Raw genomic sequence first — 57,671 nt, 5'->3', positions numbered from 1 at the left:
GAGCAGGTAAATGAAATCATCACCCTGATGGGACAGAACATTGATGAGACGTTCGAGCTGAAGGGCCGGGATATTGATGTATTTGCCGAAAATACTAGAGGAGATCAGATAGAAGAGGGAGACGATGAATTGACCCTTATTATGCATCAATATTTGCATTTTCATGAAGAAGTAGAAGAAGTTTTCTTTGGTTCAGAGGAAGGCACCTTTTTGATTGATGCGGAAACAGAGGTCCCGGAAGAATTTGATCCGCGTGATCAATCCTGGTACATACATGCAATGGAGAATCCGGGAGAGCTGATTATCTCTGATCCGTATCAAACCACAGCAGTTAATGGAGGAATGGTCGTTACACTGTCCAAAGCATTAGAAGATGGCTCCGGTGTTGCGGGTATTGACTTAACGATCGACTTTGTCCAGGATATGGCATCCACTGTTAACATCGGCGAAAGCGGTTACCCGATTTTAATAGATAGAGAAGGAACGGTTATTTTCCATCCTGACAATGAAGTCGGGACGCAGCTGGAAGAAGCATTTACTTCGTCCTTATTGGAACAGGAATCGGGAGTTTTTGAATATGAACAGGATAATGAAGATAAGATTTTAGTATATGATACGAATGAACATACAGGCTGGACACTTGCGGGAAGCATTGATTACAGCGAGGTTCAAAACAGTGCAGCTTCCATTATAAAAACACTTATCATTGTGATGATTGTTGCCTTTCTCATCGGTGCCGGGATCAATGCAGTCACGATTCAATCCATCCTCCGTCCGATTAATGGTTTGAAAAGAAGGGCCCAGGTGATTAGCACGGGCGATTTGACGGAAGAGATCAAAGTGGCCAAAAACGATGAAATCGGGCAGCTTGGCAATGCGTTTAATGACATGCAGCACAGTTTAAGAGAATTAATCAGCGATGTGGAAATGAATGCCCAGCAGGTCGCAGCGTCAGCGCAGCAGCTGACTGCCAATGCTGATCAATTAACAAGCTCGTCCGAACAAGTATCGCTTGCTGTTCAGGAAGTATCATCAAGTGCAGAAAATCAGTTAGATGGAACAGAAGACAGTCTTCGTTCGTTAGAAGAAGTGTCAACAGGAGTAGGAAGAATCGTGGAAAGTACGACCAGCGTTTCCGGCTATGTAGATCAGATGAACGAGCAGGCGAATGTAGGCGGACAGGCTGTAAGCAACACATTGAATCAAATGACATCGATCCAATCATCGGTAGAAGATACAAATAAGGATATTCATTCTCTGTTAGAACGCTCGAAAGAAGTAAGTACGATTCTCAAAGCGATTACCGATATTTCCGAGCAGACCAATCTGCTTGCATTAAATGCAGCGATTGAAGCAGCGCGTGCGGGAGAGCATGGAAAAGGATTTGCTGTGGTCGCAGATGAAGTACGCAAGCTTGCCGAACAATCGAAAACATCTGCCAGTGAAATCAGTGTTATCGTTCAAGGCATCGAAAGGGATGTTCAAAATGCGGTCGAGAAAATGAAACAGGTCACGACCTCTGTAAATGATGGCCTTGATGTGTCCTATGACGCGATTGATAAATTTGGCGAAATCATACGGACAGGCGAAACGATTAAACCGCAGATGGAAGAAGTGACAGCAACGTCAGAAGAAATGTCTGCTCTTGTGGAACAAGTGACCTCAACAGCAGATGGTCTAGCATCCATTGCCAGAAATAATGCAGCATCCTCAGAGGAAGTAGCAGCTTCTACGGAGGAGCAGCTGGCATCGATGCAGGAAATTACAGCGGCTGCGAAGTCCTTATCTGCTATGGCCGAGGATTTGACGGAGAAGATAAAGGTTTATAAATATTAAGGACCGATATAAATATAAAGAACTGCAGTGAAACGAGATTTCAGAGAGAATGTCGTTATCATCTGCAGTTCTTTTTTGTTAGGTATTTACTCACAATTCAAATGGGGTGAAATAGAATGAAAGTTATAAAATAGCAAATTTATATTGAATTCATGAAAAATCAACCGATAAATAGTAGGTATGAAATCTTGGGAATAAGTACTGTATTTTGTAATGAAGGAGTGATGAATTAGGTAATAGATACTGTATGCTTGTTCCAAAGATTAGTTGGCCTGTTCGTGTAAACAGCTGGTTCGATAGATGAATGAACATACAAAGCATGATAGAACATCACCAGAATGAAATATTACAGCGAAGGAGAGTCAGTTGTGAAGAAATTAACCAAACCAAAAGGAATTCGATTTAAATTAGTAGTATCCTTCTTTTTCATGTTATTGATTCCAGGAGTAGCAATTGGAATAATGACCTATTTCAGCTCAATCGATTCATTAGAGCATCAGCAAACGGAGCAGGTGAAAGATACCGCTGAGCTGCTGAACCAGACCGTGGACAATGCCTTGGAATTAAGGATAAATGATTTGAATACATTTGCTGCACAATTTAACAGCAGGCAGATAGGTGATGATGAAGAGACCTTAGAGCAGGTATTAGGACAATATAAGGAAATGAATGAGGAAGTCTCTGAGGTATATATGGCTTCCAACGACGGCGATTTATTTTATAGACAGCCGGATACAGAACTGCCGGAGGGATTCGATGCAACCGAGCGCGATTGGTTTATCAATGCGGTAAACAACCCTGGCGAGGTACAGATTTCAGATCCATTTGAAAGTGCCAGCGAAACTGGAACAGTAGTCAGCATCACTAAAACATTGGACGACGGTTCCGGCGTAATGGGGGTAAGTCTCTATATCGATTCTATCCAGCAGCTGGCGTCTGAAATTTCGATTGGAGAAAATGGCTATGCGGTCATTATTGATCCGCAGCAAAAATACGTATACCATCCAACCTTTGAAACAGGAGAAGAAGTGGAAAATGGCGTCTTAGGAACGATGTTTGATGATGCGTCAGGAAGCTATGAATATAGCTATGATAATACATCAAAAATCATGGTATATCAGACAAATGATTTAACTGGATGGAAGCTGGCAGGGACCATTGATTACGATGAAATCAAAGGAGAGGCAGCATCTACCTTAACGACGATGATAACAATTATTGTCATTACCTTAGTGCTGGGAACAATCATTATTCTATTCTTGATCCGTTCCATCACCCGTCCGATTCAGAGACTGAAGGAAAATGCAAAAATCATCAGTACCGGTGACCTGACACATTCGATTGATATAAAAACAACGGATGAAATCGGCGAGCTGGGACAAGCTTTTAACGAAATGCAGGAGGGCTTGAAAACGCTGGTTCGTGATGTCGAATATAATGCCCAGCAGGTTGCCGCATCGGCAGAGGAGTTAAATGCGAATGCCGACCAGATGACAAGCTCGTCTGAACAGGTATCCCTAGCTATCCAGGAGGTCTCCTCCAGCTCGGAAACACAGCTGCACGGTACAGAAGAGAGTGCAAATTCGTTAGAAGAAGTATCTACCGGCGTTGGCAGAATTGTTGACAGCTCCTCAAAGGTTTCGGATATGGTGACACAAATGAGTACACAGGCAGAAGTCGGAGGAAAAGCGGTCAGCGATACCTTAAATCAAATGACATCGATCCAATCGTCTGTTGATGATACCAATCTGAATATCGCATCCTTACTGGAACGGTCGAAGGAAGTAAGTACGATTCTAAATGCCATCACCGATATTTCGGAGCAGACGAATTTACTGGCACTGAATGCAGCGATTGAAGCGGCACGCGCCGGCGAGCATGGGAAAGGGTTCGCTGTGGTAGCGGATGAAGTCCGTAAATTAGCAGAGGAATCCAAAACATCTGCAGGCGAAATCAGCTCCATCGTTCATGGTATCCAAGACGATGTCCAAAAGGCTGTGGAAAAAATGTCTCAGGTGACATCCAATGTGAATGATGGTTTAGACGTATCCTATGACGCCATTGATAAATTTGGAGAAATCCTGCGTTCCAGCGGAGATATTAAACCGCAAATGGAAGAGGTCATGGCCATTTCTGGGCAAATGTCAGCAGCAGTTCAACAGGTAACAGCCACTGCCAATGATTTGGCTTCCATTGCCAGAAACAATGCGTCGTCTTCAGAGGAAGTCGCTGCATCTACTGAGGAGCAGCTCGCATCGATGGAAGAAATCTCTGCATCCGCTAAATCACTGTCAACGATGGCAGAGGATTTAACAGGGAAAATCGCAGAATATAAATATTAAGAAAGCTGATAGAAAAAGAAGGATTTCCGATATAAGGGAACCCTTCTTTTTCTGTATGATGCTTGCACATCCATATTTTTAGCTGTCAAGCTGAATTCATATTCATTTTTGGCGTAGACAAACCCTGTCGTTTGTCCACACCAAAAAGATGGAGTACAGCCTTATTCTTTCTATACATACTATCCATTCATATGTTGTCTTAGTAGAACATGGCAATTTGTTTTGCTTTTACAAGAAATACAGCAGTGAACAATTATCAGCCAGTATCGCTATGAGCTATCAGCGTCTTCGTTGAATGGGTATATTTTTACTTATAGGAAAGTTAATTATTTTAGCGATTGTTTTGTGAGGGTTGAGTAACTGTAGTTCCCAGAAGTATTTTCTAGCCTGACTAAAATTTTTAAACAATCATATAAGTGCACCGATGTTGATAGGACGAGTAGTGCTTGTCCTAATGAAAGCAATCCTGCGTTAGTTGTTAAGTTGATTTGCTACTTTGTTTTAAAATCTGATCTAATTGGTTCAGTAATTTATCCAGCGATTGTGATATTTTTAATAAATTCGGGTCGTTTGGATTCTTCTCATAAACTGCATACATTTCTTTTCTTTTCGTTTCAATCTGCTTGTTCAATTCATCAATTTCCGACATACTCTCACGCCCTCTCCAATTACCAAATAGAAGTTAATTTGGATGTGGCATAAAAAGATATGATAAGGCTTTAAGCAAAATTCTAACAGGAAACGGGAGAAAAATAAAATAAATCAACTGTTCTAATTAATGGGAAGGTAGTTATAAATAGTAAGTTCATGTTAGAAATATCCTGTATTTTATAAAAAGGTAGAAGGTTTTTGCGGCAAAAGAAGCAGGGGAATGAATAAAAAAAAGAATTTAAAAAAATTATAAAAAAAGCTTAAACAATTTGTCCCCTTTGCCGATATAAGAAATAGGTCATCAAAGGATGATTCGTTAGGGCCTTAACATTTATTATTTATTTTGCTATTGACCTAAATGGTTAATATAAATGAGTTCACAAGGATGTGGCTCAAAAAATTACAATTACATGGAGGTAAGGAATTATGATTATTAATCACAATATTTCCGCAATTAACGCACACCGTCAATTGGGAGTAAACCAAAACGGTGTACAAGGATCATTGGAAAAGCTTTCTTCTGGTCTAGGTATTAACCGTGCAGGGGACGACGCAGCCGGTCTAGCAATTTCTGAAAAAATGCGTGGACAGATTAGAGGGCTAGAGCAAGCAACAAATAACGCTCAAGATGGAATTTCTTTGATTCAAACGGCTGAGGGTGCTTTGAACGAAACTCATGACATTTTACAACGCATGCGTGAATTAGCAGTACAGGCTTCCAACGATACAAATACGGATTCTGATCGTGCCGAATTACAGAAAGAAATGAATGAATTAATTGAAGAAATTGATCGTATTGCTGATAATACAGAATTCAATACGCAAAATCTACTAGGTGGTTCTGGCGCATCTTTCACTTTCCATATTGGCGCAAACTCAGGTCAAAATATAGAATTATCAATTGATAATATGGGCACTGGATCTGGAGCGTTAAATGTTGCGAGCCTTGCAGTTTCTGGAGTTGGAACTGATAGTGGGGCGACTGGTGGTATTTTAAGTCAAAGTGGAGCAGATGCTGCTATTACAACAATTCAGTCTGCAATCGATACTGTTTCAGCAGAACGATCTAAACTTGGTGCTACTCAGAACCGTTTAGAACATACTATCAATAACTTAGGAACATCTGCTGAAAACTTAACAGCAGCAGAATCCCGTATTCGAGATGTAGACATGGCGAAAGAAATGATGGAATTCACTAAGAATAATATTCTTTCTCAAGCTGCTCAATCTATGCTTGCACAAGCTAACCAAGTACCACAAGGTGTACTTCAGTTACTACAATAAGATTAGATTATTTAGAAAGGCTCTGGTTATTATGACTAGAGTCTTTTGTTATGTGCCAAACCTGAAACCGAAAAAGGCACTCCCCGAATAAATGAGAAGTGCTGTAAATATTGATATAACAGTGCCCTAGTGAAATTTCACTGTATTTGATTAAGAGTTTTTGCGTAATTGCCGATTAGTATTATTCACCCCCCCTATAATGATTAGTTTGTATTTTTTAAGGACATGAGAGAATAACCTTTTGGGGCATTAGAAGGAATAAGTTATTAAAAAAGGAAAAATAACAGAAGGGTGTTGGCGATAATTACACCTTTTGATATTCTCAAAATCTTTTTCTAAAACTTATTTCCTTAAGATGCTTCATTTATTTGGGGTGTCTATTTTGTATATAAGTATAAACAAAAAATCTTATTTATAGATTGCATAAAAAGAACTTACAATTAAGCCCCAAAAACTACACTTGCTAACCTCGAGTAATCGAGGAGGAGCTAAAATTAAAAGTTTATCTAGTATAAAAAACATAAAGGATGTTATTGCTAGAAAATCATCCAACATAAGCAACACCTCCTGAATACTTGCCGTCATACATTGCTCTCAACTTCCTACGGCACTTACGAGGTAGGGGAATTAATTAATACCATATTTGTCGCATATTTTTGAAGATCTTCTCTGAAACTATTTAATGTAATAAATCTCTTTTGTTTAGAGGATGTATTCCTAGATAATTTATTGAAAAAAAGAATTATTTTCTTCTCTGAAAATTCTCTTAGTAAGATTGATAATATCCATTTGTTAATTTTTCATTCTCTGTGGTTAAAACACAATATTTCTTTATACTTGGAAAATTATTTAGAAGTTGGATATGCTCACCCAATTGATTACTGATTTGTATGTCTGGATATTTTCTTAGGACAAATGATTTATTAGTAGATAAATTCTTTGCAAGTTTAATACTAGAACTTACGAAATAAGTATTCGAAAAACTAGCGTTGTTAAAATTTGAATTTTTTAAGTCACACTGAAAAAAGTAACAGTCAGTAAACGTAGCATTACTAAAATTAGTGTTCTTGAAATTAATTTTAATAATATCACAACCTATAAAATGGGTACCTCTTATTGTTATATCAGTTATATGTCCTGCCTTGAATCTACAATTTTTAAAAATCGAATTACGAAAATTTACGTTATGAAGATTAGGTTTTGAATAATATCGGTTGTATGCACCATGAAGTTTTTAAGAGTAATTAGAAAGTGTGAAATATACTGGCTTACCAGCTTTACGTCTCCTATCTCTCCTTAATCTACTTTTTAATTTTCGACGCTCTCGTTGTTTTGTTCTACCTCTTCCCATAAATATCACCTCGCCAAATTATATCAAATAATTGGAAAGATAATAGTTTTGTACAATAGAAAGTATATACAATCTATTTTCAATTTCACCGTGTGAGAGTTTGGTAAAATGTAGGCTAATTCTGTTAAGTAAATAATCATCTTCGCAACACTTAAAAAATCATAAAAAAAGCCGATATATAATTATAAGAATTACATTATTGGAGGATAATAATGAAGATAATTTGGGGAAAACAGGAAATAAATATAAATAATAATGAAAAAGCTGAAGACATTGTAAAAAAGATAGATGAACTGGTAATGGATGAGATTATCACACATGTTATTTTTGATGAAGAAGAAGTATATAGTGACATAGAAGAATACTTTGACAGCTATAGGCAGGATATTGAAGTTGTTAAAGTGATTACGAAGTCAAAAAAAGCGTTTATAAATGAGACTTTGTTAACTGCTGAAGAATATCTAAGCAACGCTATACCCATTATTGAAAAACTTTCTGAAAGCTTTTACCAAAATCCACAGACAGGAGACTGGAATCAATTTCAACGTCTTACTGAAGGATTGACGTGGATATCCAATATGCTGCTTCATATTGACTCGCTCAAAGAACGTCCAAGTAACTGGGAAGATTATGCGAATTTATATAAAGATTTTGAAGCGGGTGTCAATGAACTGGCTGAATCGGTAGAAGCAAATGATACTACGCTGATTGCGGATATTATTCAATACGAGATTCATCCTGTTTATAAGGGATTGAAGGAATTGATTACAAACACAATTGATACTGAAGGGTGTCGTTCTAATGTTAATTGATAATATAAATTATTTAAGAACCAGAAATCGTCACCTGTTACAGCTATTGAATAAAGCTGAAGGAGAAGAGAAACAGGCTGAAGTAGAATTAACAAAGTCTGGGCAGATGACATTAAAAATACATAATGAGGATTCATATAAATATGTACATAGTAAATATAATCCTTCCAGAGAGATAGATAAACTGGTGGATAATTTTGAGTTACCTGAGGATAAATCGCATATTTTACTATTTGGCTTTGGGATGGGAATTCATTACTCCCTCTTAAAGAAGAAATATCCAGCAGCGACCTTTTCAATTTATGAACCGGATCTTAGTGTCCTCAACGTAATATTGTCGCATGTTTCTTTAGCTGACGTGCTTCAGAAAGATCAAGTGCCATTGATTGTTGAAGAAACTGTACAGAACAGTGTCTCAAGCTTATTAAAACAACACCAAAATAAAGTAGAAGTATTTTCACTTCCATTTTACCAAAAAACTTATCAGGATAAGCTTGATAAGTTGTACCAGTTATTAGTTAATCAGTTGAAAGATAAGAGAAGTGATTTGGGGACTAATGCATCCTTTCAAAAACGATGGACGATTAATGCAATGAAGAATTTCCCGTCTGTTTTGCAAACCCCAAATATATTAAGAGATATTGACTTTGCCGCTTTTAAGGATAAGTCTGCGATAATTGTATCAGCAGGGCCAAGTTTAAATGAAGAATTTGAGAATTTAAAGTACATTAAAGAAAATGGAATGGCATATATTTTTTCTGTTGGATCAGCTATCAATGCGTTGATTGAAAACGATATTTTACCAGATGGGATTTGTACATATGATCCGCAAGCTCATAACTATAAAGTTATTCAGAAGGTTAAAGATAAAAACATATCTACTATTCCATTAATTTTTGGAAGTACGGCTGGATATGAAACGTTACATGATTATCAAGGCCCTCTAGTACATATGATTACAAATCAAGACACAGTGTCCTCTTATTTATTAAACGATGAAGAGAAAGTAGATATGGTCAGCGATGCACCTTCCATTGCGCTAATTACTTATCAAATGTTAGCTAAACTAGGTGTTAAAACGATTTATTTAGTAGGACAGAACTTATCTTTTAAAGATAGATATCGCTATGCGACAGGTGTGGACTATGGAAAAGAACAAGTAAAGGAAGATAATCTAATACCGGTGCAAAATGTGAATGGAGATACAGTTTGGACGAATGAAGGATATAATAGAATGAGAAAGTCATTGGAAGTATATATTCAGCAAACTCCAAATATAGACGTGTATAATACAACAATGGAAGGTGCTGTCATTGATGGAACCACCTTCTTAACACTATCAGAAGTAATTGCAAATCATTTTACAGAACACCATATAATTTCAGAACAATGGTATGCAAAAGAGAGTTATTACGATGTAGAGAAAGTGTTTAAGCGCTTGGATAGATTATCACATTCTCAGAAACAGCTGGAAAGAGAATTAATAGAAGTCATCCAAATTGTGGATAAAGTATATAATTCTCAAAGTCAATATATAGACAATAGCAATAAATTGGAGAAACTTTTTATCAAATTTGATAAAAAGTTTAAAAAAATCAATAGTAATAGATTTAATAGAATAATTTTATCGCCCATGCTCCGTGTTCAGATAGAAGCATTAACTGCTTTGTTGCCAAAAATTAAAGCAGAAACGGATGTTTTGAATAAAGCCGATTTATTTTATAAACATTTAGGAACTTATATTTATCAATTAAACCATTTAATGAAAGAAATAGAGGTATACTTTGTGGAACTAAGAGAAAATAAAGTAAGAGTAAAGGAAGAAGTGAGTAAATAATGCAATTTGAAAATAAAACTATTCTTATTACTGGTGGAACTGGATCATTTGGTAAAAAGTTTACAAAACGAATACTAGAAACGAATATTAAAAAGGTAATTATATTTAGTCGAGATGAATTAAAACAATATGAAATGAAACAAGAATTTAATGATGATCGATTGCGTTTTTTTATTGGTGATGTGCGAGATACGAATCGGTTATATCGTGCTTTTGAAGGAGTTGACTATGTTGTCCATGCAGCTGCTATGAAACATGTAGATGCGTGTGAGTATAATCCTTTTGAGGCAGTTAAAACCAATATTAACGGTGCTCAAAACATTATTGAAGCAGCAATTGATAAGAAAGTAGAAAGAGTAATTGCTTTAAGTACGGATAAAGCGGCAGCACCAATTAACTTATATGGCGCAACAAAACTTGCATCAGATAAATTATTTGTTGCAGGAAATTCATATGTTGGAGATAAGAAAACACGCTTTGCTGTTGTAAGATATGGCAATGTTGTTGGTAGCAGAGGCAGTGTTGTTCCATACTTTAAAAAAGCGAAAGGTACTGGCAGATTACCCATTACTGATGAGCGGATGACTCGTTTTTGGATTACTCTTGATCAAGGTGTTCAATTTGTTTTAGATGGGTTTAATCGAATGCAAGGTGGAGAAATATTTGTTCCTAAAATACCAAGCATGAAAGTCACTGATTTAGCAAAGGCTATAGGTCCAGAATGCGAATTGGATTTTATTGGAATTCGCCCTGGTGAGAAGCTTCATGAGGTAATGATTACTGAAGACGACACTAGACATACATTAGAATATGATGATTATTATGTTATTCAGCCGGAATTTGCTTGGTGGGGTAATGAAAATAGGGAAAAAGGACGAGCATTACAGAATGGCTTTAAATACAGTAGTGAGACAAATAAAGATTGGTTAACAGTAGAAGAATTGCAAGAACTAATATTTGATAAGGAGTAATGCTTATAATGAATAATCATTCTTTTATTCCGTATGGGAAACAATCATTAGATGAAGAAGACATACAGGCAGTTATTAATGTACTAAAGAGCGATTATCTAACTACTGGTCCAATAATTAATCAATTTGAAGAAGATGTAGCAGCATATGTAGGAACTAAGTACGCTGTTGCATTTTCTAGTGGAACTGCTGCGTTGCATGGAGCATGTTTTGTTGCGGGGATTACAGAAGGTGATGAAGTAATTACCAGCCCTATGACATTTGTAGCAAGCACCAATTGTATTTTATATCAAGGCGGTATACCAGTTTTTGCAGATATTGATGCTAATACATATAATATTGATCCAGCAGAAATAGCAGCTAAAATCACAAGTAAGACAAAGGCAATCATACCTGTAGATTTTACAGGACAGCCATGTGATTTGGATAGAATAAATGACATTGCAAAAAAGCATAATTTAGTAGTAATAGAGGATGCAGCTCATGCATTTGGTGCGACCTATAAAGATCGTAAAGTTGGAAGCATTAGTGATATGACGATGTTTAGCTTTCACCCTGTAAAGCATATAACTTCTGGTGAAGGTGGAATCATTACAACAAATAATAAAGCATATTATGAGCGCTTACTAGCGTTTCGGTCACATGGAATCACTCGGGATCGTTCGGTAATGACAGAAAATCATGGTCCTTGGTATTATGAAATGCAATTTTTGGGATATAATTATCGAATGACAGATATTCAAGCGGCATTAGGAAAAAGCCAGCTAAAAAAAATCAATCAGTTTGTTGAGCAAAGAAGAAAATATATTGAGATGTACAATCAAAGTTTTGCAGGTACGCCTCAAATTACCATTCCATATCAAAAAGATAATGTAAATTCAAGCTGGCATTTATATGTTATTCGTTTAAACGTAGACTTATTAACTTGTGAAAGAAAAGAAATTTATGAGGCTTTATTAGCTGAGAAAATAGGGGTTAATGTTCATTATATACCTGTATACCAACAACCATATTATAAAAATCTAGGTTATAAAGAAGGCATATGCCCTCATGCTGAGGAATTGTATCAAGAAATGATTACTATACCTTTATTTCCTGCTATGAGTGAAGAGGATGTTAATTGTGTAATTAGCAGTGTACAAAGGGTAATAAACAAATTTTCAAAGCAGGTGTGGACTTATGAAGATTTTAGCAATTATTCAAGCAAGAATGGGGTCAACTAGATTACCAGGAAAAGTATTAAAAAAGATTTTAGACAAGCCATTGTTAGAATATCAAATAGAGCGATTAAGAAAATGTCAGACATTAGATCAAATCGTAATTGCTACAACTACCAAAGTAGCTGATAAGCCCTTGGTTGATTTTTGCCAGTCTTTAGGAGTGTCTTATTATAGAGGGTCGGAAGAAGATGTGTTATCTCGATATTATGAGGCTGCAACATTGTATGACGGAGATGTTATCGTTCGACTAACTTCAGATTGTCCAATAATTGACCCTGAAGTCGTAGATAAAGTTGTTACATCATATTTGAATAACCCAGTATATGATTATGTATCAAACACTTTAGAAAGAAGTTATCCCAGAGGGTTGGACACCTCTCTGATAACATATTCGAGCTTGAAAGAAGCATATCATAAAGCGGACGATAACTTAGATAGAGAACATGTAACCAGATACATTTATAACAGACCGAATGAGTATGACCTCCTTAATATTTCAAATGATAAAAACGCAAGCCATCATCGCTGGACTGTTGATACAAATGAAGATTTTCGCCTTATAACTAAAATTATCGAATCCTTATATCCAGTTAATCCAGATTTTGTATTAGCAGACATGCTTCATTTATTAAATGAAAATCCAGATTGGGTAAAGATTAATAAACATATTGAACAGAAAAAATCTTAACAACGGGGAAAAGTTTAATTATGAATCTAAATAATTATACCTTATTAATACGAGCAGATGCTTCTAATAGTTTAGGGATAGGTCATATTATGCGTAATATACCTATCGGGCAAGTATGGAAAGAAAAGGGCGGAGAGGTTACTTTTATTTCGAGTCAAATGCCAAATAAATTGGAGCATAGATTAATTAATGAAAATTTTGATGTAATAAAGCTGAACTGTATACCAGGTACTCAAGACGATGCGATGCAAACGGTAAATATTGCACAACAAAAACATGCTAATTGTCTCATCGTGGATGGTTATTATTTTAAAGGTGACTATCAAAAAAAGATAAAGGAATATAATTTAAAGTTAATATTCATAGATGATTTTGGTCATTCTGAACACTATTATGCTGATATCATTTTAAACAGAAGCTTAATTTCTAATACGATAACTTACGCAAATAGAGAGTCGTATACAAATTTATTATTAGGGCATAAATATAATGCACTTCGTAAAGAGTTTGCTAAATACGATAATATTTCCCCTATTATCAGGCAGGACATGAAAGAAATACTAGTGACATTTGGTGGAGCAGACCCACAGAATATAACACTAAAAATAATCGAAAACTTAAATAGGGTACTGAATAAAAAGATGAAAGTTAATCTGATAATTGGGTCGGCATATAAGTACAATAAGGAATTAAATGAACTTAAAGGAAAGATTAACTATGATTTAAATATTCATAGAGACGTGAATGATATGGCTGATTTTATGTTTAGTGCAGATATAGCTATTACAGCTGGAGGAACTGCGTTGTTCGAGATGGCTTATATGGGTTTACCGAGCATTGTCATTTCCATTGCCTCTAATCAAAAGTCATCAAAAGTTTTTGCTGAAAAATATGGTACTTGTATATATCTTGGTGATGCTCAAAATATGAAAGAGAATTTCATTATAGATAGTATAGAGTATATTCAAGATAGTGAAGTAAGAAGCGTTATGAGTACAAATGGTCAGAAATTAATTGATGGCAAAGGAAGTACAAGACTATTAAACGAAATAATCAAAACTTTGTGAGGTGTGGATGATGAATAAAATATATATGATTCTAGGAGGAAGTGCTGGACAAGTGCCAGCAATTCAAACAGCGAGCCGATTGGGATTTAAAACATTAGTCATCGATAAAAACCCTGAAGCGGTTGGGTTCGAAATTGCTGATTATGCAGAGTGTATAGACACTACTGATTTCGAGTATGCATTACAAATCGCAAAAAAATATAATATATGTGGTTCCATCACTATTTCAAGTGATATCGCTGTGCCAACTTCATGTTATGTTAATGAAGAACTTGGGTTACCTAACCAAGGTGTAGGTATAGCGAAAAAAGTAACTGATAAGGCTATCATGAGAAGGGAGTTTAAATCTAGTAGAGTAGCATCTCCAAATTATTTTGTTTATGAAAAGGAACAAGATATCTTATCTTTCTTATCTAAAATGAAAGGATACATAAAGAGTAAACCTTTTATTGTTAAGCCATCAGATAGTTCTGGAAGTAGAGGGGTAACTCAAGTAAGTAATGAGACAGAAATGGAAACGGCTATAAAACAGGCACTAAATTTCTCTAGAAACGGGAAGGTAGTAGTAGAAGAATATATTGATGGAATAGAAGTTGGAGCGCAATGTTTTTCTATAGAAGGTGAAGTCGTATATTGTTTTATCCATAATGATACAGTTTCCCCAAATATGATACCAATCGGTCACTCCTTCCCTTCTTATGAACAACCTTTAGTTTTAAGAACAATAGAAGAAGAATGCACAAAAGCATTGGCTAGCTTAGGGATAATCAACGGACCGAGTAATATCGATATTATAATTGATGATAGTAATAACCCTTATATTATTGAGATTGGAGCAAGAATTGGGGCAACAAAATTACCGGAATTAGTGAAGCACTATTCTAATATTGATATTATAGAGGCTGCAATTAAGCTTAGTTCAGGAATGAATGTTGAAATCGAAAACCATGCTGAAGCACCGGTAGCAGTTGAGATGTTATACTTCGAGAAAGATGGAACAGTAGATACAATCGAAGAATATGATTTGTTGTTATCCAAATATTCTATCGTGGAGTATGAATTGAATATAGAAAAAGGTACACAAATCAAATCACTAGTCTCAGGAATTGATGTATATGGTTTTGTTATTTGTAAAGGAAGTACCGTAGAGGAAGCAGAAAAAAATTGTAATGATTTTATGAAAGAATTTAAGCTTAAAATACATATAAGCGAGGCTTAGTGATTTTGAAAAATAAGGTGATTTTATTTGGCACAGGAAGTAGTAGCGAAAGAATTCGATCACTCATTAATATGGAGAAAAATAAAATAATTGGATATGTAGATAATAATTTAGAAAAACAAGAGAAATGTTTATTTGGTAAGCCTATTTGGAATCCATCTGTTTTAACTGAGATGAAATTCGATTATGTTATCATTTGCAGTATTTATTTTACAGAAATATACAATCAATTAATGACTATGAGAATTGAAACGAGTAAGATTATTAATATATATCCATATATACGCTATAATGACGTGAAGTTAAGATTATCTGAAATAAATGAAGATCTAGATACGATTATTACTGGTATGTCTTATGCTAGATATGGATTTGACAATGATTTACTAAATGTTCAATCGATTAATCTAGCCTTTAATAGCCAAGATCTTTTTTATGACTATTGTCTAGCAAAGTATATTTTAGAACATCGAGTAATAAATATAAAATATGCGTTAATCAGTTTATCGTATTTTAGTTTCCATTTTGATTTATCTCAGTCAAAGGAAAAACATTTGGTAACAAGATATTCTATTATTAAAGATATACAGGAACAAGTGAATTATCAAAAATATAATAAGCTTATTAGACCAAATGAAGAACATATGCCTTATCAAAACTTTGAATTGTTAAATCATATATTTGTAGAGAGATTCCAGGAAAAATTTGATTCTTTAGAGCAGGACAGTAAAGATAACATAGAAATCCATAAAGAAAGGGAAAATTTAGCTAAGGTACACTCTAGAAAAGATTATCCAAAAACAGTTGATGAAAATAAGAACTATCTCCATGATTATTTACAGTTATTATTGGAAAAAGGTGTAAAGCCAATTTTTGTAATTCATCCACAAGCAAATGCATATCGTAAGTATTTTCATCCTCAGATGATAAATGCATTTAAGTCAATTATAAATGATTTTACATCAATATATGATATAGAAAAGGTAGATTTATTTTCTTCAAGTGAATTTACAAATGATGATTTTTTTGATGTCCATCATTTAAATTCTAAGGGAGCTAAGAAAGTATCTAAAATAATTAATAAATATATAGAATAGTAAAGGTTAGGTGTTCATTTTGAGACAAAATTTATTCCCTGATACCCCGTTTGTTATAGCGGAAATGTCGGGAAATCATAATCACTCTCTTGAACGAGCTTTGGAGATAGTAGAAGAAGCAGCAAAAGCAGGTGTGGATGCTTTAAAATTGCAAACTTATACAGCAGACAGTATGACATTAGATGTAGATAAGCCTGAATTTGTTATCCAAGATAAAGAGAATTTATGGAAAGGTAAACGGCTCTATGATCTTTACAAAGAAGCTTATACGCCTTGGGAATGGCATCAAACTATTTTTCAACGTTGCAAAGAATTAGGATTAATAGCATTTAGTTCTCCTTTTGATGAAAAAGCAGTTGACTTTTTAGAAGGTTTAGATGTGCCCTGTTATAAAATAGCTTCATTTGAAAATATCCATTTACCATTAATAAAGAAGGTCGCATCGACAGGAAAACCAATAATTATTTCGACAGGTATGGCAACAATATCAGAAATTGATGAAGCTGTTCGAGTTGCTAAAGAAAATGGCTGTAAAGAATTAGTCCTTTTAAAGTGTACAAGTACATATCCTGCTGCTCCTTCCGAATCAAATATTAGTACTATCCCGCACTTGAAACAGCTTTTTAACTGTAAAGTAGGAATTTCTGATCACACATTAGGAATAGGGGTAGCTATTGCAAGTGTAGCTCTTGGTGCTCAAGTGATTGAAAAGCATTTTACTTTATCCAGAGCAGATGGTGGTGTAGATGCTGCTTTTTCTTTGGAGCCTCAAGAAATGAAACAATTAGTACAAGAAGTCAATAGAGCTGCTGATTCTATAGGTGAAATAACATATGGACCAACAGACAAAGAGAAAAAATCGCGAACTCGTAGAAGATCTATTTATATATCAAAGGATTTGAATAAAGGAGAAGTATTAAGTGAAAAGAATATTAAGATTGTTAGGCCTGGACTAGGGCTTGCTCCCAAATATTTTGATACAGTATTGGGAAAGACAGTAAAGGGAACAGTTACAAAAGGAACGCCATTAACTTGGGATTTAATATTATGATGAAATACATATGAAAATTTATGTAAAGTAATGAACGGTAAATGTATGTATAAACTCATCAGTTGGAGGGGCTAATCAAAATACTAAGCTAAAGTGTTGACTTTCTTCTTATGACTTAAGTCATAAGAAGAAATATTTATGGTGAAAACTGCAAAATAGGTGACCACTTGTAAAAAGGCAATACTTTTATGATAACGGCATAATTAAAGCAACGAGAGATAAATATTAGTGTGTAGCTAGATTTTAAATTAATACAATTCTTAAATAATAAAAAAATCAGAATATTATTTTTAATGGAAAATGGAATTTATTAAGAGGAGATTCGCCATGAGCTTAGAACTGATTATTACTGCATTAGGATCAGGAGGGATAGTTGCACTTATTTCAGCTTATTTGACAAAAAAAAGTGCAGATAGAGCACTTAACGTGAAATATGTCACTCAAGAGAGAGAAAATTGGAGAAAAGACATCAGAAATGAATTAGAAAATCTATCAAAAGTAAGAAATACATATGAATTTCAAAAATTTTATGTATTTATGCAGGTTCGATTAAATCCAGATGATAAAAAAGATAAAGAAATATTATATAGTATTGACTGTTTAATTAATTGTCCAACATGTGATAAAGAATGGAGAGCATTGACTGAAAAAATAGCTAAACTGCTAAAACATGATTGGGAACGTGTGAAGAAAGAAGTTGGATTACCCAATATAACATTAAACTTTATTAAGGTATTGTTATTTAGTGGTTTGTTTTTTTTATTTATTAGTTTTATTCATTACCCTGGAAATGGAAATATTTCTCATCATAGTTTTTTTAGTCAATTAGTTTTTACAATAACTCTAAGTGATATCGGGCGGTTTTTCATTGCTAGCGCCATATTTCTATTGATAGTAAAATATTTATGTGGAGTTTTAGAATTTAAACTGAAAGAATATATAAAAGAAATATATGGTGAGGATAATAGATATTCCTTCATTATTAAATATTTAAGTGATTATTTTAATATCAGAAGATGATGTAGTATAGGTGTTTTCTAATTTTTGTTAAGTGAATTAAATATGAAACTATCATACAAGTGTTTTTGTATAAGTGAACTGTCAGAATTTTAAAAGTAGAGATTCATATAAATGTACTATCTTGGATCACATATAATAGGAGACATAAAAATGACAACAATCTACGAACAAATAAAAATAGTCTTATCGAATAAAACCAATGAAATCATTACCTCATCTGAAATAAAAGATCAGTTAAAAAATAAATTCGGTACAAATCCAGGCAGCGTGATTCTATCAGATTATTGTTATAACCGCTATAATAAAGGAATCAGCTTTAATAAACATCTTTTTCAATATATTAACAGAAGTTCATACAAGTATTTAGGTGAGCAATATCCATATACTGGATTGATTTTTCACAAGGCAAAAGGAAGTGAAAAAGAAACAGTTGTCGGAGAATGGAAAAATGGAGAAAAGATTATTTATGAACAAACCTCTAATAATAATCAATTAGAAAATATTAGTAAAGATCAAATCATCAAGCTTTATGAGAACTATAATGAGATATTGAGAAATGAAGTCAGTTTATTAAACTGTAAGCCAACAGAATTGAGGCATCTAATAGGAAGGATAGGAGAATTTCTCTGTGCTATCCATACTAATGGGAAACTTGTAAAAGAAGTGAATCAACATGGTTTTGATGTCGTCAGTAATGGCAGAAGAATTAGCGTCAAAACAACGGCACAGGGGCAAGGCAGCTTTATCACGCTGAATCAGAATACGTTTGATGATTTTGATGACCTGTTTGTTGTTCAATATGTGGACGATGATTTTAAAATCGTATATTACGGACCAAAAGAAGAAGTATTTAATCTAACTAGATGTTACAAAAATAAGTATGAGGTTGATATAAATAGATTATTAAGGATTGCGAAGAGGAATTAAGTCCAGCAGTTAGCTGGTAACCTTGATAATATTTTAACCTCATCCTAATTTCAAAAAGTAAGTACCCACTGGTTGCTCTGGTGGATACTCACTTTGAAATATACGATATAAGTTATTTTACAATTGCAATATTCCATCTAAATAATCAATCACCTTTTTTCATTTTTCTCTCTCAATAATTTAATAAGCAAATCCAAATAAGTAATCGGATTCAATTCCAGTATTTCAATAATAAGCTCTTTTGATTGGAAAGCAGGCAATTCTTCAACAGCATATCTACTAATTTGGTTATTCCGATAGACCTCTTTTCGCAGTGACAAGCTGTTTTTAATCGCAGTCTCTTGGTTACTTAATAAAAATTCTCTACTTTCCCTGTACCAAGCCTTTGTTTTCGCATAATCAGGTATTGGGAATGAAGTGCGTTGATCCGTAAACTTAGAAAAACGTTGATAATGTAAGACAATCCAATTTTCAAAACATCGATTCGATAGATAAATCTTTACTCTATCAAGATTGGAGATTTGTTCTATTTCTCGGCTGCGGGCTTGTATGCTAATGTCTTTGTTGTTGTAATCAATATCTCCGTCTAAAATTGCAACAAATGCATCATTTTTATACAACGGGCGATTCTTCTTTTTATCCGCTTCCTTCACCTTTTTCCGCAGTTCTTGAAAGCTCGGCACAAACTCTATTCTTATATTTTCTAACGTTCTGTTAAGCGCGCCGAAGTATTCCTTTTCTGTATTCATCTGATTTTGTTTTGCTTCTATATACATATGAATAATCGGAGTAGTTTTCCGCACTAATCCATCACCTTGGGAAAGGCCCCAAATCTTCCTTCATTATATAAATTTCTCCAATTATGATTTTTATAACTGATATCCTGAAATTCCGAAAAACGATATAACTCGGATGCAAGTGTTTGCGAGCTTTTATCTACAAACCAAATTTGCTCCTTTGCCAGTAAATTTGCTTCCAGAAAATCTGTATTGTGTGTGGTGAAAATAAATTGAGCACGAGATTTGTTGTTTTCATCATCAGCGTCTAAAAATGTTTTTAAAATATAACGCTGAATCATTGGATGATAATGGTTTTCGATTTCGTCGACAATGTACACTTTATTATTTTGGATACAGTCAAAAATTTGAATGAAGTCACGAATAAATTCGATTGTACCTCTGGATTCATTCATAAATTCCAAAGCATAACGGTTATGATTCGTTTTTCTGATGGTTTTAATATCATAAATGCGCTTTTGCTGTATTTGCTCATGAACCATGCTGTTACGTGTTTGTTCACTCAGCCCGCGCATATCATGAATCAATTCATGCATATAAGCATTCGTAATATCAATGATTTCAAAATCATCAATGGTGATATCGACATCATCTAAGGCATGAAGTATTGCTTGTTTTAAGTTTGAATCTTTATTGATTCGATCAGCTAAGTCGTTTTTGGATAAGTCGTCGTGATTTTTTAAAACAATATTTTCAGTAATAAAATGGTATATGGCATGCATCCATTGAAATGCATCTGAGCGAACAATATTTTTGAAGTAAGAATGATTAATCTTGTTTACAAATAAATGGAGCAAAGTATTGTTTCGAAAATTTGTAGGCAGGAATTCGTCAATAAGTGATTGAATTGCTGCATTATATTGCTTTATTTCTTGATAATTTCTCTCGTAAATAATATTCTCTTTTCCTAATGTGGTGTGTTTTACAGCTTGTCTGCTTAGTTTTTCATAGGTGATTTCATTTTCAGAAAAAGTCAGCTCATAGTGTAGAAGAAAGGGTTTATGATTCAATTCTTTTAAAATAGTTATTTTAAAAGAAGACGGTTTAAGATGATCCGTAAATTTAAACACAGGTTCGCCGTGTATTTGCTGCAAGGCTTCTTCATTTTCTACAATCTGTCTTAATGTATGAAAGGCGCTGATAAAATTCGTCTTTCCGCCGGCATTTGCCCCATAAAGCAGTGATCCGTTTAAAACATGTGATTTCTTGCTGGAATCTCTGTCTTTCGGTATTTTTGCAATTGTATTCTTATTGAAGATATTGGCCCGATTATAATCAGCCAGAAAAGTAAAAGCCTGCCGTTCTTTAAAGGATAAAAAGTTTTCTATCTCAAATGTGAGTAACATTTTCTACAAACCTCCTTTGTATCTATTATAGTTAATCCGAAACGAAAAGTGAAATATAAATTAGATTCCCTTATTTAGATTGTATTTTAATTATACCCAATTATTTATAAATTTATTAGAAACACGTGTGAATGAATTAAAATATAAGCGCAAAGTGATACATAATAGTCCTAAACAGTTTTGATCAGGACTAATACGTATCACTTTGCGCTTTATTTTCAAGCTTCCTCAGAATTCAAAACCCCACCCTCATGAAACACACAAATAGTCTCTATCGCCTTATGAATCACAGGCGGCAGATACCTCGAACGATTTTTTACAAGGTACACATTTCTTTTTAACATCGATCCTTCCAGCTTTTTAATATGCACGTTTGGATGGTTAGATGCATTGACATAGTTTTCCGGCACAATGGTAATTCCAAGGCCGCTTTCTACAAGGTGATAAGCTGTTTCAAATCGTTCAATTTCGAATTGGATGTTTGGGTGGATACTTGCATCTTGAAAAGCCTTTATGATATCAATCCGTGTTTGATAGCCCTCTTTGCATAGTATGAAGGGCAGGTGCTGTAAATTTTCTATCGTAAGTGAAGCTTGGGATTGAAGAGGGTGATTCTTTGGAAGTAATACGACAAGATTTTCTTCATATAAAAAGATGGATTCGAGCTCTTGTGTATCAATAAAATGATTGGTTAGTGCAAAGTGGATTTCATAATTCAATAAAGCATTTTGAAGCTCAGAAAGGCTGAGTAATTCTGAAATTTGAATATGGATGGCGCTGGAATCTGATTTGATTTTTTGATTATCTCACTGAACCAGTTTTTTGCCGTTTCAATCATGCTGATTGAAAGCTCCAATGGACCTTCTAATCGCAGCCGCTCCATTTCCTTCTCCATATCATTCATCTGGGTTATGATTTTTTTGGCCTGGTTATAGAAAATTTCTCCTTCCCGGGTAAGCTGAATAGAAGGCTTTCTTCGATGGATCAGGGACATTTGCAAATGCTCCTCCAGCTTCTTGATGGAAATACTTAAAGAAGGCTGTGAAATATGCAGCTGTTCCGCCGCTCTTGTAAATTTTTTTTCTTCAATTACTTTGATAAAGTACTGCAACTGAGTTAAATCCACAAGCGATTCTCCTTTAATTATAGTTTCAAACTATCGAATAATAAATTATATATATTAGTGATTATACTACACTAAATTTATAATGAAGGAAATCAATTTATTGTAACGGAGGGATAATATGTATCACGAACCTGCGAAGGAATACTGGAAAGGCAGGATAGACAGCACCTCCGATAAAGATAGCTTTCGTTTCCATCAAACGATCTCATTAGAAACAACGGAAAACATGGATACTGAAGAGAAGACGATTGCACTTATCGGTTTTGAGTGTGAGGAGGGAGTCCGCCGGAATAAGGGAAGGCTCGGCGCGAAGGAAGCTCCTAATAAAATTCGGAATTTTTTATCGAATATGCCCAGCTCCGTTTTAGGAGGTTATTCTCTATCCGATGTTGGTAACGTTTCCTGTGAAGGTGAAAATATGGAGAAGGCACAGATGGAGCTTGGTGTTCATTTGAAAAAAATCTATTCTCAAAACGCGGTTCCGATTGTTATCGGCGGCGGGCATGAAACGCTATTTGGACATTATTTAGGTGCAAGATGCCATTTACAAAAAGAGGCGCGTCTCGGAATTATTAATATTGATGCGCATTTTGATATGAGGCAGGAGAAGCAGCCTTCCTCGGGTACGATGTTTCGGCAAATTCTTGAAACAGATGAGAATGCAGGCTATCTCTGTATTGGAATTCAGCCTTTCTCCAATACAAACGCGTTGTTTCAAACAGCAGATGAATTAGGATGCCGCTATTTCCTGGAGAATGACGTAAAAGAAAATATGGATGCCGTTTTTCAGGCTATTGATGCATTTAGTGCAGATTATGATGCGATTATTTTTACATTATGTACGGATTCCATTTCTGCCAGCGAAGCTCCGGGAGTCAGCGCGCCTGCTGCGTTTGGTCTGTCTGTTTCCGATGTCCGGAAATTATTAAGTTATATTGCTTCCAAAGATAATACGATCAGCTTTGATATTTCAGAGGTTAATCCGGCTCTGGATGAAAATGACCGGACATCGCGTTTGGGAGCAGCTTTGATTACGGAGGTTATTCACGCATTTTCCAAGAAAAACTAAGAAGGAGAAAGGGAGGACAAATAAGATGATAGAATTTGATCAGGTCACCACGATATTCTTTGCGTTAGCTGTTTTTATGTTAGGAACGTTTCTTAACTATAAAATGCCGTTTCTCAATAAATTCTGTATACCGGCGCCAGTGGTAGGAGGATTGCTGTTTGCTTTAGTGATTACCCTTTTACGCGGATTCGATATTGTAGTTATTAATCTGGATACGTCATTACAAAATTTATTTATGCTTACCTTTTTTACAACAGTCGGTTTGGGAGCCAGCTTCAAGCTGCTTAAAGTAGGCGGGAAGCTGTTAATTATTTACTGGCTGGCTTGCGGATTTTTGGCTTTGGCTCAAAACGTTATCGGTGTTTCCATGGCTAAGCTGCTGCATCTTGATCCTTTAATTGGTGTTATGGTAGGTGCAGTATCGATGGAAGGCGGTCATGGAGCGGCAACTGCATTTGGAAGTACCATTGAAGAGATGGGAGTAGAAGGAGCCTTGTCCATTGGATTAGCAGCGGCAACAGTCGGCTTGGTTGCCGGCGGACTGATAGGCGGGCCGATTGTTAAATTCCTGATTAATAAATATCAATTAAAGCCAACCGAAGCTGAGGAAATCTCAGACGAAGCGATGGGAGCAGTGCCCCGACAGAATGAGAAAATAAATTCCAGATCATTTATGATCCAAGTCTTTATTATTGTGTTTTGTATGGCTGTCGGAACTTACTTGGGAGATTCCTTTACTTCGTGGACAGGCTTTGTCCTTCCTGGATATGTAGGAGCGATGTTTGTCGCTGTTATCGTAAGAAATATTATTGAACGCGTTTCGGAGGATGTTATCCAAATGAAAAGCATCGGTATTATTGGGGATATCACATTGGGTATCTTTTTATCGATGGCATTGATGAGTATTCAATTATGGGAAATTGTTGATTTAGCTTTACCGCTTTTACTTATCATTTTGGTGCAAGTTATATTTATGGTGTTATTCAGCATATTTGTCTTATTTAAAATGTTTGGCAAAAACTACGATGCTGCGGTGATGATTGGCGGATTTACTGGTCATGGACTGGGAGCAACGCCGAATGCGATTGCCAATATGGATGCTGTCGTTTCGAAGTTTGGCCCATCACGTAAAGCATTCTTGATTGTTCCGCTGGTTGGTGCCTTCTTAATTGATGTTTTTGCAGTGCCGATTATCATTACGACGATTAATTTATTTAGCTAGTTCACTGTATCATTTTTGATTAAAATATGTATCCTCTCCTTCTTTATCAACGTTAGAAATAACAACTCTATCATGCAGGGTTGAAAGGAAAACTGTCGCAGAATTATATGTTGCGGCAGTTTTTTTCTGTTCTGTATTTTAACAGGTGTCTCTAGTTGCTTCAGATAACTCCTATCTTAAACATGGGAAACGTTACAGAATATAAAGTCTCCGGAAAAACATACATCCTATAAATGTTTCCATTCCATAGTCTTCAAATCATGGTATAATAGACTTAGTTTATTTGTTCTGTTTTATTGTTATATTCAGACTATATTCTTATGCTGGAGGAAAGAGGTGGATACTGCCAAGATCCCTGTCAGGAAGGAAGAAATGGAGGAGATCCAGCTTGCTTCATATGGATCAGCACATGCTGAAAATCAACTAATATACATAGAAGGAGAAACGAATAATGCATAGAAAGTACAAATGGGGTGTCTTTTTAATCGCTGCTGGTCTTATATTTTTTGCATTGGCAATACCATTACAGACAGTAAGCGCGGAAAAAGACAATGAACAATTTGAAAATACACAAAAAGATTCAAACGAACTAGATACGATTGAAATGCCTGCACAAGATCTTCTTTCATTGAAGGACTCGGAGGATGATGAGGGGGCAGAGGGACAAGCTCTAGAGGAAAATCAATCCGATGATGCGAAAGAGATAGACTCTCCAGAGGTTTATATTACAGATGACATATTGGCGGAAGCGGTTGCGCAAGAATTAGGAAAAGAAGCAGGGCAGCCGATTACAGAAGCTGATATAAAGCAATTAGTAGAATTGGAGAAGCAGGGAGTAGTTGGCGCTACATCGATACGCTCTCTTGAAGGGCTGCAATCTGCGGAGAATTTGGAGAGATTACATTTGCCGATGCATGATGTCAATGATATTTCTCCTCTGGCTAACCTGGGAAATCTACAGTCTTTAGATTTGGCTTACAGCTCGGTTAATGACCTGACGCCTTTATCCAAACTGGGAAGTTTAGAGAATTTGAATTTGTTTGGCAATCCAATCAATGATGTTGCTCCTTTGGTAAATTTGGAAAAGTTAAGGGATCTAGACCTGGCTTATACGTTTATAGAGGATATTTCCCCCTTATCGAGTTTACCAAATTTAGAGAACTTAAATTTAGACGGCAATCCGGTGCAGGAGGAAGCGGCAGATTCTGAAGAAGATGGGGACGATGTTGATAATAACTCGGAATCAGATGAAGAAGGAGCAGAAGAGGAGAACGGGGAGTCTGGTATGGATTCGCCGGAGGTTTATTTTGAGGATGCGGTATTAGAAAAAGCGATTGCGGAAGAATTGGGAATAGAAGATCGGGCTATTACTGAGGCGGATATGACAAAACTGACAAACTTATATGCCAATGGTTTTGATTCTGAACGAATTAGCTCCCTGGAAGGTTTACAGTATGCAACGAACCTGGCTGATTTATCTTTATGGGATAATAATATTAGCGACCTGACACCTATCAGCGGCTTAGAAAATTTATCTTATTTAGATTTGGATGATAATAATATTGAAAACCTTACGCCCTTGACCAATCTAACAAACTTAATGACTTTATATTTGAATAATAATTCGATTGAAGATATTACCCCGCTGCAGGAATTATCCTTGGCAGACATGTATATCACTCTGTATGACAATAATATCGATGATGAAGCTGCGATTCAATATTTACGGGATAATGGAGCTTCAGTGGGTTATTATAACGATTCACCAGAGGTATATTTTGAGGACGAAGCATTGGAAGAAGCAGTTGCAAATACATTAGGAATAGAAGGGCGAGCGATTACGGAGTCAGATATGGCAAAACTAACTGATTTATATGCGAGTGGCTATGAATCTGATCTTGGCCCAATCACTTCTCTGGAAGGGTTGCAATATGCAGGTAATTTAATGTATTTAGATTTACCAGCGAACAACATTAGCGACCTGACGCCTCTGTCTGGATTAGGGCAATTAGAAGGCTTAAATCTGTGGGATAACGACATTAGTGATCTGACACCTCTAAGCAGCTTGGAAAACTTATCTTATTTAGATTTGGGTGAAAATTATATAGAAGACCTCGCACCTTTATCAAATCTAAAAAATTTAGAGACTTTATATCTGTCTTATAATGAAATTGAAGATATTACCCCGTTACAGGAATTATCCTTGATGGATATGTATATTTCGTTATACGGGAATTATTTCGATGATGAAGAGACCATTCAATATTTACGAGATAATGGTGCTACCGTTAATTATGACTGGGAAGAGGAAGAGGAATCACCAGAGGTCTATTTTGAAGATGAAGTATTAGAAGCAGCAATTGCTGAGGAATTAGGTATAGCAGGCCGGCCGATTACGGAGGAAGACATGGCTAAGCTTACGGAATTAACTTCATATGGAACCAATTCGGAATCGATAACCTCTCTGAAAGGATTACAGTATGCAGAGAATTTACGAGAGTTAAATTTGATGTCAAACGCCATTAGTGATTTAACGCCTTTATCCAACTTAGTGAATTTAGAAGGGTTAACTTTATGGGATAACGATGTCAGCGACATAACGCCGTTGGAGAACTTGAGAAATCTATCTTATTTAGATTTAGATAATAATGCGATTGAAGACCTTACTCCTTTATCGGATTTAAAAAATTTAGAGACTTTACATTTGGATGATAATGCAATTAATGACATTACTCCATTAAAAGAATTATCCTTAAAGGATATGTATATTTCTCTGTATGGGAATAATTTCAACGATGATGATACAATCCAATATTTACGTGATAATGGTGCTATAGTCGGCTATTACTCTACAGAGAGTGATGAAGAAAACGAAACAGAAACACCTGACCCAGATGATGATTCCACCGATCCAGAAGGGGAAGGCGATACACCAAATCCAGAAGGAAACGAAGATGAAAACGGAGAAACAAATAACGGCACTCCGGACCCTGAAGAAAATGAAGAAGGAACCGGAAACTCAGAAAATGAAACGCCAACTCCAGCAGAAAACGAAGAAGGAACTGGAAATTCAGAAGATGATACACCAGCTCCAACCGAAGTAGAAGGCAGTAATGGGGAAGCAAATAATGCCGCTCCCAATACAGCTGGAACAACGGTCGGCAGTGAAGCATCTGGAAACAATTCCACCGCTCAGGAAAGCCAGAGTGATGTACGCGGGGAATCAACAGCGGAAAGGCTCCCGAATACATCAACCAATGCGTATAATTGGTTCTTGACTGGAGCGATATTTCTTTTCGCAGGCAGCTATATGTTAATTTTTTATGCATATAGAAATAAAAGGCTAAAACACGGATAAATAAAAGAAGCAGCGCCCGACCTTGCAAGGAATGCAGAGGCGGGCGCTGCTTCTTTGATATTAGCTTCCCTGCTGATATAGATGGCTATGATTTTCTCTAAAAACAACCCAAAATAATAAAAAAACCTCCTCAATCACTTCACTTACCCGCCAAATCAACCGATATACCTAATAACAAGTAAGATACACCTTAGGAAAGGTGGAGTTATTATCGATGCGTCTCAACAATAATGTAATGGCGTTTACGATTTACAATAATATGAACAATCATTTTGCTATGGCTCAGAAATCGATGCTCCGTATCGCATCGGGCAAGCGTATTAACAGTGCTGCAGATGATCCGGCAGGGCTGGCGATTTCCGAGAAGATGCGTGCGCAGATTCGCGGATTGAATGTGGCCATTCGGAATGCACAGGATGGCATCTCGCTATTGCAAACGGCGGAGGCTGCGGTGAATGAAACGCATGCGATCTTGCAGCGGATGCGGGAGCTGAGCGTGAAGTCAGCGAATGGAACGTATTCGGAATCGGACCGGAAAATCATGCAGGATGAGATGAATCAGCTCCAGGAAGGGTTATCCCAGATTGGACGGGATACGGAATTTAATACGCAGTCCCTATTAGATGGTTCTTTTACCAATAAACGCTTGCAGATTGGTGCCAATGCGGGGCAATATATTGAAATTTCAATTGGCGATGTACGGGCAGCTGCGCTGGGTATAGATGAAATTGATATTTCTACCCAAGAAGGCGCAGATGGTGCCATCGGGATTTTAGATGAAGCGATAGAGAAGGCATCCTCACAGCGTTCCAGTCTTGGAGCTGTACAGAACCGGCTGGAGCATACGATCAATAACCTCTCCAATACAGTTATCAACCTGACTCAGGCAGAATCGCGGATTCGGGATGCGGATATTGCAAAAGAGATGATGCTTTACACCAAGCACAGTCTGTTGGCGCAGGTTGCCATGGCCATGCTGGCTCAGGCAAACCAGCAGCCGGGGATGATATTGCAGCTTTTACAGAATTAATTTTAAAAATGAGAACCTGAAAAAATATCTTTGCAGCCTATGAGAAATATAGATATAGTGAAAAATTAAATAAAAAGTGCTCTCACTAAAAGTAAGAACACTTTAACTCTACCCATGAAACGGGCAGCCTTTCCCTTGCCGATAAGCCTTATCCTGATAAAAGAAATTTGGCTTTTTCAGCTCATTGCTGTAGGGCTGATGCCAGACATGCGTGGTTGCAGGGGAAACAGGTGGAATAAGCCAGGTCCATTTTCCGGTTACCTCCCGTTCTGCTTTTGCTTCCTGCTTTTCGAAAATACGGAACTGGGAAGCGGCGGTATGATGATCGACAATGGATACCCCTTGTTTCTTAAAGGAGTGAAGCACCATTTCGTTCAATTCAATTAGGGCCCGGTCCTGCCATAAATTACTGGCATGTTTTGTTGATAAGCCCATGATCTCTGCTATTTTTGGCAGTAAATTATAGCGGTGCTCATCTGCAAAGTTTCTGGCGCCGATTTCTGTTCCCATATACCAGCCGTTGAAGTGAGCAGATATGTAATGCAGCCCGCCGATTTCCAGACGCATATCTGAAATAATCGGGAGGGCATACCATTTCAAATTCAGGTCTGCTACCGCTTCATATTCTGGATGTTCCATAGGAATCTCAGGGATGAATGCCTCGGGAATGGTTCTCCAGACAGGGGGATGATCACCGATTTGAATAACAAGCGGCAAAATATCGAAATGTGTTCCCTCCCCCTGCCAGCCCAGCCGCTCACATATTTGGGTGAATTCCAGGGAATCGGAATCACCGATAATTCCTTCTTCTGTTTCATAGCCTGCATAGCGCAGCAGCTGATGATTCCAGATTTTCACGGTTTCCTCCCTGGCCGAGGAAGCAGGGAAGATGGTGATGTAGGGTTTGATTCTACCTTGATTAAAGGCGTTTTTTAAATGACTGAACAGGAATTCGAATATCTCTTCTTCTGTTGTTGCCTGTCTGGCATCTGCCACGTCGATGCGTTCCCAGAACAATCTGCCGATACAGCGGTTTGAATTTCGCCAGGCAAGCTTTACTCCATATACCATTTCTTCATAGGTTTGGGTATAGGTGCCATGTGCATTTATCTCGGCTGTAACTTCTTTAATTCGTTCTGCTGATTTTTCTGCAGGAGCACCAGTTTCTGTATAGTAGGTTGTCAGGAAACATGCCGCTTCCTGCTGCATTTCATCTTTATTCAACGGAATGACCTCCAGCTGTTCACAATGAATCGTATGCTTTCTTTTCCATTGTAGCGAAGAGTAAGACGAATTTCTATGTTATTCGACAAATGAAAAGGGGAGCATAGATCTTTGTTCAATTGTCTGTCACATGATAAAGTAAATTGTAGTTACCTTTTTTGAAAATGTACGTACTGATTTGCTGGATGGTTAAATCGTTATTAATAGAATATACGCTGTATTTTATGGGATTTTGTCAAAAAAATGATACGATGATTAAAAAATTAATTAAGGTTTAAATAATCGATAATTGTTTAAAACCATCGAAATAGATGTGTTTTTGTCTATTTTACATGATATATTAAAACTAGATGTAATTGCCGTGTTGGTGCGAGGAGGAAATGAACTTGGCTCAGGCTGTATTTAAGATTCGGAATAAAAAAATATATTTTACGGAACTGTTATCTTGGGATGTATTAAATGAGTCAAAGGATATCATTTCTGGAAAAGATTATGATAATATACTTTCTCATTATATCGGACCTCATGTCGCATTAGAATTTTCAAAGCTTGTTGATGGTGAGGAAGAGCAAATTCATTTTAATGCAACGGTTAATAGAAAAAACGGAGAAATGGTGCTGCTGAGTATTTTTGGCTATCAAATTCAATCAGAGGATGGGGTAGAAGTGTTCGGAATCATTTCTGATGACAGGGAAGCAAATAATCAATTAATGAAGGCATTAAAAGAGCTGTCAGATATTAAACATGCGTTGGATCAATCTGTGATTTTAGCCATTACAGACCGGCAGGGGAAAATCATTCATGCAAATCACCGCTTCAGTGAAATATCGGGTTATTCTCATGACGAGTTGATTGGGAATACCCATCAGCTGATTAATTCAGGCTATCATTCAAAAGCGTTTTTTAAAGAGATGTGGCGGACAATCGGATTTGGCGGAGTTTGGAAAGGCGAAATCAGAAATCGTGCGAAAGACGGCTCTTTTTATTGGGTAGATACAACGATTGTGCCGGTGAAGAATGAAAAAGGGAAGCCGGTGCAATATATTGCGATGCGCTATAATATCACGGATAAAAAAGAAAATCAGGAAAAGATTCGGATGATGGCCTTCTATGACCATTTAACGGGACTGAAGAATCGCCGTAAATTTGATGATATTTTAATCAAAAAAATAGAACATGCTGAAAAAAATCAGGAAAGATTCGGGATCATGTTTGTTGATTTGGACGGCTTCAAGTATGTGAATGATACCCTTGGCCACATCATAGGCGATGAATTGCTTATTGCCGTTGCCCGCCGGCTGGAGGAAATTGTCGGTAAAAATGGAGTCGTTGCAAGGCTCAGCGGAGACGAATTTGCCATCCTTATTGATTTTATAACTGATCCGAGAGACATGCAGCGCTATGCAGAAACTATTATTACAAATTTTAAAGAACCTTTTGCTATTGAAGGCTATCAGCTGAGCACGACAGCAAGTATCGGAATATCGACCTATCCGGAGGCTGGTTCAGATGCGCCTACTATGATGAAGCATGCTGATTTGGCAATGTATCGCGTGAAGGGTTTGTCTAAAAATGATTACCGGTTTTTTGACAGAGAGATGCGAATCTCGAATCAAAGAGCGTTTCAAATAAAAAATGATTTACGAATAGGTTTAGATAATAATCAATTTTATCTTGTATATCAGCCTAAAGTATCTCCCGGGGAAGATGTTGTTACAAGCTATGAAGCGTTGATTCGCTGGAAGCATCCGGATTTTCAGGAGGTATCTCCGGGCGAATTTATTCCTTTAGCAGAAGAATTAGGCATGATTAATGAAATCGGTGACTGGGTGTTGGAAAATGTCTGCAGGCAGCTGCGGGCATGGAAAACCAATGGTTACGATTTACTTCCTGTATCTATTAATCTATCATCCAGTCAATTTCTACAGGCGGATTTTGTCGATAAATTCTGGTCTGTTCTTCATGCGTACCAGGTGAATCCGGCTTGGATTCAGATTGAAATCACGGAGAGTCTCTTTATTGATAATGAAAAATACGTGCAGCAAATCTTAAAAATAATGAAGGAAAATGGAATCAAAATCGCGCTCGATGATTTTGGGACAGGGTACTCTTCACTAGCCTACCTGCAAAAGCTGGATTTAGATATTTTGAAAATTGACCGTTCGCTCATTAGCGGCATTTCCAATTTATCTACCAAGCGAAAAATTGCAACAACTATTGTTCAGCTGGGGAAAAGCATGGGGATGAAGGTGGTTGCTGAAGGCGTAGAGACAAAAGAAGAACTCGATATTTTACGCGAGCATGGTATCAATGAAATCCAAGGTTATTATTACAGCAAACCGCTTGCGGTATCAGAAATGTCGGAAATACTGAAGACAAAGAAGCTCGGTAAATAATGGGATGGTATGCTTATGGGGAGAATGAATAACGCCATCCCGAAAGGTTTTACAGTTCATTCGGAGATGACGTTTTAGCAGGATATACTTGGTTTTTACCTGAATGTTTTGCTTTATATAATGCTTCGTCCGCCTGATGGATGATTTGAAGCGGGTTGCTGCAGGTGTCGGGATAAGTTGCCGCACCAATCGAGACAGTGATATAAATACTTTCCTTTTGAGAAATCTGGAAGGGGTGCGCCTTCACGTCCTCCAGTATGCGTTCGGCTACCTCCAGCGCATTTTCAATACTGCAGTTTGGCAGCACAATTGAAAATTCATCTCCGCCATTCCGGAACGCCATATCAAATGAACGGATATTTCTTGATAAAATGTCACCAAATTGCGTTAAAATTTGGTTGCCTGCCGGATGCCCGTATGTATCATTTATCTGCTTGAACTGGTCAATATCCAGCGATAATATAGTCAGCTTCTCCTCTTTTATGACTGCTTTATTGACAACCTGTCCCCACACTTTTTCGAAGGAGCGCATGTTTTGCAGGCCTGTTAAAAAATCTGTGGATACCTCCTCTTTATACTTCGCCAAAAGCATTTCAGTTTTTCCCAGATATCTTACGAAAAACAGAGAAGTCAGCCCGCCGACAAATGATATAAAACAATAAACCGGTAAAAAGCTCAGCAGAGATAGATAATCATTTTGAAAATGGAACATCATCGTGATGGTAAATACAATATTGGAATAGAAAATCATCACGACAGCTTTTATATATGTCCTTTTTCCTTGGTGCGGCTGGTATAGCTTATGAATTAATTGAAATCCAATCACTAATGCAATCATTAAAAAGACAGCGGATACGGAAAAGTCTGACATTCCGCCGATGAGAAATCTGCCCGCAATCACCACGATACTGGCAATAATCGCAGGAAATAATCCTTCCAGCAAGATTATGAGCATAATTGGTATAAAACGCAGGTCTACCAAGGCGCCTTCTGCGACTTCAATTGAAAATATAATTAACATCACACTGTTTAGCCCGCATAGAACCCCGTCGATGATTCCTTTTTGCCAAAAGGGCATAGCAGTAATTTTTAACTTTGATCGGAGCGGTACGTATAGCACAGTTAAAGTGATGATGACACAAAGATTAATAAAAAAATCATCTAAAAAAAAGAACATGATATCTCCGTGAGCCAAACGGTTTCCTCTCCTTTATTCCATAATCATGCAGATTGGATGGCTTGAAAGCACGGCTGTATAGGGTTTAGCCGGATTATAGAAGCTGGTATATTTACTAAAGGAAGCGTCAGCTCCTGTTTCTAGTCATTATGTATGTTTTTTATGTATATTTTTAAGCGGTTATCTATTAAAGATACCGTTACTCTCTGCAGCTGATGCTTTAGAAATAGTTCTATATTCTAATACTAGAATTTTATCATGAATCGAAGTACTTACCAAAATTTAAGATATGTTTTTTAAAGGCTCTTCACCAAAATCTATGGGTGACATAGTAGATATAAATTTGCTGTAAGCGACCGCTACGGAAATACACTACGCTTTCCATGGGCTTGCGCTCAGCCTCCTCAAAAAAAAAGAAATTCGCTTTTTTTCTGCGGGGTCTTCACACTGCGCTTTCCCATAGGAGTCTCCGTGTATTTCCTCCGCTAGCTAGTTGCTTTTATCACATTTAATTATATTTTCCAACCATAGATTTTGGTGTTGATCCTTTTTAAATAGTGTATTCTTTTTTTATGGTAATCATCTCTTAAACACATAAACCACTTATTTTCCTATTCCCGTTATAGTAGAAAATATGCATCATTTGACAGAAAACTGTGTTAAAATAAAGGTAATTCGTAAATCTTTCAGAGTGAGGTGAATGGATAGGTGGATGTTGGAAAAATGTCGATGATCATGAGTCAGGCTAATTTGCAGACACAGGTGTCCTTCAGCTTAATGGGAAAAGTCATGGATCATGCGGAAGCGCAAAATGCGGAGCTGATTAAAATGCTGGATCAGCCGCAGCATCCGAATTTAGGGCATTCCATTGACGTGAAGGCGTAACACTTTTTCTCTGCAGGAATGAAAAAGGAAGATAAAAGCTGCCCCGTTTCGGTGTGAAGAAGCGGGGTTTTTTACATATATATATGATAGGAATAAATGTTGTTTACTATCTCATAAAATTCTTGTAATCTTATAACAAGATACATAAAACGAAACTTCACTCCGTGGAAGTTTTACAGACGGTTCTCCATGATAAAGTATCCTTCACCTTAGAAAAGGGGGCGTGGACGTTATTTCGAATTCTAAAAATCGAGCCCAAATTTTGCAAGAAGAATTGATTGAATTATTAAAAAGAGATTTTATCAGCATGGAAGATTATAAACGCATCTTAACAGCCCATCAGGAATATGCGAAACAGGTAGATAAAAGTATGGATGGGGCAGCACGTGAGGATGCGGAAGAGGAAGGTTCTAAAGAAAGATTTCAGGCTGCAGAACAGAATCAGCCGGAGGAGGCAGAGGACTCTTTTTCACAGTCAGACAGCAAGCCTGGTAAAAAACAATCAACCGGGTTTTTCCAGGGCAATAAGGATAAAAAAGAATGGCTGTTGACTCCAGAAGAGCGGGAAGCGGCAAAGCAGAAGAAAGCAAAGCCGGTTCGCGAGCCGAAAACAGCGGAGCAGGTCAGGGAAAGGAATATTACCTGGCTGCTAATTTTAGGAGTTTCTTTTCTATTGATCAGCGGGTTAGTTGTGGCCACCAGCTCCTGGGATCAGATGGGAGCCTTGTTAAAGGTTGCGACATTGCTTGGCGTTTCGATTTTCTTTTTAGCCTTAAGCGGTCTGTCCTCCCGTTTTCTTAAAATCGAAAAGACAGCTTTTGCGTTTTTGACGCTCGGGAGTTTATTATTGCCGATTGCGATAATCGGTATTGGCTTTTTCGGGTTGTTTGGCGATTATTTAACGTTAACAGGAGAGGGGCGCTATTGGCTCGGAATGCTGTGTACCCTTGTCCCGCTTCCGTTATACGCTTGGAACGCTTATAAGACAAAAGCGAAATTATTTGTATGGATTTTTTATATATTCTTATCCTTTTTTATCGGCTTTTTCCTTGCAGCGCTGCAAATCCCGACGGATGTGTTCTTCTTCCTGATGATGCTGTATAACGGTGCTTTGTTATTCGTTTATCACCGTTTTCGGAAAGAGAAGGGCGAGGTATTTCGTGTGTTTTTACATGAACTGCCGGCCTATGCGCAGTTAAACCTGATTGTTTCCACGTTATTAATGCTGTTTGTCTATAATCAGGCTGTGTTTTATAGTTTTAATGTGCTTTTGACTGCATTTCTCTATATGGCGATGGTGTTCGTCTATCAGACAAAAGGCTATCAGTTTGTTTTTGCCGCCTTATTTGCTTACGGTATTTACCAGCTGACGGAGAATTCGTTTTTATATACAGCAGATACGTTAATTTATGCATTGATGGGGGCAGCTTATCTCGGATTTGCCTATGTGATGCGGAAGGACAGCTTTGCAAGTAAGGCGTTTTATTATATAAGCGGCGTCATTTCGGGCTTTGCTTTTCTTTACATCAGCTTTCAAGGCTTGATTATCCGTGCTGATGGGGATTCCTGGTTTATGCTGCTGGCGTATATAGTTATCGCCGCCACCTATGTCTATCTTGCAGAGGTAACGAAACGAGGCGTTTTTCGCTGGATTGCTCCTGCATTCTTTATTGCGGTCGGGATACAGTTTTGGTCGTTAGCAGTGCATCCGTTTTTCCCGGAAAGCATTCTTAACTTTATGTTTTTCTATATGATTATTTTATTTCTGTTTGTCGGTTTTCAAAATCGCATTCCATTTATGCAGGCTGTACAAAAAAGTATGTATTTCTGGTCGATGCCGGTAATTGGAATCATTATCCTCGGTAAGCTGGTACTGCTTGAATTCGTGGAAATTTCAGTTATATTTGCGTTACTTGGCGCCGTTGCTTTCTATATGACTGTGGTATCGAAAAAAACGTTGGAGAAGCAAGTTGCTTCCTGGGCTGTTCCAATCAATTGGCTGTTGGCCATGTATATTCTTTACTTTGAATTTGTGGAAGCATCCTATGTTTACCGCAGTCAGCTGGATATTCCTTTTCAACTGGCGGCTGCAGGTCTGGTGCTGCTTGGAATCAGCCTAATCTGGAAGCAGAGAAAGCAGCAGGAATTGACCCGGACAACGTTCTATACGGGTCAGGGAAGCTATCTATTAGCCATGCTTCTTCTGTTTGTCGGATTTACCGGAGATGAAATCTTTGTAAGGCCGTCTATTTTGTTGATAGGAATCGGCGTCGTTTATTGGCTGGTTCGTTTTACTGGGAAGCCTGTGTTTTGGGGTCTCGCTGCGGCGGTAGGTTTAGGGTTTTATGTATCGCTGCTGCGTACATTTTCGATTGATACGTTAGAAGGATTTGTCTGGTTTATGCTCGGCCTGCCCATTGTATTCTTAGCGGTGGAACGTTATTTAGGAAAATGGGATGCCGGCTTAAAGCCGTATTTCTTCTATTTTGCGCACACGGTGCTTTTATTCCTTGTCTTCCTTATTGCGGGGGACAGTGTAGCTCGGCCAATCCTTTATCCGGCAGTCTGGCTGGTGCCGCTGGCAATCTATGCTTATACGGCACTGACAAAGGAAAAAGAATGGGAGATAAAAACGGCTTTATATGCTGGGTTACTGATGCTGCTTGGAGCAGTAGTATCCTTCATCTCTCATTATGAATGGATGGCAGCAATTTCATTTGTTTATGCTTGGCTTGCTGCAGGAATCATTATGATTGCAGTCTGGGCAGCAGTATCAGCGGTGTGGAAGCGGCGGATAGAATATTTTCTCATTCCGTTTATGAATCTGGTTTTAGGTATGGGCGTGTTTTTATCTGCGGTAGAGGTGTTTTGGCAGCTTCTCATCTTTGCCGGACTAATTATAGTGAATTTATATTTCCTGCATATGCGAAGCTGGACATTATACCTTGTGGTGCCTTTATTTTTCTCCATCTATTTATGGCAAATACAAGCGGTATTTGAGGAAACGATTCATTTATGGCTGATGTATACTATCGGTTTCGGTATATTAACAGCGGCTGGCAGATATTTATTTTCAAAGCTGTATGTTACTTCTGAGGGAATTCTGCGGGCTGTAGACTGGTATTCTCTGATGGCAGTTGCCTATCTCGTTTTTGCATTGAACTGGGCAAATGAGCTGGATACGATTTGGCTGACTGTCATTCCGCTTGGCTTGTTCGCTTCCTGGTTTTTCCTGCAGCAGGATCGTGTGGGGAACCAGATGCTGCAGAAAATATGTATCAGTCTTGGCGGCATAGCTTGTTTACCGCCGTATTACCTGGTGCTTGATCATTATATCAATGCCATTCCTGAAGTGCTTTATGCGGAGCTTCATGCGCTGCCGGTTCTTGCTTTGGCAATTATTTTGTCTAAGAAAACATGGAATGATTACGAGCCGGTGATGCGGCATGTGCAGACCGTGCTGTTGATTCTGGTTACGGTGTACCTGATTGCGGATGCGATTCAGAGTGCTACGATAATGGATGCATTGATTATCGGAGCGTTATCTATTGCTTCCTTGCTTGCAGGGATGCATTATCAATTGAAATCCTATTTCTTTGTCGGGATCGGAACACTCTTATTTAATGTGATTTATCAGACACGACCTTATTGGGGCAATCTCCCTTGGTGGGCGTATCTTCTGATTGCCGGAATATTGTTTATCAGCATCGCGAGCTACAATGAATGGAAGAAACAGCGTGAGGGCGAAGGAAAGCTGGAGAAAAAGCTGAAGCAAATGATTGCCCGGTTTAAAGAATGGAATTAATGAAAGCAGTTTGGGGATGCTAAATCATAACGCAGCTCCAAACTGCTTTATTTTTTATAGAGAGGGATAAGCGTGCTTATAAAATAATTGCTTTCATGGAAATTTGGGATTGAATCTGGAGAAGGTTTTTATAAATATCCTGATCCGGCATATAAATAATAGTGATCAAAAAAAAGCTGTCCGCGCTGGACAGCTTTTTTCTAATCATTATTATATTGCTGATACGCCTGTTCCAGCTGCTGATACTGCTCTCTAGTTTTATCTGCCTGCCCTGTATTTATAATAACAAAGCTGTCTTCGGTATGAACAACAATAAATGGAGCTTCATTCGAGCGGATAAATAGTTTTCCGGTTCCCCATTCCTCGATGCGATAATTCCCAAGATGTTTGCCAAACAGGGAAATGCCGTTCGTACGTATCGTGATTTCGGGAAGTTCATCGTAGAGGGAGATATCCTCCATGTCAGAAAAAGCCCATTCATCTCCATACAAGCCCGTCATTTCAAAGGAGTCCGCGTTTATTTCCAGTTTATTTGGCATAAAAGGGATGGCGAAAACAACAATAACTAATATGAGGGAGAGCCCTAACACCGTTTTGTTTATCCTTCGAGATTTCTTTTTTACCTTTTTCGTCATCCAAAAGGATTCAATAAATATAACAATAAGCATCACGATATATGAACCCTCAATCGCATAAGGGACATGAAAAAGCTGGAGCAGGAAGCCAAGGGTTAAAATAATCCCTACATGCAGCAGCATCTTGCCGACAGCACGCGGATAGCCTGCCTGAATCATTTTCTGCTGCTCCTCTGATGTACTTGAATGAAATCCGCTGATGATATAATAGTTTTTGCGTATTAAAATAAGATAGCTGAAAAAGAAAAACATCAGGATTAAAAAGATTTGAATAATGGATATATACTCCATACGTTTCTTACCTCCCAAATTTATCTGCACTATAATTACGGATGAAAGGAAGAAAAGTTTCAATGAATCCGGAATTGGTTATCCCAAAATACTTGCTTTCTCCGCTGGTAAGGATTAAATTATACATGTTCTATTCATATGAATAATGTACGGATAAAGGTATGGTGGTACGATGAATTATCTATTTGTGATGATCGGGGCTTTTTTGGGAGCAATAGCCCGTTATGGAATCAGTCTATGGTTTGGCGATCTGACTTTTCCAACGGCAACGATGACAGTAAACATCATCGGCTGCTTCTTGTTAGGCTTTTTACTGACGCTTGTTTCGCTTTCCAGACATGATCGCCAGGTATGGGCTTTGACGTTTGGCACCGGGTTTCTAGGCGCATTTACAACATTTTCTGCCTTTGCATTAGATGCATTGCTGTTAACCTTGCCCATGGCTCTGCTTTATATTGGGATAAGCGTGGTTGTGGGAGTCATTTTTGCTGGGGCAGGAGTTTGGACAGCACGTGTTGTCTATGCACGGATCAGAAAAGTATAATAAGCAGAAGGAGGCATCATTCCAATGTTTTTAGTAGGGGCAGGCGGTGCCGTTGGTGCATTATTGCGTTACATTATCAGTGAATATATGAAGCCGTTAAAGGCAGATAAAGGCATTATCTTTCCTGTCGCGACCTGGATTATTAATGTGTCCGGCTCTCTTTTGCTGGGAGTTCTATATGGGCTTGATTTGCCTTTCGAGCTGTGGCTGTTGTTAGGCGTCGGCTTTTGCGGCGGATATACGACCTTTTCTACTTTTGGGAAGGAAGTAATTGATTTGCTGCTGGATAACAAGTGGCTGGCAGCTTTCTGGTACGTTATCACATCTGCTTTATTAAGCATTGCAGCGGCTTGGGCGGGAATACATAGTGTTTTCATTTTTTCTTGAAAATAAAGGTGCTGCATCAAAAAAGCCAATTATTTGTAGTTTTGTAAGCGATTACGTAAAATAGAAAAGAAGATACTATAAAGGAGAGGTGTTATATGCGAGATAAGGTGGTATTAATAACTGGTGGAGCCGGCGGAATTGGTCAAGCAGCTGCAAAATTATTTCTGAATGAAGGTGCAAAGGTTGTTTTAGTCGATATTAATGAATCATCCTTAGCAAAAGCAAAGGAATCTCTCACGGATAATCCGGAAAATGTGGGCATAATTCAAGCCGATGTAACGAAGGAAGAAGACGTAAAGAAGTATGTTCAGGAAACGGTTGATCAATTTGGCCGCATCGATGTTTTCTTTAATAATGCAGGAATTAATGGTCCTGTTGCGGAAATTACTGATTTGGATAAGGATACCTTTGAACAGATTATGTCGATTAATGTTACCGGGGTGTTTTTAGGTTTAAAACATGTGCTTCAACAAATGAAAATACAAGGACATGGACGAGTGATTAATACAGCATCTAATGCTGCCTATATCGGTTCAGCGGGAATGGTCGGTTATATAGCCTCCAAGCATGCGGTTGCAGGAATAACGAAGACGGCAGCATTAGAAACTGCTCCGTTAGGGATTCGTGTGAATGCGGTAGCTCCTGCTGCCATTGATACACAGATGCTTCAAGATATTCAAAATAATTTAACGCCCGGGGAACCGGAAAAATCAGGAGAAGCTTTAAAACAAGGGATTCCGGTCGGAAGGTTTGGCGCGCCTGATGAGGTTGCACAGATTGTCCGATTCCTGGCATCGGATGAAGCGTCGTTTGTGCATGGTGCATTGTACAATGTAGATGGGGGAATGCAGGCGGATTAGATTTATTTGATAAAAAAGCAGTTATCTCATATACCCGAGATAACTGCTTTTTTAAAGACTTAAATGCCAGTGTTTTCTACTACGGCATCTTTATTATTAAATTTCTTCTCATCCAGGTTGCCGAGCACTTTGGAAGTGACAGTACCTGAAACCATGCTGCCGTTGACATTGACTGCGGTACGGCCCATATCAATAAGCGGCTCAACGGTAATCAACAGACCGGCTAGTGCGATTGGCAGTCCCATAGAGGACAGAACGATAATCGCTGCAAATGTTGCTCCGCCGCCGACTCCAGCGACACCAAAGGAGCTGATTGCTGTAATTAAGACAAGCTGTACAATAAAGTCAAGTGACGTTGGATCAATACCGACAGTTGGAGCAATCATAACGGCCAGCATCGCAGGATAAATACCTGCACAAGCATTTTGCCCCATGGTTGCGCCAAAGGATGCGGACATATTGGCAGCTCCGTCATCCACGCCCAGCGCTTCCTTCTGTGCCGTAACATTCAACGGAATCGCTCCTGCACTGGAACGGGAAGTAAAGGCAAACCCGAGTACCGGGAACACTTTTTTCATAAAAGTAATCGGATTTAATTTGAATCCGCTGACGATGAGCATGTGAATAAGAACCATGACAATCAATGCGACATAGGACGCAATTACAAATTTACCAAGTTGTACAATGCCTGCAAAGTTTGTCGTGGCCACCATATTCGTCATCAGTGCTAATACGCCAAATGGAGTTAAGCGCAAAATTAGTGTTACAAGCCGCATGACAATCGCAAATACGGCATTCACCATTCGTGTAAACCGTTCTGCCTGTTCCGGCTGTTTCCTGCTCACCCCAAGTGTGGCTATCCCGACGAGAACAGAGAAAATAACCACGGCAATAACGGAGGTAGAACGTTCCCCAGTCATATCTAAGAAGATATTGTTTGGAATAAAGTTAATAATACGCTGCGGGGTTGTTTCTTCTTCCATGGATTCAAAGTTTTCCTGCATGGAAGCACCGCGTTCTGTTTCTTCATGCCCTGCTTCGATTTGTTCTGCATTCAAATCAAAGACGAGAGAGGTTACAACACCGAGTGTTGCTGCAACAAGTGTTGTCGAAATAAGTACGCCAATCACCCATGCGGCCATTTTACCAAGCTGCTTGGTTTCATTCAGATTAATAATGGCACGAATAATGGAAACCATAACGAGCGGAACGACAATTAGCATGAGGAAACGAATATATCCGCTGCCGACAATATCGTACCAATCAAGCGTGCTTGTAAGAACATCGGACCCTTCTCCATAGATAACCTGGAACAGAGCTCCTAACACAATTCCAATTCCCATACCTGTAAATACACGTTTGGCAAAGGAGACATGTTTTTTCTGCATATAGATAAGTAAACCAATTAATGCCACTAAGACAACTATATTTAATAATACAAACCAATTATCCATTTGGTAATAATCCTCCTTCAATAAAATGTTCTTCAGAAATCCAACAAAAATAGTACGGATTAAACTATACAACGATTCTATTTTGATTTCAAGATAGTTGCTTTGGATGTGTTTTTATTTTTTTCTGTGGGGTCTTCATCCTGGGATTGTGCTTATCGCGAGCAAAGAAAATGCTTTATTTTGAAATGATAAGAAAATATCCAGTTAAAGCACAATTTCTAGAATAGATATATATTTAAAACCAAGTGATTTTATAGGGTTTTATATTCTATGCACGTTATTGGGAAATGGCTATTCTTTATCGCTGTTAGGCGGGCTGTAATGTAAGTCTTCTATTACAAGAAATCAAGAAAATACGTCATTTTAAAACGGGAAATCAGACAGGCAGTAATGGTCCGTTTCGTTTTATAAAAAAATAATTCCTCCGCTTAGTATGTACGAACTTTGAAATAACATAATTGATTTTAAACAAGAAAAAGAGAAGAGGCATTCAGACAGAAATCGATACTGTCTAAATGTCTCTTCTCAAGATGGAGTTGATTATTTAAATGTTTCTTTCTGAACCGTGTATTTTGCTAATTTCTCACGGTTAACTTCATATCCGATTCCCGGAGAAACAGGGACTTGTACGATTCCGTCTTTGACAAATACTTCTGGGTCAATGATATCTTCTTCCCAATAGCGGGAGGAAGCTGCGGTGTCTCCAGGTAGCGTAAATGCTGAGAGGGAGGTAATTGCAATATTATGTGCACGGCCTACGCCTGATTCGAGCATGCCGCCGCACCACATTGGCACATTTGCTTCTTTACATAGCTCATGAATTCGTTTCATTATTGTAATCCCGCCGACACGGCCGACTTTCATATTAATGATTTTACCGCTTCCTAATTGAATGGCTTGTCTTGCATCATCATAGGAATGAATGCTTTCATCCAGACAAATCGGTGTTTTGATATGCTTTTGGAGCTCCGCATGATCAATTAAATCGCCGGCGGTTAACGGCTGTTCAATCATCATCAGGTTATACGGATCCAGCTGCTTTAAGGTTTCCACATCATCCAGTGTGTAAGCAGAGTTCGCATCAACCATCAGCGGAATATCAGGGAAATGCTCGCGGATTTCCTTGACAACTTCTACGTCTTTGCCAGGTTTGATTTTCACTTTGATTCGCTTATAGCCTTCTGCTGTTTTTTCTTTAATGTTGGTAAGCAGACGCTCCATATCATCTTCAATGCCGAGGCTGACCCCGACTTCAATTTCTGTTCTGCATCCGCCGATAGCCTCTGCCAGAGAAACACCCTGCTGTTTAGCATAAATATCCCAGGCAGCTGCATCAATCGCTGCTTTTGCTAAGTTATTGCGCTTAAACGGCTCGAATAGCTCTGTCAGCTCATCGGGATGGCTAATTTCACGGCCGAGAGTAAGAGGGATTAAATATTCTTCGAGCATCACCCAGGCAGCTTTTGTAAATTCTTCAATATAAAGAGGGGACTCGGAGGTAACACATTCTCCCCAGCCAACGGTTCCATCCGCATCCTTTGCTTCTAAAATGATAAATTCACGATCCTGTTCTGTTCCAAAACTTGTCGTGAACGGGTTTTTCATTCGCATATTCATCCGATGCATCGTTATTTCTGTAATTTTCATTTCCAAGACTCCTTGTATTTTGTTAGTAAATAGAAAGATACCTATTGTAAAAGTTCAACTTCTTCTTATGTTCTAGTATATGGAAGTTTGTTCTCAATAGCAATATGGATGCTGAGGGAGGATTTATTTCTGCAAGACTGACGATGAATTGAACATAAAAAAATCAAAGGCTGTCAGCTCACAGCCTTTGATCTCTACTTTCAAGCAAATACATCCATCGCCTGTTCAAATAATTTTAATTGGCTATTCAAAGCTTCATCATCCGGCGGAACATGCGAATAAGTGCCGTCATTTGCCTGCTGCCGTGCTTTTTTAGAGTCACGGAGCATGATGTCGAGGATATCATTAATACGATTTTTTATCCGGGGGTCAAAGATAGGAAACATCAGCTCTACCCGTTTAATCATGTTTCGCGTCATCAAATCCGCGGAGGACAGGAAAATATTGATGTCGCCATTATGATGGAAAAGGTAGATGCGGCTATGTTCCAAGAAACGCCCGACAATGCTCAGTACGCGGATATTCTCGCTGACGCCTGGGATGCCGGGACGTAGACAGCAGATACCGCGGACAATCAAATCCACTTGCACGCCGGCTTGAGAAGCTTCGTAAAGCTTTTTGATTAAAGGTTTATCTGTCAGCGAATTCATTTTGGCAATAATCCGTCCATTGTTATATTCCTTGTGAAACGTGATTTCTTGATCGATAAGCTGAATTAGGTCATTGCGAATATCAAATGGTGCCATGGATAAATGGTGAAAATCAGGCTTTTCGGTATAACCGCTCAAATAATTGAAGAAATTGGTGGCATCGATGCCATATTTGCGCTTGGTCGTTAAAAAAGACATGTCTGTGTAAAATTTAGCTGTCTGGTCATTATAATTTCCCGTACCAAGGTGGACGACCCGTTCAATCCGATTTTCATGCTTTCGGACGATCAGCGTGATTTTACTGTGGGTTTTCAATGAAATCATTCCGTAAATAACATGACAGCCGGCGATTTCCAGCTGTTTTGCCCATTCTACATTGTTGGCCTCATCGAATCGAGCTTTTAATTCCACCAGGACGGTTACTTGTTTTCCATTTTCAGCCGCACGCTTTAAACTGGCGATAATCGGCGAATCTCCGCTGACACGGTAGAGTGTCTGCTTAATTGCCAGCACTTCCGGATCATCCGCAGCTTCACGCATTAAATCAACAATCGGTTCAAAGGATTCATATGGATGATGGAGGAAGAGATCTCTTTTTCTGACAGCTTCCAATACCGTTTCATCCTCATGGATATCCTGTGCCGGCTGCGGGATAAATGTTTCATAAATAAGATACTCAAAGTCATGTTTGACTTGATCATAAAAATCATTTAAACACGTTAAATCGAGTGGACCATCTACAATGTACAAATCCTTTTCATGAATTTCCAGCTCATGCAGCAGGAAAGAAGTAATGGAAGGGTCCTGCTCCATGGCATTCATTTCTAAACGGACAGCCTCTCCAAATTTGCGCTTCTTCAGCTCTTTTTCAATTTCCTTTAATAAATCATGCGCGCTATCCTCATGGATATTCATATCTGCATTGCGGGTAATACGAAAAGTGCTTGTTGAAATCACCCGATATCCCTTAAAAAGTTTATGGATAAAAAACCGAATGACATCTTCTAACAGCACATAGTGATGCGCATCATCAATCTGGATAAACCGGTCTAACAATGCAGGTACTTGGACAATCGCTGTTTTCTTCTGATGCTGTTCTTGTTCATATTCGTCTTCCAGCTGAATGGCCAGGTTTAACGATTTATTTAACAGCATTGGAAAAGCGCGATAGGCATCGATGGCCATCGGTGTAAGAATCGGATAAATTTGTTCATCAAAATACTGCTCCAGTATATATAATGATTCTGCAGATAATTCCGACATTTGAAAAAGACGAATCTGCTGTGTTTCTAATTCCTCCTGCACCTGTTTAAACAGGTGATACTGCTGCTCTACCAAGTCATGATTTAAGGATGCGATAGAAGAGAGCTGCTGCTTTGGCGTCAGGTTTGATTTGTCATCCGGCCGGTTAAATCCTGCTTTTACCTGATCCTTTAATCCGGCTACCCGGACCATAAAGAATTCATCTAAGTTGGATGAAAAGATGGATAAGAACCGCAGCCGTTCGAGCAACGGGTTGCTTACATCGTCTGCTTCTTCTAATACACGTTTATTAAATGAGAGCCAGCTCAGCTCCCTGTTATTGTAGGAGGCTGATGAATTGACGTTTTTTATTTGTTTGTCCATATCACACCATCCCTTTTTAAGAGGATGTTCAAAAAGTTCTCAAATGATAAGCTGCGAATCGGGCTTTTTTGCTTCTGGTTTGAATCCTTTTTGAACACTCGTTATAGCGTCCTATATATATCATAATCCTTTTCCGCGTAAAGTATGTTAAAGAGGTGTAAAGTTTGTGTGAACAATTTGTTTTGGCAGGAGGGGTCTGTAACAGCTGTCTCCTGCAAGTTTAACTTCTCACCATTACAAAACAATAAATTCCAGATCTACGTCTTTTCCAATTGCTTTTTCCAGATGCTTTTTCTGTTTTTCTGCCTGGTATTCTTCCGGCATGGCATTACCTTTCGTATATATACGAATAATGACGGTCTTTTTCTTTGATGTAAACTCTATTTTCTCGACAATCTGCCTTTTGGTCGCGTCTAAGCAATAAGTGAATTTTAATAAAGATCCCAAATCTAATAATTTCTGGCGCTCTTCCTTTAGGAACCATGATTTATAGGGCTGAATAAATTGCTTGAAGACGGTTTTATTTTTAAACGAAGCAACCAGTGCAAGCTTCAGACGTTCCCGGTGCTCTAATCCATCAATGGTACGATTAGCCAGAAGGTAGAAGGTATGCTGCGGGCTTGACTCGGAATCAATATATTCTCCGAGATTAAATAAATAGCTTGCCATTTTAAGCAGCTTCCGGTCCTGCTTGTCCAGATGAATCAGTCCATTTTCTTTGCAAAAATCAAATACTTGCCCGGTCAGGTTTTGGACATGGCTGATATGTTTACGATTCAGGTCAAAGTCATTCACGAGCTCCTGAATGCTTTCCTCTAATACATTTGGAAAGAGGGAGGAATCGGATTGCTTGGCTAAATGCTCATACAATACGCCATCCCGCAGCCCTTTACGGCTTAGGATCAAGCTTTCTGCCTGAACCGTCTGATAGAGGCAGTGAAAGACTTCGATTGCTGGAATAATAATGTCCGCTCTGTCTTTGGAAAGTCCTTCTACTTTTGCTAATTTAGCCGGTTTCAGAGAAGTTAAATGATTGCTTACTTCCATAATATCCTTTTGGAACATTTGATACTCATGCAGACCTGCTAGCGGATAAGACTCCAGATTTTGATGGACCTGAGCCAGATTACGCGCACTTCCGCCGATGGCAACCAATTTGACCTCTTTATCTGCAAGCCATGGAAGTGTTGCGAATTGATCCTTTAGATAGTGGCGCAGCTTGGAGAGCTCTTCGGTTGTCGGAATGGGCTTGTGGAAGAAATCCTTTAAGGTAAGCGCCCCAAAAGGAAAACTGTGTGATTCCTTGAGTTCGCGGTTCTCAAAATAGGTCACTTCCGTACTTCCCCCGCCGATATCTACGGTAACTCCTTCTGTGAGAGAGGTAGAATGGATAACTGCTAAATAGCCATAGTAGGCTTCTTCCTGTTCACTTACAATGCGGATATTTAATCCTGTACGCTCCACGATTTGGGTTTCAATTTCTTTTTTATTCTCCGCTTGCCGGACAGCTGCTGTAGCCGCACAGATGGTGTCCCGTAAGGTATAGGTATCCAGCACTTCCTGAAAGCTTTTCAATGTATCAATTAAACGGTCAATCCCGGCCTGGTTTAAGGTATTATCCTCTTCTAAAAAGGTACGCAGCCTGGAGGAGGCTTTTACGTTTTCTATTTCTTTCAGCCGGTTCCCCTTTGTTTTTTCATAAATGACTAAACGCATGGTATTGGAGCCAATATCGATGATCGCATAATGTTGCTTCTTCATTTCTTTCGCCTCCTGTTGTTTTGTCTGATTTTTTTTTAGTTTAACACATTTGCAGAGAAATAAGCTGGCATTGCTGCGTTGCGGCAGGAACAAAAATAAGAAAAAGCCTTCAATTATCACTTCTCTGGGTAGATGCATATCTTGGTAGGAAGCAATGGAAGGAGGGCAATGGAATGAATGAATTCAATGTACCTGCAGAAAATCAGCAGGGAATGTATCCATATAGCTTTTATAACCCTGCCGGATTAACTAACCAATTCAACTATCAAGAAGTCAGAAGGCCATATCACCATCCGAGACCATTTTATGGAAATCCTGTATTTGGATTTGGCGTGCCATTTTTGGGAGGATTGGCGACAGGGTTACTGCTAGATGACATAGGAGGATCGCCGCCATATTATCCTTATCCTCCATACTATCCATATCCGCCGTATGGCTATTATCCTTATGGATATTGATAAAAGGAATGAAAGGTAAGCTGGGAACGCATCAGCTTGCCTTTTTAGTATGAGGAGAAGGGTAAAAACAATGTACGTAATCTATTGCCCGGTAAATGCTTCCCCACTGACCAGCCAGTAATTTTTCTGAAAATGAATGCATCCTGTGTTATGATAAGAGTAAGTGTTTTGTATTAATTGTATAAAAGGATACATTTAGTAAATCTACCACGGAGAACCGTCCGTAAAACTCCCGCTTCGAAATAAAGTAGGAAAACTATTTATATAAGCGAGAGATAACGGACACTAACTCCCTGAATCACTTAGGCTAATTCTGTGGGAGAATTAAGGAAACAGACTAAGTTCGCGACGTCCTGGGACTGCGATTACTCGCCCCATCGGAAACATTTGTGCGTCAAAAACTCCCGCAGAACGAAGTTTCGTTTTATCAATTAGTTAATATCATAAATAAGAAAGGTTGGTTAGTATGAAATTAGGCACAATTGGATCTGGTAAGATTGTTCAGGAGATGCTGCGGGCAATAGAACCAGTTGAAGAAGTAAACTGTGTTGCTGCATATTCCAGAAAACAAGAAACAGCGGATGGATTAGCCGACGAGTTTCAAATCCCGAAAACCTATACATCTTTGGAAGATTTTTTTGCTGATGAAGAGATAGATACCGTATATATAGCTTCCCCTAATCAACTGCATAAACAGCAGGCGCTTCAAGCGATAGAAAATAAAAAGCATGTTATTTGTGAAAAGCCGTTCACGCCGACTGCCAAGGAAGCGAAGGAGCTGAAGGAGGCAGCGATACAAAATCAAGTGTTTGTTTTTGAAGCTATCCCTACTTTGTTTTTACCTAACTTTCTAGAGCTGTCCAAGCATATTGAACGATTAGGACCTATCCGGCTGATTCAATGTAATTACAGCCAGTATTCCAGCCGCTACGATCAATTAAAAGCTGGAGAGGTGACCAATATGTTTAATCCTGCATTTGCAGGCGGTGCATTGGCGGATATCAATATCTATAATCTCCATTTTGTATTGCGTTTATTTGGCAAGCCGGAAGAGGTTACTTATAAAGCGAATTTGTACGAAAATGGCATAGATACTTCCGGTATCGCCTTACTTTCCTATCCAGGTTTTCAAGCAAGCTGTGTCGGATCGAAGGACACCACTGGCGAAAATTTTGTCTCGATTCAGGGAGAAGAAGGCTATATGTATATTAAGCCTGGCGCAAACGGTGCAAGAAATGTAAAAATCACGATTGATGGAAAAACAAAGGACATCTCTGTAAAACAGGACCGGGCAAGACTTTCCTATGAATTTATTCATATCAATAAAATTATCAAAAATCATGATGAGAAAATATTTGAGGAATTAATCGATCATACGATTGCAGCCGCTGAAGTTTTAGAGGATGCACGAAGTCAGGTCGGATTATAAAACGAAACTTTATTCGGTAGAAGTTTTTTGCTTTTCTACATGATAAAAAAATCGCTGTATGAAATCTGTCATACGGCGATTTTTTATTGGGGAATTAATTCGCAGAAGCAGGCTTGCTGCGAATTTTCCTGCAGTTCATTGTATGACTTTGTCAGCTGCTTATTAGTCTTCAATATCTATTATATGGGGAGATATGGATTGATTTGGGATTTTTATGATTAAAATTCCATTCTCAAGGGTTGCCGTGATGCTTTTTTTTGGTATATTAAAAGGGAGTGTAATAATGCGTTCTTTCCGCTCGATGGCTTTTTTATTTACGTTTTCTTTTTCAGTCTGTACGGATAGGCTTTCGTCCTTATTTAATATTATTTTTATTTGATTTCCTATGATTTCAATTTGAATATCCTGCCGGCGGTATCCAGGAACTTCTGCTTTTACATAAACGTGATTTTTTTCCTCTATGATTTCTGCGGGAAAATCATTAAGTATCTGGCCCTGGAATGATTTAAAAGAGCGTGAAAATAAATTATCCATTCGATCGACGAACTCTTGGAAGGGGGTAAAATCAATATTCCAATTTTCAGGGAAAACTTTTTTCTTATCAGAACGGGAATCATGCTTATCGGAATCCATTAAAAAACCTCCTAAAGATAACTTTTGATTATTTCTTACACGAGGCGGGAGCTGTATCTATTATGGAATCAGCCTATGGTTGTGACGTGATAAGAATATTGTATGCAGGCAGTGCAGAAGCTGTGCGCATATGACATATAAGAAAAGAGTGCAGAAAATAATGTTGTAATTTTCTATTTTCTGTACATAGGCATTGTTAAAAAACGAGAGGAAGCGTTTGTTTTTCCATTATATATAAGGAAAAGCAATAGGCGTTCATGCTACGAAAAAGAGGGAGAGAAAAGATTGAGTAAATTTTGTAAAGAATGTGGAAAGCCAATTGGGGACGGAGCGCAATTTTGTAAGCATTGCGGAACAAAGGTAAGCAGCGAGGCGCCAAAACATAAAGCCATAGCGCCGGAAACGGAAAAAGAAGCTGCAGAGAAGAAAACACCGATAGAGCAAGCTGGCAAGGAAGAAAATCAGACACGAAGCGAGCAGCAGACACGACAGGTGAATAAAGAAAAGAAGCCGATGACAAAAAAGAAAAAAATATTGACAGGAATACTTGGCGTCATTGCATTATGTGTCATTGGTTTAGGTATTTGGGGATATAGGTATTATTCTGAGGAAAACACGGCAGATCGTTTTGCAAGTGCGATGGCTGAGGGAGATACTGAAACGATTCAAAAGATGATGACAGTAGACGGCAAGGAGCTTTCTGCTGAGGAGGCCAATGCTTTGGCTGCGATGAGGGAAGAGGAGGAATTCGCTTTTATCAGTGAGGGAGATTCCGAAGTGCTATTTGACGAACTTCCTGTTTTTGATATGGAAGAATCCAATGAAAAAGCATTCTTGTTTTTCACGCAATACGATGTAGCAGCCGAGCCGCAGTACGTTACTGTCTATTCTAATGTAGAAGGGGTGACAACAACCTTTAACGGCGGCAGCATTGAAGAGGCCGATGCATCCTCTGATTATATTGAATATGGTCCATTAGCTCCCGGGATTTATGAAGCGGCAAGCAGTTTTGAAACAGATTACGGAGAAGCTTCGAAGAGCCAGAACGTCCGGTTAATGGATACGTATAACAGCTATGATTCGGAATTAGAAGTAGGCGAAGTGACTTTCTATGAAATGTTTGCTGGTGATTTGCCGTACAATTCGATGGAATTATTGATTAATGAAGAACCCCTTGAAACGAATATGGATAGCGGTTATGTATCAGCCGGGCCGCTGTTGCTGGATGGTTCCATGGAGTTGACAGGGGTTGTCAAAGCAGATTGGGGAGATCTTGAAATTGAACCGATCGCGATTACAGACAGGGAACATGATGTGTATATTACGGATTACTTCAATGAAGAAGCTGAAGAAGAAATCAAAGAAGTCATCACAAACTTTAGTGAAAATTATGTAGAAGCAACAGCCAAGCTGGATGCATCTGTGATTGAAAATGTTTCAGATGAATTAAGTGAAGTATTAGAGGATGAACTTTTTACGTATTATGATAATGGATTCAGCGGCAGATTAGATGAAATCGGGATTGCTTTGGCAGATGCAGAATATTATGCAACAGATAACCCTGCCTTCCAAATTCCTGTGCAGCTGAATATGACAGGTACCTATGACCCTGATTCAGAGTACGAAGAAATAGAGCTGGAAGCTGTTTTTATTGTTCAATATCTTGCAGACAGCGGCGAATGGGATATGCATTATTTTTCGGATAATTTTGCTCCGGGGAATGTTGATTATGAATTTTTTGCAGCATCTGGCGAGGAGTATGAAGGTGTTGTGCTGGAGGATGAAGATGATGCTGACAGCGAGGATAACCAAGACAGCAGCTCCGGCGAAGCAGAAATTGCAGATGTTGAATTAGCCGTCGACTATTATGTTTACAGTTTAGTAGATGCGATTAACACAGGTGATTATGATCTGGTTGCTGAATACATTGCTTCTGGAAGCAGCTTAGAAACGATGCAGCGTGATTTGGTGGAGCGTTTATCGGACAGCGAAATGAGGCAGGAGGTACAGTCTGTTTCCGTGGAAGATGTGGAAGAAGTAGACTCCGAAACATGGGAAGTAACAACAAGTGAAACGATTGAATTAATATACGCCAGCGGCGAGTCAGAAACAGAAGATTATCAGTGGACTTACACGGTGGAGCTGACAGATGAAGGGTATCAGCTGACGAATTTAGAATAACCGTTACAGCCAGAGGGGAAACTTTGGCTGTATCCTTTTGATAAAACACTTGACCAGATGTGTTCTTTTCCGATAATCTATCCTTAAAGCCAAGAGGACTCCTTCCTCAAAAATTTCACGGAATTTTAGGTGGGAGGTGAATTGACGGTTTAGTACTTTAGAGGTTAAGAAAATATAAAGAATTTCTTCTTCTTTCTTCTTCTTTCTTTAAAGCAAAAGCATCATTCAGACTATCCACAAAATCTTTGTTCAGGGAAGTGGTATTTCCCTTCCTTTAATGATATTATAAAAGGTATAAAACATATGTTCGTTTTAAAAAGGGGTTAAAATAAATTGGCTGCATATAAAACCATGCAAATTTGGGTAAAAAAAGGTCATCGGATGCATGTGTATTTTCAAAACATGTGTCAACATGGAAAAAATATGCATAATACAACTAACTTTTATATCCGACAAGTTTTTACAGGTTTAAAACAAGAAAAAGGACTGCTGCCGCTTCAAGAAGAAATATTGGAAACAATCCGAAAACATTTGCCCGAAATGAATGATAACCAAATGATAGCCTATCAAAGGATGGTTGCGAAAGAAAAGGGAAAAGCCGAACCCCGGCAAAAGGAAATAAAATGTCATTTATTTGAGATGCCGTCTAACAATAATCCATATATTTATTACCGTTTTTTGGATGCATTGTTTAAAACGATGAAACAGAACGATTATCAGTCCTTACCAATCCAGTCGAGTCAAGGGATTATGAAAAAAGTATTTCAAAATTGGAAATCCTTTTATAGCAGTTTGAGAGAATATAAAAAGAACCCCACAAAATTTAGAGCATGTCCTAAAATACCAGGATATTGTCGTTCAAAAGAAAAGGAAATATCCTTTTCAAATCAAGATTGTGTGGTAAAAGAAAATAAATTCTTGAAGTTTCCTAAAACAAAAGAACGCCTAAATATTGGAAAATTAGGTTATTCTGAGGGGAAACTTAAGCAGGTCCGAGTGGTTCCAAAATATGGTCATTATGTCGTGGAATTAATTTTTCAGATTCATACAGAAGTAGAAAGGAAAGAATCAAAAAAACGTTTTCTGTCTGTTGATTTAGGTATTGATAATCTTGCAACCATTGTCACAAATACTGGCAAAAGACCGGTCTTATTGAAGGGCAAAAATATCAAATCTGTTAATCAGCGATATAATCAGTTAAAAGCCTATTATACGGGCATTATTCGGCAAGGGAAAAATACAAACGAGGGTCTGTTTACATCGAAACGTTTGGAGAAAATCAGCCAAAAAAGATTTCTTCAAATCAAAGACTTATTTCATAAGGCTAGCTTTCAAATCGTGAAAATCGCCTTGGAAGAGGATATTGATACCATCATTATCGGTCAGAATAAAGCGTGGAAACAACGCTCTGATATGGGGAAAAGAAATAACCAATCCTTTACCACTATCCCGCACAGCCTGCTTATTCAAATGATCACATACAAAGCAGAGAAGCATGGGATAACCGTGGTGTTGACAGAAGAATCTTATACGTCGAAGGCAAGCTTTCTAGATAACGATGAAATTCCTGTTTATAGTCAACACAATAAAAATGATTTATTTTCAGGCAAGCGCATCAAACGTGGTCTTTACCTTTCGAAAAGCAAAGAATGTATCAACGCAGATGTAAATGGTGCTGCAAATATAATGAAGAAAGTTTTCAAAGATGCATTTAAACATAGCTTTTCCAGTATTGAAGCTTTACGAAGGCCAGTATCTTTGATTGTAAAATAAAAGTAATCCCAGAAGGCAGGACCAATGGGATAGCGGGGTTGGGTGTTTTTAGCACACCAATGTGTCAACTCCACTGGTGGTTAATCGTCATTTTGAGAGTCGATACTCCAGAAACCCCCACTTCAAATTTCGGATGAAATTAAGTGGCGGGAGTTTTCATAGTTTACGAATATAAATAAAGTGAGGAAATTAGACAGTGAATATGTATACAGATAAACGGACGGATTTTTATAAAGACCGTTACGAAAATAGAGCAAGATTAATGATTAAATGTCCAGATCAGCCGGGAATTGTGTCTGCAATCTCTACATTTTTATGGAACCAGCAGGCAAATATCGTCACATCTAATCAATATACCCAAGATCCAAAAGGCGGCGAATTCTTTATGCGCCTTGATTTTGAATACCAGACCGGGACAGACGTGGAAAAACTGAAGCAGGAATTTCAGGAGATTGCCGATCGTTTTCAAATGGACTGGCGCCTGAGCCTGGTTCACGAGTTGAAAAATATCGCGATTTTTGTTTCGAAAGAGCCGCATTGTTTATTAGAGCTGTTATGGGAATGGCAAAGTGGCGATTTAATGGCAAATATTCCAGTGGTTATCAGCAATCATGAAAATTCCCGTAAAATGGTAGAAGCATTAGGGATTGATTTTTACCATCTGCCCGTTACGAAAGAAACCAAACCGGAGATAGAAGCGAAGCAAAAGGAAATCTTAGAGGACTACGATATTGATTTGATTGTATTGGCACGCTACATGCAAATTCTTTCTCCAACGTTTGTGGAAGTATTTAAAGATAGAATCATTAATATCCATCACTCTTTCTTACCGGCATTTATCGGAGCAAAACCGTATGAACGTGCCTTTGAACGAGGGGTGAAAATGATTGGTGCAACTTCGCATTATGTAACCAACGATTTAGATGAAGGACCAATTATTGAACAAGGAACAGAGCCAGTCAGCCATGAGCATAATGTGGAGGACTTAAAAAAGATTGGACAATCCATTGAGCGCAGGGTATTGGCGCAGGCTGTTAAATGGCATTTAGAAGATCGAATTATTGTGCACGGAAATAAAACCATTGTATTTGAATAAAGAGAAAAGGGAATGCTGCAGATTGTTTTTGCGGCACTCCCTTTTTTATTAGTTAACGATTTTTCTGATTTTTTATTTTAGAAAGCGAAATGATATTAAATATCGACCTGATACCAAAACCTAACAGGATGATGGAGAATGAGATAAACAAGAGGGAGGACGAGCTTGTGTCATCGGCTTTGTTAATAAAAAGAAGATAAACCAAACCTGCTAATGCTGCAATTACCAGAAGCATATTAATGAATAAAGAAATAATTAAGAATCTTCTGTTTTTATTATTCACAATATCCCCCCTCATATTACGGATGGTTTCTAAATATGGAAATGTCCAATCAAATGAAGCATTCCATCGATTGACGCTTCATTAATCCGGAATTTCTTGCATTCAACATATGCCCTAATCACAAAAAATAATAGCTATTATCCGTCTTCCCGGAAGATGAAAGCTATAAACACGAAGTAACTTTTCTTAAGCAAGGCCGCTCCTGAAGTTATGTACGATTTCTACTTGTATCCATAGAAAAACCATAGCCGGCAAAAGCAGCTATGGTTTCTTTGGATATGATTATTGTTTCTCGGTTTCCCGTTCCCAGCATTCAATGCCGGTCTGGTCGTCCAGAGTATCTTTATAGAAGACAGGGTCTTTTCCTTCTTTTCTTTGTTTCACATAGTCTTTTAATAAAATATTGGCTTTCTTAAACAAGACAGTGATTGCAAAAAGGTTGAGCAGGGCGAGCAATGCCATGAATATATCTGCTAATAACCAGACAAGATCAAAGGATGCAAATGTACCAAAGATAACCATTAATACTGCAGCGATTCGATATAGGAAAATCAACACTTTGGAATTTTTGATATAAGCCAGGTTATTTTCCCCATAATAATAATTTCCGAGAATAGATGTGAAAGCAAATAAGAAAACAGAGATAGCAATAAATATACCAGCCCAGCTTCCTAACATTTGAGTGAAGGCAGTCTGTGTTAAAGCAATACCATCTGCCTCACTGCCTGCAAATCCTCCAGCTGACAGAATAACTAGCCCGGTTGCTGTACAAACAAGCAATGTGTCGAAGAAGACACCTAATGCTTGTACTAGCCCCTGTTTCACCGGGTGACTTACATCTGCAGTCGCCGCAGCATTCGGTGCCGCCCCCATTCCGGCTTCATTGGAGAAGAGTCCGCGGCGAATGCCAAGCATAATCGCTGCTCCAAAGCCGCCGCCAGCAACTTCACGGACACCAAATGCATTTTCAAAAATCAATACAAACATATCCGGGATGGCAGTGATATTTAATGCAACAATAACCAATGCCAGGCCGACATATATAATTGCCATAAATGGAACAATAATCTGGGAAACATTGGCGATACTTTTTAAGCCGCCAAAAATAACTGCTGCTGTAAGAATCGTCAGGATAACAGCAATCCAGACTGGGCT

At 38.2% G+C, this 57,671-nt stretch carries 45 protein-coding genes (2 of these 45 only partly in view); 30 read left to right on the top strand and 15 right to left on the bottom strand.

Going from position 1 to position 57,671, the window contains the following annotated elements:
• On the top strand, window positions 1-1,836 hold the 3' portion of the coding sequence (locus MKY65_RS19585; RefSeq protein ID WP_339179819.1) for a methyl-accepting chemotaxis protein. Its footprint begins 138 nt before the window's first position; the window shows 1,836 of its 1,974 coding nt (coding positions 139-1,974); its start codon lies beyond the left edge, outside the window; the stop codon is at window positions 1,834-1,836.
• 368 nt (window positions 1,837-2,204) lie between these two features.
• Entirely contained in the window at window positions 2,205-4,178 is a 1,974-nt protein-coding gene (locus MKY65_RS19580; protein WP_339179815.1) for a methyl-accepting chemotaxis protein, read from the top strand.
• A 478-nt stretch (window positions 4,179-4,656) separates the two neighbouring features.
• On the opposite strand, the gene MKY65_RS19575 is transcribed toward MKY65_RS19580, so the two are convergent.
• Complete coding sequence (locus tag MKY65_RS19575) at window positions 4,657-4,827, bottom strand: aspartyl-phosphate phosphatase Spo0E family protein (protein ID WP_084612842.1); 171 nt, start codon at window positions 4,825-4,827, stop codon at window positions 4,657-4,659.
• A 428-nt stretch (window positions 4,828-5,255) separates the two neighbouring features.
• Here MKY65_RS19575 and hag point away from each other — a divergent pair, with 428 nt between their 5' ends.
• The 12 genes from hag to MKY65_RS19515 all read left to right on the top strand — a co-directional run bounded on the left by hag (window position 5,256) and on the right by MKY65_RS19515 (window position 19,373).
• Entirely contained in the window at window positions 5,256-6,113 is an 858-nt protein-coding gene (gene hag, locus MKY65_RS19570; protein WP_339179811.1) for a flagellin Hag, read from the top strand.
• A 1,563-nt stretch (window positions 6,114-7,676) separates the two neighbouring features.
• A complete protein-coding gene (locus MKY65_RS19565) occupies window positions 7,677-8,276 on the top strand; it encodes a hypothetical protein (RefSeq protein ID WP_339179809.1) in 600 nt (199 codons plus the stop codon).
• Window positions 8,266-10,113, top strand: coding sequence for a 6-hydroxymethylpterin diphosphokinase MptE-like protein (locus MKY65_RS19560; protein ID WP_339179807.1), 1,848 nt, complete (start codon window positions 8,266-8,268; stop codon window positions 10,111-10,113). The genes MKY65_RS19565 and MKY65_RS19560 overlap by 11 nt, the downstream gene beginning before the upstream one ends.
• A complete protein-coding gene (gene pseB, locus MKY65_RS19555) occupies window positions 10,113-11,084 on the top strand; it encodes a UDP-N-acetylglucosamine 4,6-dehydratase (inverting) (protein ID WP_339179804.1) in 972 nt (323 codons plus the stop codon). The genes MKY65_RS19560 and pseB overlap by 1 nt, the downstream gene beginning before the upstream one ends.
• Before the next feature lie 8 nt (window positions 11,085-11,092).
• Entirely contained in the window at window positions 11,093-12,307 is a 1,215-nt protein-coding gene (gene pseC / locus MKY65_RS19550; protein ID WP_339179801.1) for a UDP-4-amino-4,6-dideoxy-N-acetyl-beta-L-altrosamine transaminase, read from the top strand.
• Window positions 12,264-12,992, top strand: coding sequence for a glycosyltransferase family protein (locus tag MKY65_RS19545; protein ID WP_339179798.1), 729 nt, complete (start codon window positions 12,264-12,266; stop codon window positions 12,990-12,992). Before pseC ends, MKY65_RS19545 begins: the two co-directional genes overlap by 44 nt.
• A gap of 20 nt (window positions 12,993-13,012) precedes the next feature.
• Window positions 13,013-14,059: a UDP-2,4-diacetamido-2,4,6-trideoxy-beta-L-altropyranose hydrolase gene (pseG, locus tag MKY65_RS19540; RefSeq protein WP_339179796.1), complete on the top strand. Its 1,047-nt coding sequence runs from the start codon at window positions 13,013-13,015 to the stop codon at window positions 14,057-14,059.
• Window positions 14,060-14,066: 7 nt separating this feature from the next.
• The gene (locus tag MKY65_RS19535) at window positions 14,067-15,278 is read left to right on the top strand and encodes an ATP-grasp domain-containing protein (RefSeq protein ID WP_339179795.1); all 1,212 of its coding nucleotides are present in this window, start codon (window positions 14,067-14,069) and stop codon (window positions 15,276-15,278) included.
• Window positions 15,279-15,283: 5 nt separating this feature from the next.
• Window positions 15,284-16,375 (top strand): hypothetical protein, encoded by a 1,092-nt coding sequence (locus MKY65_RS19530; protein ID WP_339179793.1) that lies wholly within the window; start codon window positions 15,284-15,286, stop codon window positions 16,373-16,375.
• Between the two features lie 19 nt (window positions 16,376-16,394).
• Window positions 16,395-17,426, top strand: a complete 1,032-nt coding sequence (pseI, locus tag MKY65_RS19525; protein WP_339179790.1) for a pseudaminic acid synthase — start codon at window positions 16,395-16,397, stop codon at window positions 17,424-17,426.
• 327 nt (window positions 17,427-17,753) lie between these two features.
• Window positions 17,754-18,446, top strand: coding sequence for a hypothetical protein (locus MKY65_RS19520; protein WP_339179788.1), 693 nt, complete (start codon window positions 17,754-17,756; stop codon window positions 18,444-18,446).
• Window positions 18,447-18,596: 150 nt separating this feature from the next.
• Window positions 18,597-19,373, top strand: coding sequence for a hypothetical protein (locus MKY65_RS19515; protein WP_339179787.1), 777 nt, complete (start codon window positions 18,597-18,599; stop codon window positions 19,371-19,373).
• Between the two features lie 149 nt (window positions 19,374-19,522).
• On the opposite strand, the gene MKY65_RS19510 is transcribed toward MKY65_RS19515, so the two are convergent.
• The 4 genes from MKY65_RS19510 to MKY65_RS19495 all read right to left on the bottom strand — a co-directional run bounded on the left by MKY65_RS19510 (window position 19,523) and on the right by MKY65_RS19495 (window position 22,642).
• Complete coding sequence (locus MKY65_RS19510) at window positions 19,523-20,176, bottom strand: RloB domain-containing protein (protein ID WP_339179785.1); 654 nt, start codon at window positions 20,174-20,176, stop codon at window positions 19,523-19,525.
• Window positions 20,176-21,516 (bottom strand): ATP-binding protein, encoded by a 1,341-nt coding sequence (locus tag MKY65_RS19505; RefSeq protein WP_339179783.1) that lies wholly within the window; start codon window positions 21,514-21,516, stop codon window positions 20,176-20,178. Before MKY65_RS19505 ends, MKY65_RS19510 begins: the two co-directional genes overlap by 1 nt.
• Window positions 21,517-21,734: 218 nt before the next feature.
• Entirely contained in the window at window positions 21,735-22,235 is a 501-nt protein-coding gene (locus tag MKY65_RS19500; protein WP_339179780.1) for a LysR family transcriptional regulator substrate-binding protein, read from the bottom strand.
• Window positions 22,232-22,642 carry a LysR family transcriptional regulator gene (locus MKY65_RS19495; RefSeq protein ID WP_339179777.1) on the bottom strand — a complete coding sequence of 137 codons (411 nt, stop codon included), beginning with the start codon at window positions 22,640-22,642 and terminating at the stop codon, window positions 22,232-22,234. Before MKY65_RS19495 ends, MKY65_RS19500 begins: the two co-directional genes overlap by 4 nt.
• A 118-nt stretch (window positions 22,643-22,760) precedes the next feature.
• On the opposite strand from MKY65_RS19495, the gene hutG reads away from it, so the two are divergent.
• The 5 genes from hutG to MKY65_RS19470 all read left to right on the top strand — a co-directional run bounded on the left by hutG (window position 22,761) and on the right by MKY65_RS19470 (window position 29,321).
• Window positions 22,761-23,711: a formimidoylglutamase gene (hutG, locus tag MKY65_RS19490; protein WP_339179774.1), complete on the top strand. Its 951-nt coding sequence runs from the start codon at window positions 22,761-22,763 to the stop codon at window positions 23,709-23,711.
• A gap of 25 nt (window positions 23,712-23,736) precedes the next feature.
• Window positions 23,737-24,933, top strand: a complete 1,197-nt coding sequence (gene gltS, locus MKY65_RS19485; RefSeq protein WP_339179771.1) for a sodium/glutamate symporter — start codon at window positions 23,737-23,739, stop codon at window positions 24,931-24,933.
• A gap of 336 nt (window positions 24,934-25,269) precedes the next feature.
• Entirely contained in the window at window positions 25,270-25,392 is a 123-nt protein-coding gene (locus MKY65_RS19480) for a hypothetical protein (protein WP_339179769.1), read from the top strand.
• On the top strand, window positions 25,385-28,291 hold the full coding sequence (locus MKY65_RS19475; protein WP_339179767.1) for a leucine-rich repeat domain-containing protein: 2,907 nt from the start codon (window positions 25,385-25,387) through the stop codon (window positions 28,289-28,291). The genes MKY65_RS19480 and MKY65_RS19475 overlap by 8 nt, the downstream gene beginning before the upstream one ends.
• Window positions 28,292-28,505: 214 nt before the next feature.
• Window positions 28,506-29,321, top strand: a complete 816-nt coding sequence (locus MKY65_RS19470; protein ID WP_339179766.1) for a flagellin — start codon at window positions 28,506-28,508, stop codon at window positions 29,319-29,321.
• Window positions 29,322-29,429: 108 nt separating this feature from the next.
• On the opposite strand, the gene MKY65_RS19465 is transcribed toward MKY65_RS19470, so the two are convergent.
• Window positions 29,430-30,545 (bottom strand): nitric oxide synthase oxygenase, encoded by a 1,116-nt coding sequence (locus MKY65_RS19465; RefSeq protein ID WP_339179765.1) that lies wholly within the window; start codon window positions 30,543-30,545, stop codon window positions 29,430-29,432.
• Window positions 30,546-30,931: 386 nt separating this feature from the next.
• Here MKY65_RS19465 and MKY65_RS19460 point away from each other — a divergent pair, with 386 nt between their 5' ends.
• The gene (locus tag MKY65_RS19460; protein ID WP_339179762.1) at window positions 30,932-32,941 is read left to right on the top strand and encodes an EAL domain-containing protein; all 2,010 of its coding nucleotides are present in this window, start codon (window positions 30,932-30,934) and stop codon (window positions 32,939-32,941) included.
• A gap of 49 nt (window positions 32,942-32,990) precedes the next feature.
• Here MKY65_RS19460 and MKY65_RS19455 read toward each other — a convergent pair whose 3' ends face one another.
• Window positions 32,991-34,136, bottom strand: coding sequence for a diguanylate cyclase (locus tag MKY65_RS19455; RefSeq protein ID WP_339179759.1), 1,146 nt, complete (start codon window positions 34,134-34,136; stop codon window positions 32,991-32,993).
• A gap of 690 nt (window positions 34,137-34,826) precedes the next feature.
• Here MKY65_RS19455 and MKY65_RS19450 point away from each other — a divergent pair.
• Both MKY65_RS19450 and MKY65_RS19445 read left to right on the top strand, forming a co-directional pair.
• Window positions 34,827-35,003 (top strand): YjfB family protein, encoded by a 177-nt coding sequence (locus MKY65_RS19450; protein ID WP_077601790.1) that lies wholly within the window; start codon window positions 34,827-34,829, stop codon window positions 35,001-35,003.
• Between the two features lie 223 nt (window positions 35,004-35,226).
• Window positions 35,227-38,808 carry a hypothetical protein gene (locus MKY65_RS19445; RefSeq protein WP_339179756.1) on the top strand — a complete coding sequence of 1,194 codons (3,582 nt, stop codon included), beginning with the start codon at window positions 35,227-35,229 and terminating at the stop codon, window positions 38,806-38,808.
• Window positions 38,809-39,008: 200 nt separating this feature from the next.
• Here the strand turns inward: MKY65_RS19445 and MKY65_RS19440 are convergent, their stop codons facing one another.
• Window positions 39,009-39,734, bottom strand: a complete 726-nt coding sequence (locus tag MKY65_RS19440) for a DUF3784 domain-containing protein (protein WP_212928362.1) — start codon at window positions 39,732-39,734, stop codon at window positions 39,009-39,011.
• 172 nt (window positions 39,735-39,906) lie between these two features.
• Between MKY65_RS19440 and MKY65_RS19435 the strand changes: the two genes are divergently transcribed.
• The 3 genes from MKY65_RS19435 (at window position 39,907) to MKY65_RS19425 (ending at window position 41,525) form a co-directional block, all read left to right on the top strand.
• A complete protein-coding gene (locus tag MKY65_RS19435) occupies window positions 39,907-40,278 on the top strand; it encodes a CrcB family protein (protein ID WP_339179752.1) in 372 nt (123 codons plus the stop codon).
• Between the two features lie 24 nt (window positions 40,279-40,302).
• Window positions 40,303-40,665: a fluoride efflux transporter CrcB gene (gene crcB / locus MKY65_RS19430; RefSeq protein ID WP_339179750.1), complete on the top strand. Its 363-nt coding sequence runs from the start codon at window positions 40,303-40,305 to the stop codon at window positions 40,663-40,665.
• Window positions 40,666-40,760: 95 nt separating this feature from the next.
• Window positions 40,761-41,525: a glucose 1-dehydrogenase gene (locus MKY65_RS19425; RefSeq protein WP_212928359.1), complete on the top strand. Its 765-nt coding sequence runs from the start codon at window positions 40,761-40,763 to the stop codon at window positions 41,523-41,525.
• A 59-nt stretch (window positions 41,526-41,584) separates the two neighbouring features.
• On the opposite strand, the gene MKY65_RS19420 is transcribed toward MKY65_RS19425, so the two are convergent.
• From MKY65_RS19420 to MKY65_RS19405, 4 genes are all read right to left on the bottom strand, one after another.
• Window positions 41,585-42,979: an L-cystine transporter gene (locus MKY65_RS19420; RefSeq protein WP_339179747.1), complete on the bottom strand. Its 1,395-nt coding sequence runs from the start codon at window positions 42,977-42,979 to the stop codon at window positions 41,585-41,587.
• A gap of 540 nt (window positions 42,980-43,519) precedes the next feature.
• Entirely contained in the window at window positions 43,520-44,626 is a 1,107-nt protein-coding gene (menC, locus tag MKY65_RS19415; RefSeq protein ID WP_339179744.1) for an o-succinylbenzoate synthase, read from the bottom strand.
• 200 nt (window positions 44,627-44,826) lie between these two features.
• Entirely contained in the window at window positions 44,827-46,902 is a 2,076-nt protein-coding gene (locus tag MKY65_RS19410) for an RNA degradosome polyphosphate kinase (RefSeq protein WP_339179741.1), read from the bottom strand.
• Window positions 46,903-47,136: 234 nt separating this feature from the next.
• Window positions 47,137-48,663 carry a Ppx/GppA family phosphatase gene (locus MKY65_RS19405; RefSeq protein WP_339179739.1) on the bottom strand — a complete coding sequence of 509 codons (1,527 nt, stop codon included), beginning with the start codon at window positions 48,661-48,663 and terminating at the stop codon, window positions 47,137-47,139.
• Window positions 48,664-48,836: 173 nt separating this feature from the next.
• On the opposite strand from MKY65_RS19405, the gene MKY65_RS19400 reads away from it, so the two are divergent.
• Both MKY65_RS19400 and MKY65_RS19395 read left to right on the top strand, forming a co-directional pair.
• Entirely contained in the window at window positions 48,837-49,121 is a 285-nt protein-coding gene (locus tag MKY65_RS19400) for a spore coat protein (protein ID WP_339179737.1), read from the top strand.
• Window positions 49,122-49,587: 466 nt separating this feature from the next.
• Window positions 49,588-50,550, top strand: coding sequence for a Gfo/Idh/MocA family oxidoreductase (locus MKY65_RS19395; protein WP_339179735.1), 963 nt, complete (start codon window positions 49,588-49,590; stop codon window positions 50,548-50,550).
• Window positions 50,551-50,712: 162 nt separating this feature from the next.
• Here the strand turns inward: MKY65_RS19395 and MKY65_RS19390 are convergent, their stop codons facing one another.
• Window positions 50,713-51,183: an Hsp20/alpha crystallin family protein gene (locus tag MKY65_RS19390; protein ID WP_339179732.1), complete on the bottom strand. Its 471-nt coding sequence runs from the start codon at window positions 51,181-51,183 to the stop codon at window positions 50,713-50,715.
• A 285-nt stretch (window positions 51,184-51,468) separates the two neighbouring features.
• Here MKY65_RS19390 and MKY65_RS19385 point away from each other — a divergent pair, with 285 nt between their 5' ends.
• The 3 genes from MKY65_RS19385 (at window position 51,469) to purU (ending at window position 56,233) form a co-directional block, all read left to right on the top strand.
• Window positions 51,469-53,364, top strand: a complete 1,896-nt coding sequence (locus MKY65_RS19385) for a zinc-ribbon domain-containing protein (protein WP_339179730.1) — start codon at window positions 51,469-51,471, stop codon at window positions 53,362-53,364.
• A gap of 351 nt (window positions 53,365-53,715) precedes the next feature.
• The gene (locus MKY65_RS19380; protein ID WP_339185321.1) at window positions 53,716-55,137 is read left to right on the top strand and encodes a transposase; all 1,422 of its coding nucleotides are present in this window, start codon (window positions 53,716-53,718) and stop codon (window positions 55,135-55,137) included.
• 202 nt (window positions 55,138-55,339) lie between these two features.
• A complete protein-coding gene (gene purU, locus MKY65_RS19375; RefSeq protein WP_042535773.1) occupies window positions 55,340-56,233 on the top strand; it encodes a formyltetrahydrofolate deformylase in 894 nt (297 codons plus the stop codon).
• Window positions 56,234-56,285: 52 nt separating this feature from the next.
• Here purU and MKY65_RS19370 read toward each other — a convergent pair whose 3' ends face one another.
• Together MKY65_RS19370 and MKY65_RS19365 are read right to left on the bottom strand one after the other, a co-directional pair.
• On the bottom strand, window positions 56,286-56,516 hold the full coding sequence (locus MKY65_RS19370) for a hypothetical protein (RefSeq protein ID WP_339179729.1): 231 nt from the start codon (window positions 56,514-56,516) through the stop codon (window positions 56,286-56,288).
• 282 nt (window positions 56,517-56,798) lie between these two features.
• Window positions 56,799-57,671: the 3' portion of an alanine/glycine:cation symporter family protein gene (locus MKY65_RS19365; RefSeq protein ID WP_339179727.1), read on the bottom strand. The gene runs 543 nt beyond the window's last position; the window shows 873 of its 1,416 coding nt (coding positions 544-1,416); its start codon lies beyond the right edge, outside the window — the gene reads right to left on this strand; it ends in the stop codon at window positions 56,799-56,801.

The organism is Oceanobacillus sp. FSL W7-1293 (assembly GCF_037969815.1).
Taxonomy (GTDB): domain Bacteria; phylum Bacillota; class Bacilli; order Bacillales; family Amphibacillaceae; genus Oceanobacillus; species Oceanobacillus oncorhynchi.
Note: the sequence above shows the minus strand (reverse complement) of the source record. Positions and strands in the feature narration are given on the sequence as shown.

Bases quoted from the DNA above. Each gene is read 5' to 3' on its own strand.
- pseG (WP_339179796.1), top strand. From the start codon at position 13,013: ATGAATCTAAATAATTATACCTTATTAATACGAGCAGATGCTTCTAAT.
- MKY65_RS19435 (WP_339179752.1), top strand. From the start codon at position 39,907: ATGAATTATCTATTTGTGATGATCGGGGCTTTTTTGGGAGCAATAGCC.
- menC (WP_339179744.1), bottom strand. From the start codon at position 44,626: ATGAAAATTACAGAAATAACGATGCATCGGATGAATATGCGAATGAAA.
- MKY65_RS19520 (WP_339179788.1), top strand. From the start codon at position 17,754: ATGAGCTTAGAACTGATTATTACTGCATTAGGATCAGGAGGGATAGTT.
- pseC (WP_339179801.1), top strand. From the start codon at position 11,093: ATGAATAATCATTCTTTTATTCCGTATGGGAAACAATCATTAGATGAA.
- MKY65_RS19535 (WP_339179795.1), top strand. From the start codon at position 14,067: ATGATGAATAAAATATATATGATTCTAGGAGGAAGTGCTGGACAAGTG.
- MKY65_RS19545 (WP_339179798.1), top strand. From the start codon at position 12,264: ATGAAGATTTTAGCAATTATTCAAGCAAGAATGGGGTCAACTAGATTA.
- MKY65_RS19440 (WP_212928362.1), bottom strand. From the start codon at position 39,734: ATGGAGTATATATCCATTATTCAAATCTTTTTAATCCTGATGTTTTTC.
- MKY65_RS19390 (WP_339179732.1), bottom strand. From the start codon at position 51,183: ATGGATTCCGATAAGCATGATTCCCGTTCTGATAAGAAAAAAGTTTTC.
- gltS (WP_339179771.1), top strand. From the start codon at position 23,737: ATGATAGAATTTGATCAGGTCACCACGATATTCTTTGCGTTAGCTGTT.
- MKY65_RS19565 (WP_339179809.1), top strand. From the start codon at position 7,677: ATGAAGATAATTTGGGGAAAACAGGAAATAAATATAAATAATAATGAA.
- MKY65_RS19560 (WP_339179807.1), top strand. From the start codon at position 8,266: ATGTTAATTGATAATATAAATTATTTAAGAACCAGAAATCGTCACCTG.
- pseB (WP_339179804.1), top strand. From the start codon at position 10,113: ATGCAATTTGAAAATAAAACTATTCTTATTACTGGTGGAACTGGATCA.
- MKY65_RS19380 (WP_339185321.1), top strand. From the start codon at position 53,716: ATGCAAATTTGGGTAAAAAAAGGTCATCGGATGCATGTGTATTTTCAA.
- hag (WP_339179811.1), top strand. From the start codon at position 5,256: ATGATTATTAATCACAATATTTCCGCAATTAACGCACACCGTCAATTG.
- hutG (WP_339179774.1), top strand. From the start codon at position 22,761: ATGTATCACGAACCTGCGAAGGAATACTGGAAAGGCAGGATAGACAGC.
- MKY65_RS19400 (WP_339179737.1), top strand. From the start codon at position 48,837: ATGAATGAATTCAATGTACCTGCAGAAAATCAGCAGGGAATGTATCCA.
- MKY65_RS19575 (WP_084612842.1), bottom strand. From the start codon at position 4,827: ATGTCGGAAATTGATGAATTGAACAAGCAGATTGAAACGAAAAGAAAA.
- MKY65_RS19420 (WP_339179747.1), bottom strand. From the start codon at position 42,979: ATGGATAATTGGTTTGTATTATTAAATATAGTTGTCTTAGTGGCATTA.
- MKY65_RS19405 (WP_339179739.1), bottom strand. From the start codon at position 48,663: ATGAAGAAGCAACATTATGCGATCATCGATATTGGCTCCAATACCATG.
- MKY65_RS19515 (WP_339179787.1), top strand. From the start codon at position 18,597: ATGACAACAATCTACGAACAAATAAAAATAGTCTTATCGAATAAAACC.
- MKY65_RS19505 (WP_339179783.1), bottom strand. From the start codon at position 21,516: ATGTTACTCACATTTGAGATAGAAAACTTTTTATCCTTTAAAGAACGG.
- MKY65_RS19470 (WP_339179766.1), top strand. From the start codon at position 28,506: ATGCGTCTCAACAATAATGTAATGGCGTTTACGATTTACAATAATATG.
- MKY65_RS19425 (WP_212928359.1), top strand. From the start codon at position 40,761: ATGCGAGATAAGGTGGTATTAATAACTGGTGGAGCCGGCGGAATTGGT.
- purU (WP_042535773.1), top strand. From the start codon at position 55,340: ATGTATACAGATAAACGGACGGATTTTTATAAAGACCGTTACGAAAAT.
- MKY65_RS19395 (WP_339179735.1), top strand. From the start codon at position 49,588: ATGAAATTAGGCACAATTGGATCTGGTAAGATTGTTCAGGAGATGCTG.
- MKY65_RS19475 (WP_339179767.1), top strand. From the start codon at position 25,385: ATGCATAGAAAGTACAAATGGGGTGTCTTTTTAATCGCTGCTGGTCTT.
- MKY65_RS19410 (WP_339179741.1), bottom strand. From the start codon at position 46,902: ATGGACAAACAAATAAAAAACGTCAATTCATCAGCCTCCTACAATAAC.
- crcB (WP_339179750.1), top strand. From the start codon at position 40,303: ATGTTTTTAGTAGGGGCAGGCGGTGCCGTTGGTGCATTATTGCGTTAC.